Raw genomic sequence first — 54,055 nt, forward strand, 5'->3', positions numbered from 1 at the left:
GGCCCGGGGGCCCGGGGGCACATCGCGTACACGCCGGCACCGCGGACGGAGACGGCACGCCAGGGCCTCCGCCGTGGCGTGCCCGCACCCAGATGTCCGACCTCCTGCACGCCGCGCTGCCCGAGTTCCTCGGCAGCCTCGGCGCCGCCCTCACCGTGGCCCTCGGCGCCTGGAGCGCCCGCGCCCTGCGCGCCCGCCGGGCCCGCCCGGGCGCAGCCCCGCCCGGGCCCCGTCCCGAGGAACACGGAGGCGCGGGAGGCGGCCAGCAGTCCGCCTAACCCTTCGCCGCGGGCGGCACGCGGCCCGCCGTCCACGGCATGAACGCTGGCATCCGCCCCGGGAGCCCCGGAGTCCGCCGGGGCAGAACCGGGAGGCGCAAGTACGAGGCGGACTCCACCGGCTCGTCCCCGAGTTCTCCCTGTTCCGACGGCGCGTAACGCATCGGCGAGGGCGGGGGTGCAATCGACCGATTGCGCCTCCCCGGGGTTATTGGATAGACGGAACCGTGCCCGACGCCCTATCGAATGACACCATGCCTCCGGAGATCGTCGCACCGTCGAAGGACGTCACCCCGCCGGAGAACATCGCGTTGTCGAAAGACACACGACTGCCAGAGAATGTCGCGTTGTCGAAGTGCACGTGGCCGCCGGAGAACGTCGTGCCGCTGAAGGACACCCGACCGCCGGAGAACCTCGCGTTGTCGAAGTGCACGTGGCCGCCGGAGAACGTCGTGTCACTGAAGGACACCCGACCGCCGGAGAACCTCGCGTTCTCGAAAGACACCACGCTGCCGGAGAACGTCACTTGATAAAAGGACACGTAGCTGCCGGAGAACGTCGCGTTGTCGAAGTACACATGGCCGCCGCCGGAGAACGTCGCGCCGCCGAAGTCTAGGTCGCCGTCGATGGCGACCTCAGTGAGATCAAGAGAGCAGCCCTGCCAGGAGCGATGGGTTCCCAGGGGGCGCCGGTAGTGATCGCCGATGAGGCGCAGGATCGTGTGTCGGACCTTACGGAGGGCGAGGTAGCGGTGCTGTTCCTCTTGGTGGGCCGACTGTCCAGGGCCTGGGCCGAAGGGGAGCTGGAGGTAGGCGCATAGGACGTCGATGCAGGTCTGGCGTAGGTCTTGGGTGGGGGCGTCGTCAGCAAGGCCAGCCAGTGCGTGGACGCCGCCGAGCCGGACGGCCGGGGAGTCGGAGCCGAGTTTGTCGACGGCCTGGGAGAAGCGTTCGGTGTGGAGGCGAGTGGCTTCGCGGTGGGCGCCGGCCTCGTCGACGCGCTGGCGGCGGTAGGCGACGACTAGGGCGACGAGCGCACCGGCCCCGGCGACCACCCCGAAGGAGAGCTTCACCAAGTCGAAGAGCGTCTTCGCGTCGAGCTTCGCGGTGCTGTCGATTTCCTTGAAGTCGAGCAGCGCCACCAGCGCGTAGAAGATGCCGCCAGCGACCAGGATCGCCGCAGCGAAGGCGAGGGTCAGCGCCCGGCCGACCTTCCACAACCGCAATTCCCGGTCGTGCGGAGTGGACCGCGGCTTCCGGTTGGCTGTCATGAGGATGGAGACAAAGCTCGAAGGCCCACGGTTGCAGGGCGATCCCACATCGATGCACAACGGGGGCCAGGAGCGACCGTTTCCGCCCCAGCCGGAATGGATCACGACGGATACCCAACCCCGAGACCGCCCCTGCGGCCATTGTCAGGGTTTTCCTGACGCAACCCATCCGTCAGGGTTAGCCTGACAGCATGAGTGAGAAGGACGCACCAGCCGCGGACACCACCACCCCTCCCGGCAAGGCGGTCCAGGACCCGCCGCACCCGTACGACGAGCAGGCGCTGGCCCGCATCATGTTGTCCGACGCCTACCGGGAGGTCGCCGAGTCCGCCCTGCGCGGCGTCCCCACCTGGTACGACAAGGGCGGTTTCAGCGGCCAGGGCAGCTATGTAGAGGAAGCCGCCGCCCTGGTCCGCCGCGCGGAGGACGTCCTGCGCTGCGCGGTCGTCTACGAGCGCGAGCGGCGCAGCAGCTGGGAGGACATCGGCGGCGCTCTGGGTGTCACCCGCCAGACCGCCCACGAGCGGTTCGCCGACGTCGTCGCCCGCTGGCGCGCGCCCCTCGACAAGCCCGAGCGCTACCTCCCCGACGGCACCCCCGACGACGAGCGCATCCCCTACGGCGCCCGCTACGCCGACGGCACCCTCCGTCCGGAGTACGGCACCGCTGAGCAGACGGCCAAGGACCTGGAGGAGTGGCTCCAGCAGCGCACCGTCCCCGGCGACAGCTGGGCCGACGAGGAGCACCCGGTGACCGGCGCCCTCACCCGGAACAGCACCGCCACCATGCTGATGCGGCTGTCGGGCATCTCCCGCCGGCTGCTCGACGAGCAGATGGTGCCCGCCCCCCGGGTGGAGGCCGACCTGTGCGAGCGCCGGGTGGCGCTGTACGAGCGGATGATCCGCGAAGGGGACGTCGTCCCCGCCGACATCCACAAGTGGATCCAGCGGGACCGCGCCCGCGCCGCCGACCTGCGCGCCACTCCCGGCACCGGGACTCCCTGGCCCGCCGAAGACTCCGACAGCAGCTGACCGGCTCCCGATGCCTCCAGGGCCTCGCCCGGCTTCGGCCGCGCGGGGCCCTTCCGCGTTGTCATCCCCGGTTGGAGGGGCCTGGTCTGGTGACCTGCGATGTATCCGGAATGTCCGGGCATCGAAACAGGGCTGGGGCGCGCCCTCATCCGGGCGACATCCGCAGGAACCGTCCGCTGGCGTCCTACCGTCGCCCCATGCCATCCACCCCGGCCCCGGTCTCCCTCCCGCCCGTCCGCATGAAGCAGGACGCCGCCACCGAAGCCGTGCGGGCGGGTGTCGCCGACGGCACCCCCGTGCGGCGCCTGGCCCAGATCACTGGTTGGTCGGTCGGTTGGGTCTCCGAACTGGCCAAGGAGTTCCGGGCCAAGGTCGATCTGCCCGTCCAGCAGTCCCGCGACGAGTTGGACGCGCTGCAGGAGTGCATCGACGCCCTGGAGAGCCTGGAGGACGCGGCCCGCCGTCGGATCCTGCTGTACCTGAGCGACCGCTTCGGCGCCCGTTGAGCGTTCGCTGCGTCCGCGATTCGCGGACACGGAGTTTTGAGCGTTTTGAGCGGCCTCTACGCGCGCACGCGTAAGGACCGCAGCGGCCGCCTGGTGCAGCGTCCCGTACCGGGTGGCCGCTGCAGCAGCCGGTCGTCCGCCTCGCTGTGCTGCCAGCCGTCGCCACGGGCCTCGCCCGTCCCGCGCACCCGCCGCCGGCGCTCCGCCCGCTCGCGGTAGACCCCCGTCGCTCCCGTCTCCACGGCCGCTCCCTATCCCTGTAGTTGGCCCCAACCGCACGATGCGGCGGTAAGAGAAACGAAGGGTGACCTGCGAAGCTCCAGTACGGCGGCAGCTACGTTGTGGAGGTAGGTCCCTACGCGGCCGAGCATTCGAGGATGCGGCCGTCGCTGGTGCCGATGATGAACCGGCCGTTGGCTGTGACGGTGAGAGCGGTAGGTACGGCGGAGACCGCACCGACGGTGAGGTGCTGCCGCCAGCGCACGGTGCCGTCACCCAGGTCTAGTGCGACCACCTCTCCATCGTCGTACCCGACGTAGACGGTAGCCGCGTCGGCGTCCAATGCGGCGGCTTTCCGGTCAGTACGGAACACCCACCGCGGGCGCCCGTCGGTCGTCTCGCGCCGGACGACGAACGACCCGCCGGGCTGGAGCCCGTGGCCGTGATACACGGTCCCGGCGTGGACCAGAGTTCCGTCCTCGACCTCGACCCCAGGACCGCCGAAATGCGTCTCGCCGGGCTCCCAGGAGTACCGGAACAGCCGCCGGGCCGACCGTGCGAGGGGTACGACGGGCCTCCCGGTCGCGGGCCCTTGCAGGTCCACGGCCGCGACCCAGCACTCGCCCTTGTAGGAATTCGGCTGGCCCGAGGGCCGGAGAATCGACTGGAAGTAGATGCGGCGTCCGCCCCGGACGGGAAGCCGGCTGCGGTCACCATTGCGTCCGTCCGGTGACAAGGCCGGCCGGCCGTCAGCACAGCGCACCAGCGAGACGGGCGCCGACGGGACGATGCCGTCGAGTTGTTTCCCGTCGGCGAGAGAGAGGCGGACGACCGACTGCGGAACGGAATCGCGCATGCCGCGGCGGCGTATGAGCCCGACCCACGCGGATCCCTCGTCCGTGGCGACGACGATCTCGCGCCCGCCCTCCTCGTCCGGAACCATCCACGCACGCTCCCCCGAGGGCAGCCAGGACTCCATCTGCACTCCGTCGAGTGTGGCCAGTGTCCGACCGTCCGAAAGGACCTCGACCGCACGGACATTACGGCGCGGTTCCCAGTCCGTGCTCAGCTCCGAGAGCATCCGGCGGGCGACCTCGCTGCCGTCGGGACGCGCTGCCGGCACCCGCGGGCCGGCCAGGTCATGCTCGGTGAGGGACTTGGCAGGCACAGTGGCCCAGTCCGGCCTGCGCACCACCGCGACATGTCCTTCGACGCGTGCGGTGTCGTCCTGCCAGTCGTCGGGTGGTGCCATCACCATCCGCAGTGCCTGTTCGTCGAGCCATTCCAGCTCCAGGACCTGGCGGCCCAGCCAGTGCTCGATGAGCGATACGGCCGTTCCCGTCTCCAGGTTCAGCAGGAGCAGCTCGCCTTCGAAGAAGTAGCCGCCGTCGTAGCGGCCGGTGCCGACCGCGAGCAGCGGAAGCGTGGGATGGAAAGCCATCGTGTGCACCGCGTAGCGCGAGCGGACGAGGGCGTGGCAGGCCAGGTCACCCGTGCCGTACACACCGACGGGTGCAGTGCCGCCGAACTCGTACCTGCCCGCCACGGCCAGCAGGCCACGCCGCCCGTCGACGGCGGCCAGTACAGGGTCACCGATCTCGGCGAAAGAACGGTCGCCGAAGATCCGGTCGACGGAGAGCGGGATAGTCATGCGTCGATCTTCGCAATATTCAGGAGATCATCGGGAACCTGGCCCCATGCCCGAAGCCTCGGCTCGCACTGACACACCACATGTCGCCAAGCGCTGACATTCCCACGTCGCCCGACACGGGAGGCAGTCAGCAGGTCGTCCGCGATTCGCGGGTACTTCCGCGAGGCCGTTACAGACGGTGCCCGGCGGGCGGGTAGTCCGGCATGGCCGGCGGGGGCCGGATCGACTCCCGGAAGGGTGTCACTGACGCCGACGACGGGGCGGTCACGACCCCTAGTTGTATTGCCCTGTGAGGTTGGTGACGCGGCTGGCTGGGGTGTGGCCGCTGATTTCGGTGTGGGGTCGGTGGTAGTTGTACCAGTCCAGCCAGGCGGTGAAGGCGGCCTGCCGTTCGGCGTCTGAGGTGTAGGGGCGGTGGGTCCGGGTTTCGCCGACGAGCTCCTGGTCGAAGCCCGCGCTCATCTGCAGCTCGCCGACCGTCTCTTGCCGACGGGCTCCATCTCCCTCAGGTGTGCGGGTGATGAGCACCTTCGTGGCGCGTACCGGGATGTGCGGCCCGTTGTCGGCGCCGGACGGTCGGTGTCGGTTACTCCGCCGGTGTCCACGGCGGGTCATGGGTGTAGTTCAGCCCATCGCAGGACCAGCAGTGCCACTCGTCCGGGACCCGGTACAGCTCCCGCCAGAAACCGGTGGGCTCGCCGTAAACGACACAGTCTTCGCCACACCACCCACACTCGAACGAAAAGTCCACGAGCTTTCCCTCCCCGACCCGTACGGGCCACAAGCCTCCCTTGGTAGCAGTAGTGGCCCTGGGAAAGGCACCGGAAACCGGTCCAGGCGGACGGCCCCGCCCCTGCCGGTTGCCCGGAGGGGCAGCTGCGCCGCGGCGCACCGGCACCGTCGTACGCCGTGACGGCCGTGAACCGCTCGGGCCCTGTGGGGCGATCGGAAGCCGAGGCGGAGGCTCGGCAGACGTTCAAGAGCGAGCAGGGGCGCCGCTGGTACCGGCACAACCCGAACGGCGCGGACGCCGTCGCGGCGGCCACCAAGGCCGCCGGCACGGCACAACGGCGTACGGCCGAGTACCTGCTCGTGACACGTCTGGAGCAGCTGCGCGAGCAGGCCCCCGCCCGCACCGGGACAGCCGAGGCCGTGCCGTGGACGGACCGGCTGCCCGAGCTCGCCGCGCCCGCACCCTTGATGACGGCACGGCCGGAGTGGTGATCGCGTGGCGACAGACCTGAGCAGTGTCGACCTCGCGCGCCAGGCACTGGTCTCCGCCCGAGCGGCGGAAAAGGTTCGCCTCCGCTCGCGCGGAGAGCACTTCACGCCGTGCCCCTCGTCGCCCTGGGGGACCGGCTCACCTCCGCTTGCGTGGAGAGCACGCAGCGGCAGGGAATGACGCGCCGCCGGGGTTCTGGCAGAGCGGCTGACGCAGCGCCTGGCGGCCCAGGGCGGCGGGCTCGTGCGGTCGGCTGGCTGCTCGGCCGCGAGCTGCCCCGGCGACGACGTGTGCCTGCTGTCGCCTGCAAGAAGTAGCGTGATCGGGTCACCGTGCTACTGCCTCGAATGCACCCTTCGGGTGGAAATGTCGGTGTTCTCACAAGTAAGTAAAATCCCGCATCCCGCCGGGTAAAACCACTGGTCGTGCCCTGTGGTCCCCGCGCACGCGGGGGTGGTCCTGCTCCAGGGGCATCCGTGAGCCCCGCCAGTGCAGTGGCGCAGGCGGCGGCGCCAGCATGGCGGACTGCTTACGGCAGGAGGGCGGTTTCACTCGGGCGCGTCGACGCCTGCTTGCCACTTGCGGTGGGTTGCCGCCCGGCGGCGCTGCTTGCACTCGCAGCTTTAACAGTGAGCGTCCCGCCTGTCCAGACCCTGCTCGTTTATGAGGGTGACCAGCAGCCGTTATGCAGGTATGGACCGTGCGTTCTTTTGCGAAGTCTTCGCCCGCGGCGGCAGGCCCGCCCTGGACACTGCTTTGACGCAGTTCGCCGGCCGCCTACCGCAGGACCGGTGGGAAGCGGCCCAGGACGCTGTCGCTCAGGCTCTGGAAGACCACGCGGTCGCCCTGGAGGCGGTCCTCGACCAGAGGCAGGCCACGGCCAGAGACCTCGCACGGCAGGCGGATAGGGAACGGTGGGAAACCGAGATGTGGCGGAAGTTTGTGTCCGACGACTTGCTCGGCGCCCCGGACGGGCCTCGACAAGGGGCTGCCCCGGAGAGCCCCGGCGAGGACGATGATGGTACGACGGCCCGGAGGTGACCCGGCATGGCGGTGGTGACCCCGCATGTCAGCATCGTGCCGGTGACGGATGCGGCGGATGTTGCAGAGCCCGACGCTGCGGCAACCCTTCACACCCTGATGTGGTTGCTGAGACGGGTGAGGGTGCAGATGTCGGTGGGTTTTCCAGCTACGGCCGTGAGGGGTCAGATGATCTGCCGGGACCCGCGGGTACGCGCAAGAGGCGGGCCGGTGGCCGGGCCCACCCCTACCCGGCCGCCCGGGGAGACCTGCTGCACCGGCTCGGCCGATTGCCCGAGGCCGCGTCGGCCTACCGGGAAGCACTCGACCTGGCCGGCACCGAACCCGAACGGGCCCACCTGCGAAGCAAGCTGACCGAGATCGAACCGCCCAACCCAGCTGACAAGACCCCACATGACGGTTGCTCTGAGCCGCGCTGAGTCTTCAACCTCGTGGCCAGTGGGTTCGTCTTCTCTCCGGCAGCGGTCTAACTTCGGGATTCCTGAAGCGGTCTCACCATGCCTGATCGGTTCACGATCGGGGTGAAGGTGAGGGGGCTCGGGTTGGCGCTGGCTGTCGTAGGGGACCGGCGTGATGTCCGGCCGCCGGCCACGGCGGAGGAGCTGGAGCAGCTCGAGACCGACGTGCTGGCGGGGTTCGCGTTGGCGCGGGTCTCGGCTGGATTGGCGGACGGCACGATCCGCGGGGACGTCGGGCACCTGGAGCTGACGCGGTCCTGGTTCGGCCGACCGCTGTGGGAGACGGAGCCGCCCGACGCCGACGCGTACTTCGGGAAGGTATTGCGGGCATCGCCGAGCGGCACCCGGCTGGGCGCTCTCAGGCGCGCCACCCTGGAGCGGCTCTGCGTCGACCGACAGCTTGAAGAGGCCATGGTCCACGGCCCTGGCCAACTCCACCTTGCCGAGGTCTTCGGCCTCGACGAGAAGACCGCGATGCGCTACGCGAACTCCGCACGAGCCTTGCTGGAACAGGCCGCTGAACATCACCTTCGATGAAATCTGCTCGACCGGGAGGCACCGTTAAGGGAATCATGGACGCGTTTCGGCCTTCCGTTTCCTAAAGCGGCGGGAAGTGGCAGTGATGGTCTGGAGGTAGAGCGGAATAGTCACGGAGGCAGGACCGATGTGACCTGCCGCTTGGCTGCTCACGCTGCACGAGGGTTTCCCGAGTGGCTTCCGCTTTCCGGGTGGCGGTATATGTGCCACGCATTTGGCGCCTCCAGTTCTTTGCCACTGGCCTTCGGGGATTGATTCTCACCCGATGGCGCACCCAAAATTCAGAGAGGGTTGGATTCTCATGAGCTGCCGATATAGAAGGCATTATCTTGGGGCGGCGGTTCAACCGGCAACCTTTTTAGCTTCAGCTAAAACAGGACGGCAGCAGCGCTCTTCAGCAACCGTGTGGAGGAGCTGGCGGGCGTTCGCCGGTCCCGCTCGATCGGGGACGCAAGCGCAAACGCCCCTGCCAGTTTTCGGCAGGGGCGTAGCTGCGCTATCGCTCGTCAAATGCGCGCGAGGAGAGCGCAGGGTTTCATGGAGGAAACGGACGGGTGTCGCGGAAGAACGGGCCGCCGAGCCGTCTGCCATGTGAGCACAGTTCGGCAGGGTCCGGAGCGGCGTGCAGAAGATCGCGACCGAGCGTAGTGACGGTGTGCACGACGCGACCGCCGCCGCTGCGCCGGGTCGAGATCAGCCCTGCAGCTCGCAGCGTGCCGGTGTGCTGGCTCACCGCGCCCGGGGTGACCCCCAGTTTATCGGCGAGTTCGCCGTTGGTGCAGCCGTCACGCAGTGCCTGGAGAATGGCGGCCCGAGTCCTGCCCAGCAGGGCCGCCAGGCGCTCTGCCGGCAGGCGGCTTGCGGCAGACGCGGACGAACGCTCCTCGTCCAGAAGTGAGCAGTGATGGCCACCTGGGCGGTCAGGAAAGATCAGGACCGGGCCGCTCTCCGCCCTCCCCGGGAGCGACGGAAGCACCGCGGCGCCCCCCTGAAGGAAGAGCGAGGGGGACAGCAGCAGTCCACGCCCGTTCGGCTTCAGATGCTTCATGCCCGCGGAGTGAATTTCCAGCACGGGCGCGTTCCAACGTATGCCCGGGCCTAGGCCGTTCAGCAGGGCCTCGATTCCGTCACGGCACATGGCGTCCCGGCGGAAGTCCTGGGCCGAGGCTAGGTGAGCATGAACGCGCTTCCAGTGCGGCCGCACGGCCACCTGGCACATCTCTTCAACGGCCGCTGTTAAATGTGCTCTCTGCAGACCCGGGGTGCCGGAGTGGGCCGTATCCGGCACCGTTGCGACGCTCGACCAGGCGGACAGGACCTCCCGGGAGCCGCCACTCACACCTGCCAGCCGCCGGGCCTGTGCAAGCTCCCTTCCTGGATGCTCTAGCTTCACGAGCACTTTGTGGCGCCAGGCCTGCAGGAAATCGCTCCGCGTGTTGCGCAGGGCATCCACTGCGAAAATCGCCTCGACGTGTCGGCCAAGTGTGCCGATGATTCTGGTACGCGCCAAGTCGTCGACACAAAGAGTTACGCGTTGCACGAGTGTGGCAGTTCCATTTCTTGGTGCGACAGTTTTGCACGTCCGCCGGAGGCGAGCGAGCCGGGCGCCGCGGCGTCGAAGAGACGGACGGCTACCGAGCACCATGCGGTCGTAAGGAGGCGTAGGTGCCGGGGGTGAGGCGTATGCCGGCTCCGGTGGCACGGATAGGTTAAGCTTCCGGCTCAGCAAGAGAACGCCAGCCAGGGGGTCGTATTTCCGCCCGGCGGTAGAATGAGGGATTCCACCGTGCCTACTGCGTCGCGCGTCATACATGACGAGGGTTCACTCAGATCGCGATCCACGGAACCCGAGACGGCTCTTCTCCGCAGCGAGGACCGCGAGATCTATAGCTGGATCGCCGAGGTCGCTCATTGCTCCATCAAGGAAATCGCTTCAGGGACCGGACGGCAGCAGCAGGAGATTGAGGCGTCGATTGCCAGGTTGCTTCGGCTGCATCTGGTTCGTGCCGACTCCACGTCGCCCGCGCACTACTGCGCAGTGTCACCTGAGACGGCGCGAGTCGAACTCGTCGGACCTCTGCGGCGCGATATCGAGCGCCGGCACCACGAGGTCGACCGCATCAGTGCGGTGCTGCACGAGCTCACCAGCGTCTACCGGGAAAGAACAGCGTGCTGCGCGGGACCCGCAACCGTGGAGGTCGTCACCTCGCCTTCCCAAGCCGCTGAGCTGACCTTGCAGTTGGCCGCATCTTGCCGCTCGGAAATCCTGCTCTCCGAGCCGGACGTGTCCGCCGCTGTCGCAGCCATGCCATATTTCCATTCAGGCGGCAAGTCCGTGCTCAGTGCGGATGTCGTGGTCCGCACCCTGTTCCCGCACACGGCACGCTTCCGGCGGGACCTCACCGAGCACATGCAGGCCCAGGCGCAGCGCAATACGTCGTACCGCACTCGGAGCGACAGCTTCATGCCGCTGACCGTTTTTGACGGGCAGGTGGCGGTTTTCTCTGATCACACGCGTTCAGACGGAATCGTGCTGGTGCGGGACTCCGTCGTGGTTTCGTTCGCGGTCGCCGCCTTCGAGCGGGCGTGGACGCGGGGCATCACCTTCGGTACCTCCTGCGAGCGCCAGGTGGTGGATGAGATTTCCGAAAGCACCAAGCGCACCATCGTGCGTCTCATGGTGCAAGGTGTCGAGGACCGAGTGATTGCGCGGCGACTGAACATGTCCCTGCGGTCTTGTCAGCGCCACATAGAAGTCATCATGCGGCGGCTGGGCGCGAAGACCCGCATGCACGCGGGTTACCTCGTCAGTGAGCGTGGCCTCCTGAAGGATTGAACGAGCAGACAAGAGCGAGCCGCCGGGTAGCCGCCATAGGCGGCCTGAAAACCTGCATGGCAGCGCTGTTGCTTGGTGCGGAGCGGCGAGGCCCCGTTCGCAGTGTCCCAGTTGTGCCTCACAGCCCGACACCCCGGAGCTCCAAAGCCGTGCCTCGCCGGAGGATCAGAGGCGCAGGTTCGGTGCGCGGTGACCAGGGGCGTCCGGCGGCCACGGTGGCGCGGCTGCTGGGGTGTTCTGCCGATGCGGGGGGCCCGGCTGCTGGGCCGGTTCGGTGAGGCTGGGCTGGTGGAGGTGTCGCAGGGGGAGACGGTGGCGCGGATGCGCGGCCGTGGCCGGGTGTGTGGTGCCGGTGGCGAAGGCGCGGGGCCGCCGTCCGGGCGTCGGCCGGCCGTACGGCGGGGAGAACGCCAAAATTCGGGACCCGGAGCGCGCGGGCGCGGGCGAGGAAGCGCCGTCGTCGGCGGGCCTCCCTCGGCCTCGGCGCACGTCTCCCTCGGTGTGGGGGAGCGCGCTGCGCGCGGACCAGCCCACCCCTTCTTCCCGCTCTGCCCGTTTGTCCTGCCTGGGCCCGGTCCTGAGCCGGCGTGTTCCGCAGGTGGCCGGGCTGCTCGACAGCGTCGTTCCGTCGCCCAACGGCTACCAGTGCGAACGGCTGGCCCGTGTGGTGCGGGGCCTGCTGGCCGGGGGTGAGGACGACGCGATGATCGCGTTCCGCCTGCGGGAGCGGCTGGAACCGCTGGCCACCGGTGACGCGGACCGGCCCTACGCGTTTCGCCGTGACGGACTGTCGTGGGCGCTGACCGTCGGCCTGCCCTACAGGCCCGGGGCGTCGACGACGGTGACCTGGTCACCGCTGGCGGCATCACCTCCGGCCTGGACCTCGCCCTGTGGCTGGTCCGCCGCGAACTGGGCGTCGACGCCGCGCTCGGCCTGGAGTCCATACTGGAGTACGAAACCCGCGGCACCGTCTGGACCTCTTACTGAGCCTTTTCAGCGTTGCCGCTCCAGGGTGAGGACAGCCCTGGCGATTGACGTCATTCGATTCGGGCTGCAGCGGGCGTGACGGAAGATCCTCCAGGTCTTCAGCCGGGCGACACCACGCTCGACCGGGACTCTTGTGCGGGCGAGCGCGTGATTGACGGTCTTCTGGGTCAGGGTGAGCTCTTGGCGGGGTCGTCGTTTGAACGCCGTGGTCAGCCAGGGGCCGGCTCCTTGGTAGGCGAGGTCGGCCACGAGTGGGACGCCCTGGCGTCCGCAGATCCTGATGATCCGGTGGGTGCGGGCGGCGGTGAGGTCATGGGTTCGGCCCGGCAGAGCGGGCGAGAGCCACAGCAGCCGTCCCGCCGGATCCGTGACCACCTGCACGTTCACTCCGTGACGCCGGTGCCTGGCCGAGTAGTCCGCCTGGCCGTCGCCGACGCGGTCGCACTCGACAAAAGTCCCGTCGAGCAGGGCGAAGCCGGGATCGCTCTCCCGCAGGACCTTGAGCAGGCCCGGCGCACGGACGGCAAGCAGAGTGATGACGGCGCCGACGTAGGCGTGAGCGGTCCCGACGGAGATGCCGAAACCGGCCGAGAGCTGGGCAAGCGTGTCGTGGCGGCGCAGGTACACCAGACCGATCAGGGCACGCTGGTGCGGCGGGAGCTTGCACCGGCGGTCACCTTCGCGGGTGACGATGAGCATCGTGACCCACTCGACCACGGCGTGCGGCAAGTCGAGTGCGGCAGGATAAGGAACCAACGAGGCACCTGCGCTGTTGAGTCGAGACGTCGAACACCTCCCTCAACGGCACGGGTGCCTCGTGCGTTGCGCACCGCCTCGCCAACACCCGATCAGTGGGCAGACTGAAAAGGCTCACTGAGCACTTCACCTGGCGGTTGAGCGAATGAGTGGGCGGGCGCGGTGGTGAGCTGCTTCACGAGGAAGCAGCCTTCCTGCTGGCAACAGGAACTGTTGCCCCGCTGTGTCCTACCAGGCGCGGGCCGCGGGAACGAAGCGCGTACCTCGTGTCACTTTCTCATGTACGGCTGCCCAGGAGCGCCCTGGTGACGAGGAAACAGCTTGGTCGAGTCGTGTCCGATACGCGCCGATCTTTGCTTCTATTTAGCCTACGCTAAACACCGAGCTAAAGTTATTGACGGGGTCGAGTGAGGTGATGTTAGCTTTGTCCAGCACGACGGAGATTCGCTGTTCAGGCTGCGGTTGGGTGTTTTTCTATCCCTGCCCTTACCGAATGATGGGCAAGATGCATTTCACGTGCGCAAACGCGCGGCTCAACGCCGCGAGTCAGGCTATCCACGCCCGGTCCGCGTCAACCAGTGAAACTCCCGTACCCGGCGCCCTTCCATCCTTCTCACCGGTCCGTTCCCCCTGTCATTCGCCATGCTCACGGCCCTTTCCAGCCTGCGAGGCACTGATCAGGGTGATGCGGAGAGTAGTCATGTGCACGATGGAAGTGTAGAGCTTTCCGGAACGGGAAACGCTAATGTCTACATTCTTGGAGGAGAGCAATGGATCCGGTCGCGGGTTTGGCATTTGGCGTAGGGCTGATCATGCTGGGCATGGTGATTCATTACATCAAGAACCAGGTTGCCAGCGGAAGCATCCGGCGCAATTCTGCAATTGGCATCCGGACCAAGGCAACGATGTCTTCGGACAGCGCTTGGGAGGCCGGGCATGCTTCGGCATCTCCGATGCTGATGGTGACATATCTGACCGCCTATGCCGTGGGTGCGGTTACCTTGGCACTCAGTCTGGCGTTGTCGCTGAACAATTCCAGAAACCCGGCTGTCATCATCATCCCATTGATTGGTACCGGATTGGTTCTCGCACTTCTCACGGCAGCCACAGTCAAGGCTAACTCGGCCGCGCGCACAGCCGGCCACTCGAATTAGGTAGTTCAGCACATGCTGAACTACATCACGTGTCGGAAGGGCAGTATGAAGTTCACACCGAGAAACGCAGTCGCCGCAGTAGTGGCCAGCTCTATCCTTGTGGCGGGTGGCGTTACTGCCCAGAGCGCCTTTGCCGACGACGGACGGGGGACTTCTGCGCCGGGCAAGGCGCAGCTCAAGGCAGTGAATGACGCCTCAAAGTACAGTGACAGGGAGCTTCTGCAGTTGTTGCTCGCTGCCCAGGGGCCGATCGCAGATGCACATCCCGAGCTGAAGCAGATGCTTGGGTTCAACCCTTCCAAGCCGCACACCAACGAAGAGGCGCTAGGGAAGATCATAACGGGTTATCTTGCCGCTCACCCCGAATTCCACGAAAAAATGGCGATTCCTTTCCATTCGGGGGATCCGGTCCGTGTTGACACTGCTCTGCGCGACTTCTCGGTGACCTTCATTGATTACATCAAGAAGAACGCCCAACCCGCGAACAGCAGTAGAGCCCAGGCGCAGACTAGAGGCTGGTTCTGGATGGGCGCGAACGTTGCCATCTATGTGAACGCTGTAGGCGCTGCCAACGCTGTCGCGTACACGACTGCTGGAGTTGCCACCAATGCCCTCGCGACCCTCGTGGTCGTTACGTGGTACCTCGAGGATGGCAAGCCGGCCAGTACAGGTATTGAGCGCGACGCGTTTGTCGATGCCCTGACCTCTGCGCTGACGTGAGTCGCGGTCCGGCGACCGTCAAGCAGCACTCTGACGGGCGGACCGCCGCAGGGAGAGGCCATGGTGCGTCGATTCGCTCAGCATCGGTTCTGGTCTCTGCCACTGGCGGCATTCTCTTGGTCGGAGTTCTACTGGCTGGATCGATCTTCTTTTCGCTCCCAAGCAACGTCCTTTCCACGCGCGATGGGGGTTATCTTCGGTCGCTATCAGCGAGGTTTATGCCCCAGAGTTGGGCCTTCTTCACTAAACCTCCGAGCGATCATGAGTTCGTTCCTTACATCGTGTCTGATGGCGGCGTCTCCTACGCGTCGCGACTTCCCAATTCACGCTCGGACAATCTCTACGGGTTGACGCGACGCCAGCGTGCGCAGGGCCCGGAGGTTGCCAGCATGGCGAACCAGGTGCAGACATGGAAAGACTGCGAGGAAGTAAAGGGAGACTGCCCGGCGGTGGTCGCCGGGTCCTCAGCTCCTGTACCTGTCACGAACTCATCTCCGGTGCCAACACTGTGCGGACGTCTGGTACTTGTGGAGTCGGCGCCTGTCCCATGGAAATTCCGCGATAGGTACGAAGGATGGCGCCTCGATAAGAAGGCTGCTCTCGTGGAGGCGAAGTGTTCGCGAGACAACTAGCTGTGCTGCAAAGATCTGTCCGGCACTTCCCAGCCGAGTCACGGGCTCTCGGCATAGGCAGGTCGATAATCGCACTCGCGCAAGCGTCGATCTTGATCTTCACGCCAGCCTCTCATCTCTTCGTTCCGGTGGGCAGTGATGAGATTGAGATTGCATGTTCTACCCCTGTGCAGGCTGCGTCACTGTATTGCCTCGCAGACTCGGCAGACCGGCAACTCCTCAATCTGCTCGTTCTGGCTCTGTTGCTGATTGTCGCGAGCGGCATTCTGCCTCGATACACGACCGTGCTGCATTTCTGGACATCAATTTCCGTCGGACAGTCGATATCACTGCCCGACGGCGGGGACGCTGTTGCGCAGGTCGTCACATTCTTCCTCATTCTCGCTTGCGCCAATGACAGGCGGACCTGGCACTGGCAACGTCCCAGCAGCGAAGAGCACAAGAGGTCAGTCTGGCAGGGTATCGCTTGGGCTGGTTGGTGGGGCGTGCGGGCCCAAGTCGCATACATTTACCTCAACAGCGCCCTGGCGAAATTGCCCGTCGGCCCGTGGGCGGAAGGCAGCGCAACCTATTACGTCGCCCGCATGGAGAACTTCGGGGCGGCTGGCCTGTTCGCCGACCTGTTTCGCTGGGCAACGAGCATCACGCCCATCGCTCTTCTCTCCGCCTGGGGGGCGATGGCGACGGAAACCCTGATCGCGTTCTTCCTATTCCGACGCGGGTCCCGGCAGGTGATGGCTGCGGCGATGAGTGTGTGTCTGCATATTCTGATCATCTTGCAGCTCGGAATTGTATCTTTCGGATTCATCATGGTGGGAGCGGTGTTCTGTGCGGCATCCCGAGGAATCGATGCCCAGACTCCGCAGCTGAAGAGGGTGTTGTCCCGCACTCGCATCCCAGTCGGGAAGATCGCGCACTCGTGCCGACGGTCTCTGATTGGGCAAGTAGCGCCGAAACGGTGACGCTCGGCTCGTAGAGAGCAGCCGGACCAAGCTGCTGACCGCCACCTGTAAGCTAAGCCGACCATCGTTGTGTAATCGGCGGGCCGTCCCCTCTCAGTTCCGGGGGCGGCCCGCCGCGCTATGACATGTCCGTTTCCTGGGACTGTCTATGCCTCTCCCTGCTTCCCCCTGGCGGGCCGACACTCCGAGGAGGCGGGCGGCGGGGGTGAGGGGTGGGGGCAGGTCATCGGCGGCTGGCCGCCGACATGGGTCAGGAGCGCACGGCTGAGTACCTGCTGGCGGCGCGGCTGGAGCAGCTGCACGAGCAGTCCGCCGCCCGGCCCGAGAGGCCCGCGCCGTGGACGGATCGGCTGCCCGGCCTCGCCACGCGCCCGCTGGACGGCGACGCCGGCGGGGCGGTGACCGAATGACCGGCGAGCTGAGCGGCGTCGACCTCGCCCGCCAGGCCCTCGTCGCGGCCCGGGAAGCGTGGCCGCCAAGGACTTGCCGGGCTTCCGGCGGGTGGAGCGGTACAACGAGCCGCAGGTCCGCGGCGTGCTGCCGGGCGGGAACTGGAGGCTGCGGGCGAAGGAGGGACCGTCGTCCCACAGCCGTATCGGCTCCCCGGTCATCGCGTTCCTCGTCTACGACACGTACGTCCGGCCCGTCACACGCCTTCCCTCCCCCAACGGCCGATGGAAGACCACATCGGCGAAGTACGACCTCTTCCAGTCGGACTGACCAAGCAGTCCGGCCCGGCCGCGGCGTCCCTGTTGAGCAGGGGCGCCGCACGTCGTCCGGAGGTCAGGCGCTGGGCTCCGCCTTCGCAGTGTCCTCGCCGGCCGGCGGCACGTCCTGGTCGTCGTCACCCCAGAGCGCGCGGGCGAGGAAGTACAGGGCGACCATCCCGGCGTAGATGAAGGCACCCCAGCCGAAGATCAGCAGGAAGACGTTCGCGTCGCCGCGTGGGGCGCTGTAGGCGACGCCCTGCCCGGTGGTGAACAGCCACGGGAACCAGGCGGAGCGGACGAACCCCGGGTCGGCGTAGCGGCCTCCGCCCCGGCGCCACGCCATCAGCGGGACGTAAGCGAAGCCGACACTGGCCAGGCAGTACATGAAGGCGAAGAAGTCGTTGGCGATGAACCGGTGGCCGTTAGTGATCCCGAGGTAGGCGACCCCGGGCAGGAAGAGCACGGCCGGCACCCCGTAGCCCAGTACCTCGCCGCGGTCTCGAACCTTCGTCACACTCTCCCCCTTATGCTGTCGACGTCGTCGTGGGAACGGTACCGGCCGCGCTCAGCCGGACCCGCCGATCAGCAGCTGCCGTGCGGCCGGAAGCGGCCGGCTACTCGCGGCGCACGTGTTCCTCGGGGGTGGGCACGTGCCGGGTGACGTCGGCTGGCCGCTGAAGTCGACGGTGATCGTGAGCCGCAGGACGCCGTCGTGGCCGGGAGGAGGACGCCATCAGACGGCGGGGTCGGTGATGAGGTACTGCTGCTCGGCGTTGCGTACGCGCCGCTGTTCCCGGGCGCGGCGACGGTGCTGGACGAGGCCGTGCAGCGCGCCGATGACGACGAAGGCGGCGATGGTCAGGACGCAGAGCCAGGCGATCGCGTCTGCTTCGGCCCAGGTGCCGTCGGCCGCGGGCTCGGCATGCGCCTCGATGTACTGGGTGGTGAGGAGCACTTCGGCGACCGTGAAGGGGATCCCGGCGGCACTCCACAAGGCCATCGGGACCCACGGGCTCCACAGCCTTCGCTCGACGGGCAGCCCGAGCCCGCTTCGCACCGCCCGCGCCTGGGCGTCACTGCGGCGTGCCGCCACCCATCCAGCCGCCACGGAGCCGGCGGAGCCTACAACCAGCAGTCCGGCGAGATCTACGAGGACGGGCTGCGCGTCGGGCGGCACCAACCGGGCCGTCGCCATCACCGGGAAGGCCGTCACGATCAAGGCCCCCGCCAACGCCTTCCACTTCGACGACCACACCCGGTCTGCGCCACTGCACCACTGTTTGACGCACCGCACCACCGCCGCGGCCGCGCCCGCCCAGAACACCGCGCACAACACCACTGCCCCCACGGGATGGCTCCCCTCCCTCCGATCACCCTTGATGCCGGCCTCAGCGGATCCCGCTCCCGCGCAGTTGCTCCTTCGAGGCGTTCAGCGCACGCGTCCGAGGTGGATGACGCTGACGCGGACCTGCCGGTCACTGATCTCGTACATGACCCGGTAGGCCCCGACGTGGATGCGCAGCACGTCGGTGCTGCCGAACGCGCCCTCGGGCCGGGGATCGGTAGCGAGGTGGTCGACGGCGGTGAAGACCTGCCGCACGCCCTGCGGGTCGTCCTTGGCGAACCGCTCGGCCTGGGCGAGGGCCTCAGGCTCCCAGATGACCTCGTAGTTCACGCCTCGGTGCCGCCGAAGACACGGCGGTACGCCTCGTCGTGTGAGACGCCGGCGTTCTCGCCGCGGGCCTGGCGGGCGCGGTGGGCGGCCAGCGCCCGCATCTCCTGCAGCTCCAGGGCGTCGGCGGGGCTGACCAGTATGGCGATGGTCTGGCCGTGGTCGGTGATGGCGGCGGGCTCGCGGGTGGCGCTGACCTCGCGCGCGATGGCGCCCAGGCGGGCGCGGGCTTCCACGATCGAGTAGGTCGTCTCCGTCATGACACCACCTTACGGAAGTGTGCACTTCTTGGGTGGTGAACGCGCAGGGCCGCTCGGCAGCAGTGATCACTGACCCTGCGGTGACGCCGTTGGCCAGCTCACTGCGGGCCGGCTGACGGGGCCGCTCACCGGTGACGAGAAGGTGAGCGGCTCTAGAGCAGTGCGCCCAGCGGCCAGACGCGCTCGGCAAGCCGTCCGTGCAGGCGGTTCGCGGCGGTTTCGGCCTCGCTGAGCCAGTCCGCGGCAACCAGCAGCCCGGCGTGCTCGGCGACCTGGCCGGGGGACAGGGCGCAGAAAGGGGCGGCTTGGGCCAGGTCCAGGCCGTCGTCCTCGGCGGGTCCGAGGCGGCCGTCGGGGCGGGTGTGGGCGGCGGTGTACAGGGCCAGGAGCCGGGTGGCGGCGCCCACTTTCTTCTTGCGGAGTTTGCGGTCGCTCAGTGCCTTCTGGGCCCAGCCGGAGATCTTGGAGCGGGTGGTCTTGCCGAAGGCGAACGGGCGGGGCTGCTCGGGCAGCAGCGTGGGGACGGTGAAGGCGGTGGCGTCTTCAGGCCGGGAGGCCAGGGCCTCGGGGATGGTGCCGGGCAGGCGCAGCCAGCCGGCGTCGACCAGCTGCTGCAGCACCGGCTCGGCCTCGTCGTGGAGCCAGCCGGTCAGGTCCTGGCCGGTGACGTTGCCGGTGCCGTCCCGCGCGGCCCGCAGGGCGAGCATGAGCACCGCCAGGCGCACCTCGGCCTGCGGGGACGGGGCGTGGGCGGCGGTGTAGTCGAGCACGGTGCGGGTGTGCGCGGCCTGTGTGCGGGTCAGCAGCCGCTCCACCACCGGCTCGCCGTCTGCCGGGCTGCCGCCGCGGTTCTGGTGCATCTCGCGGGTGGTCTGCACGGCCTGCTCGGCGCGCTGGGCCTCGCGGCGCAGGCCGCCGTCGCCGTTGACGTCGGCCCACAGCGCGAAGGCGCGGGCTTTCCGCTCGTGGAGCTCGGCCAGAAAAGCGAGGTCGGGCTCGGGCCGCTGCTGGTAGGCGCGGAAGGCGTCTCCGAGCTCGATGAGCTCGGTCCGCAGGACCTCGGGCTGAAGGTCGTGCGGCACGGTCCGCTGCGCGATCTTCCCCCACCGCTTGGTCCGCGGTGCGGCGGCGCGGGCCCGGGGGACCGACGCTGGCGTGGTGGCGGCCGGGGAAGACGGAGCCCCGGTCACGGGGGAGGGGCTGAGGTCGGAGAACACCGCGCTCGCCTGCTTGCCTGCCGTTTGGCCAGCAAGTTCCTGATGTGCGGCTGGCGCAGCCGCCGCCTGGTCCGTTCCGGCCGGAGCGGTGCGGGCGGGGGTAGGGCGGTGTCCAGGACGCGGCAGCCGGGGGTGGCGGCCGCGCAGCGCGCGCACATCTCGGCGATCCGCCACAGCCGCTCGGCCCGGTCCGCGTACACCGCCAGGACCACCGGGCCCCCGCACCGCGCCGCCTGCGCCGGCGGCCGCGGCCCGCCGCGGCGTCCGGCGTCGGGATCGGGGGTGTGCCAGGCGCAGTCGGCGGCGCGGCAGGCGCACCACGCCTGGCCGCGCGGTCCGCCGCCCGCCCGGATGTGGGCCAGATGTGTGTTGACGTGTGCGACCGCGGCCTTGCGCCCGGCCGCCGCGCCCTCGGGAAAGCGCTGGTCGGGGCAGGCCGGGCGCGAGCAGGACAGCCGCACCGCACCGGCGGAAGGACGGCCGTAGGGGGACAGACGCACCGTCCACACCCGCCCCGTCACACACCCTTCGGGCCGTGCGCCAGCCTCCGCCACCATGTGCGTACTCCCAGTCGACTTCTTGATCCGTCCCCCGTGGGCGGCCCCATCATCGGGGACGACGGCCACCGCCCGTGGGAAAACGGCACGTCCCGGCCACGTGTTGCCCGGACCGCCGCGTGTCGGCCCGGGGCACAGGCCGCCGTGGCGCCACCTGAAGCAAATATGGGCATAACAGTTAAAGTGGCTGAATGTTTGGGTCGACTGTTGCCGAGCACCTGACCGCCTACCGCCACCGGCTGGGCCTGGAGGCCGACCAGGTCGCGCACACGGCCGGCCTCGCGGCGGAGCGCTACCGGCTCCTGGAAGAGGGCACCGGCTGGCCGGGCACCCGCGCCTTCCACGCCGTGCTCGACGCCCTGCACATCCAGGGCCCCCAACGGGACACCTTCGCCTTCCCCGGCACCCCGCTCGACCCGCTGGAGCAGCAGTTCCTGACCGGCAACAGCAACCAGGTCTGGCTGCACCTGGACCACGGCTGGACCGTGGTGGCCGCCGGCGACGCCGTCCCCGCCACCGCGGTGCCCCTGCCGGAGCCCGGGGACAACTTCCTGCGCTGGCTGCTGTGCGACCCCGGCCTGCCCGGCCGGCTGCTCAACCACGAAGCCCTCGCCGCCGCCGCCCGGCACGCCCTGCACACCGCCGCCGTGGCCGACCCGGACCACCCGGCCCTGCGCACCCTGCGCGAGCAGTTCCCCGACGACGACCAGGACGCCGCTCCCGCCTCCCGCGCCCTGGACCGCACGAACTGGATCTGGCGCACACCCGAAGGCCCCTACCTGGTGTGGCAGGCAATCTCCCTGCGCCCCAGCTTCCGGCCCGACGTCCGCTTCCTCTTCTTCCAGGCGGACGAGAAGGCCTCCGCCCCGTCCCCGACCCGCCCACCACAGGCAGCAGCCGCACCGGCCCCGGCCGACCAGCCGGCAGGAAACTGGCGGGCCGGAGACCCGGTGCTCGCCGGCCTCCTGCTGTGCGGCCACTGCCACCAGACGATGACCGCGCCCGCGGAAACCGCCGCCTACCAGTGCCCGGACCACTGCATCTCCCTGGCCGCCGAACAGGCCACCGACCGCGTCGGCCAGGTCCTCACCGCGCGGCTGTTCACCGAGGAATCGGTACGCAAACTCGCCCTCGCCCAGGAAATGATCCTCGCCGCCGGCATCGACATGGCCCACCCCTGCCCGTCAACGCCCGCCACGCCCTGCACCAATGGCGCCACAGCATGACCGACACCGTGCGCCACGGCTTCGCCACCGAGCAGATCGCCTCCATCACCGTCACCCCCGGCCCGACGCCGACGCCGGAGCTCACGGTCCTGTGGCGCGACAGCACCCGCACCACCGCCTGACAGCGCGCTGCCCTGGTCCCGCCACAGGCCCGTACGGCAGCGGTCCTTCACGACGCGGGGCGCGAAGGACCTGACAGCCGCAGGCCGACTGTTCCTATACGAGCTGGTATTCGACGTGGGTGTGGCCACAGCCGGCGGCCAGGCGGCGCAGGGCGTCCCGCTCGGCGCGGTCGACGGTCAGCGACCACGGCCATCGGGGTGGCGGCCTGCGGGCGGCCAGGGCAGTTCGGCCACGGTGTCCAGGTTTGGCAGGCACCGGGCCGGCGGCCGCTCCGGCTGCAGCGCGCGCACGTGTGGCCTCGGTGAGCCGGGCCGAGGAGGCGGGGAACAGGAACTCACGGGCTGGGTGCGGAACTGCGCTCGGGCAGGTCGAGAAACCGGACGGAGGACTGCGGAGCTGCCGTCGCACCCGCGAGAAGCACGGCATGGCGGCTGGTCAGCGGCCGGCTATCCCTCAAAGGTGACGGCGCCGCGGAAACCGGCTTTGGCTATGCGGGAGCGGCGGTCAGCATGACCGCGTCGCTTGCATCTGACGGGCGTCGGGCAGAGGCCGAGGTGGCCGCATCGAGCCTTACCTTGCCGTGCCGTACTGGGCACGGTAGGCCCATGAAGCTGTACTGCACGACGTGCGGCCAGGACGAGTCCCACCGTTCTCCGCGCGATGATCAGGAACGAGACTGGTTGCGGAAGAAGACGGGGGAGGGATACGTGGACGACTACTGGATCTGTGCCCGGCCCTGGTGCCGCAGGATCCGCAAGTATCTGGACGCGGAGCCCTTCGGCGGCGGGACGGTGCGGATGCCCGTCTTCGACTGAACCGGGTGCCGAGCAGACCTGGTCCGCGCGGGAGAAATCAAGCTGCCCGTGGTCGCGGACCGTTTGCGCTGCTGGCGCATCTGACCGCACCGCGCACGGTTCAGCGTCGGCGGCCGAACAGCCACCAGCCCCGACGTGTACGGCGGCGGGGCGGGCCAGCCGGTCGCGGCGGTGTCGAGGGCCGCGGCTGGGCCGGAAGCGCGGGCTCGGAGACTGCTGCCGTGTCCGGGACGGCCGGACCGGACGAGGTGATCGGTGTTGGCGGGTCGAAGGAGGCTGAAGGCGTCGACACCGTGGTCGTCGGTGGGGCAGCCGGAGGTGAAGCGGCCTGTAGCGGTGCGGCGGGGTACGACGGCACAGACGGGCGTGCCGGGGGCACAGCCTCGGGGGATTCCGTGTCCGGTACGGCCGGGCCAGGCGTGGGCCTCGGTGTCGGCGGGCCGGTGGAGGCTGCTGTCGCCGGGGCCTCCGGTGCCGTCGGTGGTGGGCCCGGAGAGGTGGCGTTTGGCGGCGGCGCGGCCGACTTTGGGGGCCCGCTGGGACGCGGCCTGGTGGCGGGGCGGGGCGTTCGTCCAGGGGCGGGCTTGCGGGTGGCGGTCGCGGTACGGAACTCGTTCAGCGTGCGCTGAGCGAGGGAGAGCGGTGGCGGGCATACCGGTGGACTGCTTTGGCCAGTGGCGGCGTCGTAGGTCCAGTGGGCGAGTTGCCAGTGTTCTTTGGCGAATATCCGCAGCTGGGGGGTGCCGCCCCGCTCGGGTGTCCAGACGTCCCAGGTGCCGACGGCCAGAACGAAGGCGCCGGCTGCGAGCGGGGCGAGGAGACTGTCGTGTTCGGACCAGATGCGTACGGTGAAACCGCGGCCGCCAGCGAGCCGGAGGTAGGGCCGATCCTTGTTGTTGCGCTCCACAGCGATGATGCGGCCGTAGACGGCGACCGGGTGTCTCGGCTTGGGCTGCCCGCCGGTCAGCCGCGCGTGCAGCCGGGCGTAGTCGGCGGTGGTGGGGCCGTGGCAGAACTCGTCCCAGCTCACCGCCTTGTCCTCGCCCGGGCGGCGCACCTTGAACTGGGCGACCACGTCCGGATCGAAGCCGTACTTCTGCAGGAAGCGGACGATGGTGACCGCGCTGCTGATCAGAGGGGGCAGCAGCGGCCCTACCGTGGAGATGTCCACACCGAACCGGCTGCCGCCACCAGCAGCGCCGACGTCGATGTCGGTGTCGGCGGCACCGAGCTGGCTCTGCCAGCCACTACGCTGCGTGGTCCCCGCGTATGCGGGGGTGGTCCCATCCGGGCGCAGAACTTCTTGGCGGCCGTGCACGTGGTCCCCGCGCACGCGGGGGTGGTCCCACGGCGGAACTTGACAGGGAATGGCCCCGGGCGTGGTCCCCGCGCACGCGGGGGTGGTCCCCCGTCGTGACGCAGGAGGACACCCAAGTCGATGTGGTCCCCGCGCACGCGGGGGTGGTCCCGGCACACCCGCTCAGCACAAGATCACCCTCATGTGGTCCCCGCGCACGCGGGGGTGGTCCCAGCCAGCCGACGCCGGCGGCGCCGCCGTTGTAGTGGTCCCCGCGCACGCGGGGGTGGTCCCAGCTCGCGTACGCCATGGACCGGTGGGACAGGGTGGTCCCCGCGCACGCGGGGGTGGTCCTCGCCCGTCCGGCCGCAGCTTGTGATGAGGGGGGTGGTCCCCGCGCACGCGGGGGTGGTCCCGGCCCAGGCCGTGCCGCCCAAGCCCGTCGACCGTGGTCCCCGCGCATGCGGGGGTGGTCCCGAGTCGACGGTGAGGGAGACAACGCCGTTGTCGTGGTCCCCGCGCACGCGGGGGTGGTCCCGTGGAGCGGGCGCTGCGCATGGCGCTGACCGCGTGGTCCCCGCGCACGCGGGGGGTGGTCCCCAGACGTCCAGGGTGACGCTGAGGACGTCGATGTAGTCCCCGCGCATGCGGGGGTGGCCCCCTGCGGCTGGCACCCAAGCAGGTCATGACCCTGTGGTCCCCGCGCACGCGGGGGTGGCCCCATCGGCTCGGCGGCCGAGAAACACGATCTGACGTGGTCCCCGCGCACGCGGGGGTGGTCCCGGTAAGACCGTGCTGACGGACACGCTCACGGCGTGGTCCCCGCGCACGCGGGAGTGGTCCCGTACCGGGCATGACACGCGAAGAGCGACGGCGGTGGTCCCCGCGCACGCGGGGGTGGTCCAAGCGTGCACACGTGCTCGTGCACACGCGTGCAGTGGTCCCCGCGCACGCGGGGGTGGTCCCAAGGCGGGCTGCACGACGACCTGAAGCCCGAAGTGGTCCCCGCGCACGCGGGGGTGGTCCCCGGGCCTGGCTTGCCACAAGAGTCTCGCTCTTGTGGTCCTCGCGCACGCGGGGGTGGTCCCTGATCGCCTGCGACTACCTCAAACGGGACCGGGAGCGGAACGAGCTGGGGTATTTGGTGGTCCCCGCGCACGCGGGGTGGTCCCCGGAATGGCATCGGTCGCCCACGGGAATTCCAGGTGGTCCCCGCGCACGCGCGGGTGGTCCCTTGTCCGGCGCAGGTGCGCGGCCGTATGCCGACGCCATCCTGCCTGCGAGTAGTGGTTGTGAAGGATCACAGCGGCGGCTCGCAGGGCGTGTCGTGCGCCGCTGATGAAGTGCCAAAGGGCGCCCGCAGGACCGTTGAGCCGGCCCCGGTCTGGTCGGCCGACGGCAGTTGATGGGAAGCTGGCCGACATGACGATCACCAGAAAGGCCGGTGCCGCGTAGACGGCCTGGCCGCGTCCGTGCCGAGCTTCCGCGCCGGCGTCGGATGCAAGACGACATCACGACCATCCATGGTCTGTCCTCGGCAGCACTTGCTGAAGTTCGACGGATAGAGCGCCAGAAGAAGTACCTGCGGCCGGGCTCGATCGGGTCGGCCATGGTGCGCTGGCGCAGTTTCGTCCACCAGCCGAACCGTCGCTTGTGGGACTACGAGAGCGGCGGCTGCACGGAATGGGCCTGCTGCGGAGACCCCTGGCAGGCCCGTGAGCACCTCGAAGCAGTGATGCTGTCGATGTCCCGACGACGGGCTCGCGAGCTCCGCAGCCTGGTTGAAGCCCTCGACAGACGCTACTGACGCGAAGCGGACACCACCGCCACAGCTCGGGATCAAGACGTCCAGCACTGCTGCGGAAGTCGGGCAAACCGAGGTGGACGGTGGTGTGCCGCGCGGCGACGTCGCGCATCGTGGTGAGCTTCTGTTCGGCGGCGGCACGGGTATAGGGGGAGGGCCAAATCATCCATGAGCAGCGCACCCACCAGGCCCGTATCCCTGCTGGCATCCTGGAAGGACAGAGGATTCGGCTACGTGAAATCGGCGCTCCCGGGGAGCCCCCGACCGCCAGCGGGGCGTATCACCGAAGCGGTCAACACCCGTCTCGGCTCATGCGAACTTCCCGCTTGTAACGTCGCCAATCGCGTACCCCGGCCGCCAGACGGCAGACTCGACGCAGTCGAAAGGATGAGTTCATGAGCGTACAGCCGGTACACCACGGCGACGGCGGCCCGCCGCCGCTGCCCCGCACCCAGAACGCGGTGGCCGCGGCGCTGCCGCCGGCCGACCGGATGGAGTTCTACCGGGAGATGGGCGAGGCCGACGAGACCGAGCTGCTGGGCGTGCTGCGCCGCTGGTGGCTGCGGGCCCGCCTGTACGCCGACCCGCTGCCGGACGACATCCGTACAGACATCGAGGCCGGCACCGCCCCCGGACACCCGGCCGGTCCCGCGCTGCGCCAGGCCGCCGCCGACCGCGAAACGGGCGCCGGTGAGCGATGACCTCCCCGGCCCCGGCGGGGAGGAAGACGGGGACCGTATCCGGCTTTCGCCCGCCGTCCTGCCGCTGCTGGGCCCGGCCCTGTCGGCGAGCGTGTCCTCGGCGGTGACCAACCTGCTGGCCGAACTGCGCGCCACACCCGTCCCGCCCCTGGCCCAGCCCGTTCCGGGCCGGCCGGGCTGATACTCGGCACCGCTGGCCCGGGACATCGGCCTCGCCGAGTACCACGTCGGCGACACCGAGCCGGGCTCGGACGGCCCCGCCATCTATGTCGCCCGCATCATGATCTCGGACGACTGGCCGGACTTCTGAGCGGCCACGAGTACCTGCGTCAGTGACCAGTCCGCCGACCTTCGCCGTCGCCGCCACCTCGGTCCTGCGCCGTCCCCGGGCCCGGAGCCGTCCCGGACGATACCCCGGCCCCGGTCGAGCAGGGCCGCGCGGAGAAGACAGGCTGCCAGTTCGTGCCGCAGCGCCTTGAGCAGACGGCGTGTGCGGCATCGGGTCAGGCGCTGGCCTCCGGCCGCCCGGTGTCCTCGCCGGCCGCGGACACCGGGCGGGTGGTCGTCAATGCTGGAACCGGCAGGCCGTGGCCGTCCAGCGCCCGGGCACGCTCCCACCCCGGTTCGGCTCGGCGCATCCTTCAGCCGTGGAGGACGAGGGCGGCTCCCAAGAGGGAGACTGCGGCCGAGAGGACCTTGCGTCGCCATCCGGTCGTCTCGCCAAGGAGGATGATGCCGATCAGGACGTGGATGAACGCCGAACTCTGGTAGACGGGCAGGATGACGCCCACAGGCCCCTCGGCCATAGCGACGACCAGACCGTAGTAGCCGGCGGTACCGGCTGTTCCGGCGAGGGCAGCCGGGAGCAGGACGGGCCGGAGGGCTGTGATGCTGATGCCCTTGTTGAGGGAGAAGCTGGTCAGCGTAGTGCCTGCGAAGCCGAGGAAGAGGATGACTGCCGGGTCGAACCAGGCGGTCAGCGCCTTGTCGGTGATGAGGGCCAGTGTGATGGCGACTGTCGAAGCCGCTGCGTAGGCCAGTCCCTTGCGATTGAGCTGTTCACGAGGCAGCTGTGTGAGCGGTATGTAGGCGGCGAGAAGGACGGCCAGTCCGATGCCGTGCGCCGGACTGATCGTCTCGCCGAAGAAGACGATCCCGAAAAGGGCCGCGAGGACGAGCCGGAGCCGGCTGATCGTCGCAGCGACGGACAGCTCAAGGAGCGCGGAACTGCGGAAAGCGCTGACCGAGTAGACGCTCCAGCAGGTGATTGCGGCGAGGATGAGGAACAGAACATCGCTGTTGAGGGCGCTCTTGGGGTGGCCGGGGCCGAGCAAGGCGAGGGCGGCGAAGGGCGCGGTGATCAGAGTGCTGGTGAGTTGGTAGACGAGCAGGAACTCGTCCGCCCGATCGCTGTGCCGCTGGAGGCTCGCGCGCGTGAGGGTGCGGTCGGCGGTATTGAGGGCGATCGCGACGACCAGAGGTATGAGGTAGGGCATGGAGGTGAGGGCCTTTGTTATGGATCCGGTGGAAGCAGCGAGCAAGCCTGGTGCCGGGGATCGCTAGGCGGAGGAGGGGGACGGAGCCATGGCGGCCGGCGACACCGCTGGGTACCGCCCGTGGCCGAAGGCCTAAGGGTGAGAGGCGCGGTGCCAAGTCCCGCGAGCCCGGTGTGATCCATTCGCAAGGCCTCGGCTTTCGGCGGTGGCGGTGAGCACGGCGCGGGCGCGCTCGTAGGACAGGGAGTCGAGGCCCATTGCGAGGGCCTGGCCGACGGCGGGGTCATGACCGGTCAGTTGTGTTCCGAGTCGGTGGCGGATCTTGTCCATGCAGTCGATGCGGGTGCGTGCCGCTTCCTGTGCGGTCCGCGCGGGGCCGAGGCTGGTGAAGGTGTACTTGAACGTGTGGGCCAGCTGTTTGTTCGACGCGAACGTGTCGTGGGCGGCGCGCATGGCGGAGATTGTCCGCCGGAACGTGTCGCCGCGCGGGATGTCAGCCAGGGCCGGTCCTGCGCCAGTGAGGTAGTCGGCGTAGCCGTCGTAGACCGCGTCAGGCGCGAGACCGAGCGCGCCGAGGTGGACGAAGGCAACGGCATTGAGTGATTTGACCCATTCCTGCTGTAGCCCGTCGCGGTCGATCGGACCCGTCTTGCGTATGCCGAAGCGTCGGTGCAGCCGGTGGACGGTGTCCGTCATCTCCCTGAGCTGACTCGGGCTGAGGCGGGAAGCGAGCAGCACGGTCAGCGGGAGTCCGGGCTGCGTCTGCGCCACGGCGTCAACGATTGCGCAGCTGAGCGGGCCACGGAGTTGCGGCCACAGAGTGCCGGCCCTCATGTAGGCGCGGAAGACCTCGTGGTGGACCGTCGGCATGGATTCCATCAGCCTGCCGTTCCCGACATCGAGTAATCCGGCGCTGGCCGCGAGGCGTTGGTCTTGCGGGCAGACAGTGACCAGGCGACGTGTGTCACGACCACGTGGTCATCCGGGAATCGGGGCGCAAGCTCGTGGCGCATCCGGCCTTCGAGTGCGCTCCTTTCGGCGGTGCTGAGGCCCGCTCCGCCACTGGAGCTGGTCCGGATACGGCCTATCCAGTTGTCCAGCGTGTAGCGCTGCTCGAACCGGCGTTCGCGCGTGCGGATCAAGGTGAAGCCGAACCCGGCCGCCACGGGTGCCAGGCGGTCATGGCAGCCCGTCCCTCCGTGGTCCCTCCACCGGGGGTTCATCTCGCGGATCAGCCCCTCGGTGATGTGCGCGGCGGAGCCGGGCAGCGGGAGCCAGTCGTATGTGGTCACCAGAAGGGCCCCGCCGGGCTCGAGGATGCGGCGGCACTCGATGAACGCTCGCCGCCCGTCGAAGAGGTGCCAACTCTGCGAGGCGGTGACGACGTCAGCCGATGCGCGGGCCAGGCCGGTGTTGGCTGCAGAACCGAGCCGGAAGTCGATGTCTGCCCGCTGTCGGCGTGCGGCCTTCCGCGCCTGTTCCAGCATCTGCGGCGAGTGGTCGAGACCGGTCACCCGGTATCCGTGCTCGGCGAGCACGAAGGCCATGGCCCCCGTACCCGTGCCCAGATCCACGGCGGTGCGTCCGCCACCGTTGTCCAGCGAGTGCTGTGAGAGTGCTTCCGTCCGCAGCGCGTTGAATGACGGTCGATACCTGTCGTAGAACGTCGCAACCCGATCGAAGTCGACCAAGGCGACTCACTTCCTCTCGCTACTTCTGCAAAATGTTGAAATCATTTGTCGGGACGCCGGGGGGATGACGGCACATCAGCGGTATGCGGTCAGCAGCGCGCCCGGCGGGCACGTAGGGTGGTCGGCGCAGTTGTCGTGGAGAAGGGCCGCACCTCGGCAGGCATGCAGCAGCACCCGCGCAGGCCGTACAGGGCAAGGCGGTCGCGCGGCTTCAGACGCTCGTCCCGCGAGAGCTGTCGCCGTCAGAGCTGCTGGGCTACATCCAGGTCGCGGCGGAGATCGAACGCCGGGCCGTGGGGGAAACATCGACTGCCGAAGCGGGCGAGGGCCGGGGCCAAGGCGCGGACGTGGTCTCTCTCGGACGAGGGGCGCCGGACTCGGATGGATCAGCTGCGTAGGGAACTGGAGCGCCAGTTGGCAGAGGGCGCGCCGTGAGCCGAGGCAGGGCCAAGCACCGCACGGTCGAGGAATCCGCGGGCCCGTTGGTGATGAGCGGCGAGCAGCCGAGGGCCGAGGTCGTGGCACTGGGCCGGGCCGATGAGCCGCCGGTACGTCGGTGGGCGTGTGAGGTCCCGGACTGTGCCGGACCGCCCCATACGGGCTGACGGACCGAAGCGCTCAAGGTTTCAAGCTGACTCATTGCCCCTTTGACCCTGACCTCGGCGGTGGTCCGTGATGTTGAGCTAGGTCGCCTAGCGCAGTGATCGGAAGCCCAGTGCGGCAACCGGTCACTGCGCTTGCCAACCTTGTTCATAATCGCCGATAACCGCTGTACCGATATTCCCTGAGGCTTGTAAAGTTTCGTACGCGCCACCGAGATGTGCGCGGGACGGTGGCCGGCCACCGAACTCCCTACACGCTTCCTCTCTTCGGCAGGCAATCACTTGGTACCCGCGTCGGTGACGTAGGGAAACTGGGGAAGCCGTCGCCTACGCTCGTATCTTCACGCTGGTGATACACCATCAGCGGCAAGCCTCCGCAAAAGGTGAGTGCGCCCAAGACGTAGCCAATGAGTATCATCGCCCATGTCCGCTTCCATGCACGGAATAATCCCCGACCGGTCGATCAATGCTGGTCTGCAGTGATGCCTTCTCGGTCGCGCTGGCTGGAGTCGCCTCCTGAGTGGCGGCGCACTTCAAGTACTGCCGTGAAGTCGGTAGGCGGAGACCTGAGCCTGCGGATACGCACGCAATCTCCAATCGAGTCGAAATGGCTGAAAAGATATTAAGGCGGCACCTGGCCGGGCAACAAGCTCCTTCGCCTTCTTGCCGTCGACCGCATTGGGCGAAGTGGAACTTCAGGACTAAGGTCCCACGGTTGCCTAGAGAGAGTCCCAGGCCCTGTTACCCCACAAGTCTCTATCACTGCAGGATTGCGTTTGCTTAGAGGACTGATTCTGGTTCCCTGTTAGCAGGTGTCTGAGAAGCCCCTTTCGGGGCAGGGCCTTGATAGGTCCTGCGCTTCAGGGAGGCAGGGATGACCGGACGGCGCGTGTATCCGACGAACCTTTCCGATGCCGAGTGGGTGGTGCTCGCACCTCTGGTGCCGCTTCCGAAGCCGGGCGGTCGTCCGCCCAAGCACCCGCGGCGCGAGAACATCAGCGCACCGGCGTACTGGATGCGGGGCCGGCTCCGCCTGGCGGCTGCCGCATGACTTCCCGCCGTATCAGACGGTCTACCACTACTGGCGGCAGTGGCGGCTTGAAGGCCGACGGGAGGAGAAGCCGGCCGTGCTACGGGCACGGGAACGTACCGTCAGGGGCGTGAACCCGCGCCCAGTGCCGGGGTATTGGACAGTCAGAGCGTCAGGGCCACCGAGAGGGGTGGTCGGCACGGATACGACGGGGCCAAGAAGGTGCCAGGCATCAAGCGTCATCTCCTGGTCGCGTGCTCGCGTGCTGCGTCGCCCCGGTGCCGTGACCGGGGCATTCTTACTCGCCCCGCAGGAGTTTCGCGAGTTCCTCGTCGATGCGGTGCTCGGCGGGGCGGACTCGGATGAGCCGTTGCTGTTGCCGATGGAAGCGATTGAGCTGGATGCATCCGCCGTTCTCACGAGGACGACGCCTTCCAGTGCGGGACTCTGCTCGGCGGCTGCGGCGGCCAGCTGACCATGAAGCTGTACCTCGACGGTGCCGGGCAGGGGGAGCCAGCCGCAGCCGGTCACCGTACCTTGCACGAAGACCTCGGCAACAAGTACGCGGGCCCGTACCGCAACGAGCCCGGCGGCCCGGTCTACGACCTGCTGCTTCTCCGGGTTGGCAAGAAGGCCGTCGCGCGGTGACCACACCGACTCTGTACCTGATCGCCTGCGCTGCTCCGCCCGCTTGACGTGCCCATCCACGCTGCCCGGCTGGCGCGGGCGGCAGTGAAAGAGCCGGGCCGTCAGGGCGCACTCCGACACGGGCCGTGGCCGGACGCTGCCGCGAGGCCCGCCAGCTCGCTTATCTGGGATTCGGCCCAGCCGGGTTCCAGAAGCGGTCCTTCTGGCCGCTGTCCGGATTGGGCTCAGCGGCAGAGTGCCGTGATGGCGTCGTCGAAATGGGGGAACTCTCGTGTGGCTTGCTCGATCACGGCAGTTGCGGACGCCCGGTGGCCCGGCGCGAACTGTTCCGCGATGGCTTCCAGCTCGTGATCGGGCTGGGGGACCCAGTCAGGCTTGTACGAGGTAGCAGCCTCCATGGGGCCGCAGCCGTCGGCCAGCAGCCACAGGAAGGCGCCGAGGTCGCGCGCGACGACACCGGTCTCGCCCTCGGAGCCGAGGAAGACCACCGGCTGCTCAGCAAGCTCCCGATCCGGGCGGACCAGCCAGAACGCGGCGTATCCACCGGTGCCGTCCTGGCCGAACATACGGAAGTCATCACCCTGCATCTCGCTGTTGCCGGTCCACGCCTGGAACCAGTCGGCTGTCTCCTCGGCAGACAAGAAGGCCGGAAAGGGATCGAAGTCGACATCGTCCTCGCCGATGCGGTCGAGTCGGATCGCCAGAGCGGCGGCGAGTGCGGCAGGGAACTGGCGATCTTCCTTCGACCTCATGCGAACACATTGTCGATAACGTGGATGCGTGCCGCATCTGACCTGCGCAACGTCTCCTCGCGCTGCTGCGCGCCGAGAAGTAGGGCTGGAATCCCTACCCGCCCAGGTACCAAGTAGGTACCGTGAGGGTATGCCATCCCTGAATGTCACCTTCACCCCGGAAGAACTGGAAGGCGTGCGGGCCGCTGCCGCCGCCGAGGGCAAGTCCCTCAAGACGTACCTGCACGACCTGGGCGTGCGCGAGCAGCAACGGCGCCAGTTCGTCGCCGGCGCGGTCGAGTGGGCCGACCGGCTCCGCGCAGAGTTCGACCAGGCCTTCCCCGACGAGATCGCACCGTCCGAGCGCACGCCGGGAGCCGACGCCGCGTGATCCTGCACATCGACGTCTCCTGGCTCCTGGACGTCCAGGAACACACCACCCCCGAAGACGTGAGCATCGCGGACTACTCGGCCCTCGTGGCCGCCGTCGCCCGGCACAAAACCCGCCTGCCGACCCTGGCCAGCGCCGACCCCGACGCAGCATGGCGCGCCGCCGCGCTGCTGCACACCATCGCCCGCCTCGAACCGCTGCCCTACCGCAACGGGCTGTTCGCGGCGATCGTCGCCGCGCAGTACATGGGCCAGTCGGGCCAGGGCATCGACCCGCCCTACGGCGCCCTGTCCGACCTGGTCCGCGAGGTCCGCGACGGACAGGTCAAGCTGCCCGCGGTCGCGGACCGCCTGCGCTCCTGGCGTATCTGACCAGGCTCTGATCGGGTAAGAAGAAGCCATGGCGACATCACAGTTCAAGATCGGCGATACGGTCGTTACTACGTTCAGCGACCCCGATCTGCCTGAGGGCAGCGTCGGTACGGTCAAGGCCGTGTACGACGACCGGGGAGACGGCACCGTCTCCGTTCGCGCGGAGAGCGCGTAGCGGCAGGAATGATGCGCCGCCGGGGTTCTGGCGGAGCGGCTGATGCAGCGTCTGGCGGCCCAGGGCGGCGGGCTCGTGCGGCCGGCTGGCTGCTCGGCGCGAGCTGCTCCGGCGACGACGTGTGCCTGCTGTCGCCTGCAAGGAGTAGCGTGATCTGGTCACCGTACTGCCGTCTCGAATGAACCCTTCAGGTGGATATGCCGGAGTTCCCGCAAGTAAGTAAAATCCCGTACCCCGCCGGGTAAAACCACTGGTCGTGCCCTGTGGTCCCCGCGCACGCGGGGGTGGACCCAGCGAAATGAGCGCTGTGTCGCCGCGCAGGTCGTGGTCCCCGCGCACGCGGGGGTGGACCCCGAACCCGCGTGCGTAGCGGTGCGTGACGGGGGTGGTCCCCGCGCACGCGGGGGTGGACCCAGTGCGCTCCCCTCGGCAATGGCCCACGGCACGTGGTCCCCGCGCACGCGGGGGTGGACCCGTGGCGCGCGGCCGGGTGCCGGAGCTGCTGGAGTGGTCCCCGCGCACGCGGGGGTGGACCCGTGTCGTGCTTGAGCTGCTGGAACAGGTGACGGTGGTCCCCGCGCACGCGGGGGTGGACCCAGGCGGCGGGCGCAGTGAGACGCTGCCTGTCAGTGGTCCCCGCGCACGCGGGGGTGGACCCCCGACCTACCCCTCACGCTGCACCGAAGTGCAGTGGTCCCCGCGCACGCGGGGGTGGACCCCCGACCTACCCCTCACGCTGCACCGAAGTGCAGTGGTCCCCGCGCACGCGGGGGTGGACCCCGGGCCGCGGGCGGCCCGCACCGTGGACGTGCGTGGTCCCCGCGCACGCGGGGGTGGACCTTCCTTGGCGCTAGGCCCACCGCTTCTTCTTGGACAAGGTTCGAAGCGGTGGACCTTTTTCGTGATCAAGAGGTGTACGGCGGCGGAAGCCACGCAATCGGGAGTGCGCCCGTATAGCTGCGGCCAGGTGGTGGGGTGGCGGAGTGTGGCCCCCGTCGCCCCTCACCGGATCCGGGTTATCCGGGCAATCCGGCCAGTGCGCGGGTAGTTCGCATCAGATCGGAAAGTGGGGAGTTCTTCTCTCCGCTCGTCAGGGCCTGTGCCCGGGCTCTGGCCGACGGTCGTGGCGCGACCACACAGTTGGACTTGCCGGATTCGGCTTCGCCGTTGATGGCGGTGACGCAGAATTCGTAGTTCCAGACGCCGGGGACCAGGTAGGCGATGCCCCGGCTGGTCTCGTTGGTGACGTACTCGTCGGCCTTGGACGGGCTGCCGTCGTTTACGTTGCGGATCCAGACGCGGTAGCCGGCGGCCTGGCCGGACCCGGCCCAGGACAACTGGGCGGTGGTCGCGTCGGTGGAGGTGACTTTCAGGCCGGTGGGGGCCGGTGGCGTTCCCGCGCCGACGGTGACGGAACGGGCTACGCCCGGCATGCCGCCGCCGGCGGCGTTCCACGTGACTACCGCGACGAGGTAGTGGTGGCCCGGCTTCAGCCCGTCGATGTGCGCCGACCTTCCCCTGACCGCGGTGCTGTTGAGGAAGGCCCCGGGGGTGTCTCTGTCCCAGGTGATGATCTCGTACCGGTCGATCGTGTCGGTGTACGGGCCGGTCGGTGCGCCCCAGGACACGTCCACGCCGGTGGCGGTGGCACGGGTGACGATCCCCGTGGGCGCCGCGGCGGTCTTCGGGTGTGCGGTATCGCTGAGCGTCTCGGACCACCCGGACTTCCCGTCCCCGGCGTTGTCGGTGCGGACCTGGTATTCCCACTCCCAGCCGTCGAGGGTCCAGGTGGTGTCGAAGCGGGCCGCTCTGACCGGCGTCTCGTTCCAGGTGCCGGAGCCCTTGATCCGGTGCCGGACGGTGTATCCGCGGGCGCCGAAGACCGGCTTCCAGTTCAGGGTGATGCCGCTCGGGCCGGAGCCGATCCAGAGCGTGCCCGGCGCGAGCGTCGGCCGGTCGGGGATGCGCGCAGGGATGTTGATCAGTTGGCTGCCGAGGCCGTAGCTGTTGTGCAAGGTGCGCACGAACGCCTGGGCGATCTGGTATTCGCCCAGGGCGTTGGGGTGCAGCCCGTCGTAGCCGGCAAGGCAGCCATCCCGGTCGCAGCTGTAGTTGCCGGCCCAGTCGACCAGGGCCACACGGGACTTGCCGGTGCTCCACGACGGGATCGCGTCCGCGAGCATGTTGTTGTACTTCGTGGTGTTGGCGGGCAGGTCGTCCCGGCCGCCGATGAACGTCCGCTGGGGAACGTTGGCCAGCGCGAAGTCGAGGTCCGGTTTGACGGCGCGGGCCTGGTCGACCAGCGTCCGCATACTGTCCAACGTGCCTTCCGGACCACTGACGAACCAGCCCATATCGTTGAACCCGAGCCCCACCAGCAGCAGGTCGGGCTGGTACTTCGCCACCTGCTCGGCGATCAGCGTCTTGTCCTGCGCCGCCTGCCGGCCCCAGACAGCGAAGTGGTCGGTGTCGAAGTCCGCCGCGACCCCGGCGGCGTACGCGCCCGAGGTGACCGGGGTGCTCTCACCCGCTTGCGGGGCTTCCCCTTGCAACCGCGGCGCGGGCGGGGGTTTCGGGGATTCCTGCGGCCGGGTTCCCTGGTAGGGGCCGACGAAATCGACGTCGATGCGCTCCTTCTTGAACCATTCCCACAGGCGGTAGCGCCAGGTCCAGTCGCCTTCGTAGCCCTGGCTCATCGAATCGCCCACCACCATCACCTTCAGCGGCAGCCCGGTCTGGCCGACACCGCGGGAAAGGCGCTGCAGCAACTCCAAGAGTTTCGGCCCCATGCGTTCGAGGCTGTCGGCCATGAACCCGAGGACATTGCCCACGTGCCCGAGCTTGGCCGCGAAGCCACGCAGACTCTTCTGAGCATTGACGACCACGGAGGTGGCGCCCGTAGAAGCCCATTCCAGCAGTTGCCCGGTGGCGCCACCGCTGACCGCGCCCCACATGGCGACGGCCAACGCCTCTTTCCAGACCTCGGCGTCCCCCAGCGGGCGGCCGTCATAGTAGGCGTTCATCAGCTCACCGACGAGTGCCCCCAGGGCGCCACCCACGGCCCCGCACACCGGAGCCGCAGCCGGTGCTCCCACGTTGAAGGAGAGCAGGCACACCGCCGAGGAGGCGACGGTGACGCCGAACCCCACGCCGGCGGCTATCGACTTCTGCCACCAGTTCGCCGTGGTACCGACCTTGTCCTTGGCAACCACGAACACGATGCTGTTGTCAAGGGTGACCACGCGCCCGTCGAAGTCGGCGTCCTCCGGCCTCGGAGGGCGGATCCCCACACTGTGCTCCGCAGCCCGCTTGCTCAGCGACGCGCCCAGGGTCATGCCCGCACTCTGGTCGTCACGGATGCGGCTGACCGAGCGCCATATGGTGTCGTCCAACCGGTCCTGGTCCTCGCGGGGAACGTGAAAGTCGAGAGCCATGATCAGGTCGTCGTCGCTCTTCCCCAGCGGCTTGAGCATGCCGGAGTCACGGGCGCAGCCCATACGGAGCGACACGGGCGCATCCTGCTCGATGGCGAAGGACGTGGCATGCGCGCCGCACCCCTCATCAGCCGCCGCGGTGCGCCCCTCTGCCATGGCGGGTTCCGCGGAACCGGCCATCAGCAAGGCCATGGACAGGGCGAACGTAATGACGCAATTGCCCCGTAGGCGCCTTTGTCTGCCGGATTTCTTTCTTGTGATTCCTAAGGAGGGCATACTGCCCATCACTCCTCACCGATAAGGGGTTCCACGGCGTGAATTCGCGTGTCCGGAAGCGAGGTTCGCGACAATCGCCGTCCGGAGCACGTAGATCACCAATGCGGCGATCATGACGTAAGCGCAGATGGCGCACAAGGGACGAATAGTCACAGAGGACGGCCTGAAGCGACGACGTGCGGGGCTACCGGCCCGGCAGCAGCGTAAGCGGGGAGGCGTCCGGGACCATGCCCCGGCCCCGGTGCACATGCCGACCAGCCTGCGGTTCCGGAGGGCCTTGTGCTGCTCGATCACTTGCCGGGCGGGGTGGAAGCGGTCGAGCAGCTCGGCGAGGGAGCTGATGTACAGGCAGCCGCAGCAGCCCGGCGCCGGCCCCCGCCGATCCGGCCCCGCAGCCGACCCTGCCCGCGCGCCGGTGGAGCGCCGCATCCCGCCGGACGGCTACCGCCGTGCGATCGAGGCGCACCGCCAGGCCGCCCGGCCGTCCCGGGCGACCCCATTGCGACCGCTGAGACGTTTCGTGATCTGCTGGGCTGATGGTCCGCCGTCCCGGCACACTGGGGGAGCGACGACGACAGGAGGTGCTGTGATGAGCCATCAGCCGCCGCCGGAGCTGTCGCCCGAGGACGGGTCCAGCAGCACCGTGCACGTCACGGCCACGGGCGCCACCGCGGACTACCTGCGCCAGCTGGCATCGGTTACCGGCCAGTCCCCGGAGGCGGTCACCATCCAGTGGGCCGCCGGCCAGGTCGTCGTCCCCGACACGGCACTCGGCGACGACCCGGCCGTGCCCGACTGGCCCGCGGTGTTCGACGGCCCGCCGGATCTGTCCGAACACACCCACGCGTACCTGCGCCGGTGACCGCTCCGCCGGCGTTCGCCGTCGCCGACACCTTGGTCGGGAGTGTCCCACGGTATGACGACACCGTCCTTTACACCGTCGCCGCCGGGCTGGCCGCGCTGCGGGCACGGCGCAGACCCTGTGACCGATCCGATCGGCTGCCGAGGCATCCGTGTCCGTGGGCACACCAGGTGCCTGGCCCACTTGGGCGACACCGACCGCTCTGCCTACCTGGCCGGTCTCGCCCCCGGCGACGATGTCGACCATCGCGGTACCCCTTTCACCTCGGCCCTGCTCTCCTCCCTGCTTGATGCTCTCCGCGACCCCACAACAGGAACCCCTCTCATCGGCACCGCCCGGTTGGGCGGTGCGGCCTTTTCCGGCGCAGCTGAGTTCGACAGAGTGCGCTTCTCCGGTCCGGCCGAGTTCGAGGGGACGCAGTTCTCCGACACCGCTCGGTTCGGCGGGACGCAGTTCCGCGGCTCTGCCGAGTTCAGCAGAGCACAGTTTTCCGGCCCGGCCGAGTTCGACGAGACGCAGTTCTCCGGCAGAGCCTGGTTCAGCAGGGCACGCTTCTTCGGACCTGCGGAGTTCGGACGGGCTCGGTTCTCTGACACGGCCTGGTTCGGTGGGACGCAGTTCTGCGGCTCCGCCGAGTTCAGCAACGTCCGGTTCTCCGACACCGTCACGTTCGGCGAGGCGCGGTTCTCCGGCGCTGCCGTGTTCCGAGAAGCGCAGTTCTTCGGCGCTGCCATGTTCCGGGAGGTGTGGTTCTCCGGCCACACCTGGTTCAGCGGGACACAGTTTTCCGGCAACGCCATGTTCGGCAGAGCGTGGTTCGAGAGCGCTTCGTGGTTCGGGCCTGTGGCCTGCGGTGGCGTGTTGAGTGTCAGCGGTGCGGTGTTCCAGGTGCCGGTGACACTCGAAATTGCGGCGAGTGAGTTGCACTGTGTGCGAACGCGGTGGGAGTCGACGGCGACGGTACGCCTGCGTTACGCCACGGCAGACTTCGGCCATGCTGTACTTTCCGGGCCCACAGCGATCATCAATTACCCCGCGCGTTTCACCCGCAGAGACGACAGAGACCGTGTGGCAATGGATGAGAGCGCACTGACAGGGCCCTCCTCGGCACGGGTGGCATCGATACAGGGGGTGGACGCAGCACACCTCGTCCTGACCGACACCGACTTGGCCGACTGCCTCTTCTCCGGAGCCTTTCACCTGGACCAGCTTCGCCTGGAAGGCCACTGCGGCTTCACCTCGCCCCCCACCGGCCTGCGCCGCCGTGGCATATGGCCCATACGTTGGACGCCCCGACGCACCCTGGCCGAGGAACACCACTGGCGAGCGCAGTCCGTCGGCCAGCCCGCTCCGCCTCCGGGCCGGCCGCCGTCAGCCCGTCACTGGCGGACCGGGCCCCACCACCCCGACCCCGGCCTCACTCCTAATCCGCAGGACGTCGCTGCGCTTTACCGACAGATGCGCAAAGCCTTCGAAGACGGCAAAAACGAGCCGGGAGCCGCCGACTTCTATTACGGCGAGATGGAAATGCGTCGCCACGATCGCCATGGCACTCCGCCTGGTGAACGCGGCCTGCTCTGGGGGTACTGGCTCCTCTCCGGATATGGACTGCGATCTTCCCGCGCCCTGGCCTGGCTGCTGACCGCCATGTCCCTGACCGTAATACTCCTCATGGGTTTCGGGCTGCCCACCAGCACCCCTGACCCCGTCAGTATCGGAACGCTCGATCACAGCAAGATCACTCTTAGGACCAGCAGCCCTGACGCCGCCTTGAGCGGATCCTTCGGCCGGCGCATGACCTGGGAACGCGCCGAGAAGGCCACCCGCGTCGCCGTGAACTCCGTGATCTTCCGCTCATCGGGGCAGAACCTCACCGCTGCTGGTACCTACATCGAAATGGCCTCCCGTTTCTTGGAGCCCACCCTCTTAGCCCTGGCCGCCCTCGCCATCCGAGGACGCATCAAACGGTGATGGGGCGCTGACACAGATGCCCCTAGAATCCGCCCAAGGTGATGGCGCTTCGTCGCGTCGCCGCGGGCGGACGGAAGCGGTCCTTCGCGGCGGTAGGGCACGAAGGACCGCAGGGCCGGGCCGGCAGAACGCAGGCTGCGGTGACCGTCCTTACACCGGCTGGTACTCGACGTGCGTGTGGCCGCAGCCTGCGGCCAGGCGGCGCAGGGCGTCCCGCTCGGCGCGGTCGACGGTCAGCGACCAGCGGAGTTTGGTGCTGACCCAGTCGGCGGCGTACGTACAGCGCGCGTCGGCCAGCGGCGGCAGCCAGGTCGCCGGATCCTGATCGGCCTTGGACCGGTTGGTCTTCGCAGTGACCGCCACCAGCGACCGGTCGGCGCCGAGGTCGTTGGCGTACGCCTCGCGGCGCGCCGCGCTCCACTGCGAAGCCCCGGAGTCCCACGCCTCCGCGAGGGGCACCATGTGGTCGATGTCCAGGCCCTTGGGATTCGTCACGGTCACGCCGTCGTAGTACGAGTACCAGCGGCCGGTGAGGACCGTGCACTTCGGCCCGATCTCCGGGCGCTCCCGGGACTCGGCAATCAGCACCTCGGCGCGGGTCGAGCAGCCGTTGTGGTCGGCGTCCGTCCAGTGCTTGAAGCTGGTGCGCTGGTAGCCGGCTCGGGACTCGGCGGCCAGTGGAAGGGTTTCGACGCCGTCGTGCAGGCTCGCGTACCGGACGGGCACGTCGTTCTCGGCGGCCCGGGCCGACGAGGCCGCGGTCAGGGGCAACAGGGCGAGGACGGCGCCGGCGAGGGCGCGCACAGTCATCTTGATCACAGCAACTGGATACCGGCTCGTCCGTCGGCGTACGACGGGAACGCCCCGCGACAACCCGTGCGGGTGACGGCGCGGCCTGACTGCCTTCCCCAGCGGCGCAGGATTGTGCGGGTGCGGGCGGCTCCCGCGGCCCGGGCGAATGCTGCGGTGCGCCCGCAGGAAGCGGTGCGGCGTGGTGTCAACGGTGGGTAGATTCAGGGCACCTGACGTCGTCTCACCTGGCCTGGGAGCCAAATTGCACCCCCTCCGCCGCGCCGCGGCCTTCGCCTGCCCTGCCCTGCTGCTGTCCGTGGCGGCCTGCTCCGCCGATTCACCCCGTACGGACCCCAAGCCGCCGAAGGCCGCGGCTCCGTCGGCGCCGGGCGGGCTGGCGCTGGCCAAGGCGGTCGACCAGCTGAAGGTCGCCAGTGAGTCGAGGGCTGGGTATGACCGGGACAAGTTCAAGCTGTGGGTCGACGCCGACCGCGACGGCTGCGATGCCCGCGAGGAGGTGCTGCTGTCGGAGGCCGTGAAGAAGCCTCGCCAGGGCGCGGGCTGCAAGCTGACGGGCGGCCAATGGAAGTCGTACTACGACGGCAAGACCGTCAACGACCCGTCGAAGCTGGACATCGACCACGTCGTCCCTCTGGCCGAAGCCTGGGATTCCGGGGCCTCGAAATGGCCGGCCAAGCGCCGCGAGGCCTACGCCAACGACCTGGACGCGCCGCGCGGGCTGGTGGCGGTCAGCTCCGGGCCGAACCGCGCCAAGGGCGACAAGGACCCCGCCGAGTGGCTGCCGCCCGCCAAGGACGCCTACTGCACCTACGCCGCCGACTGGACCTCGACCAAACTCCGCTGGAACCTGACCACCGACACCGCGGAACGGGCGGCGCTACACAAAATCGCCGCCGGCTGCCCGAAGACGACGGTGGCCTTCACCCCGGCTCCGTAGCCGAGCGCTTCCCCGCTTCTCTTCCGTGGCCAAGGTTGTACTGGACCACCGACACCGGTCTGCTGCCGGGCTCGCTGCTCCCAACAGAGTCGCTCACTCACACGGGCCCGGGCTCCACGGCCCGGGCCCGTTCACAGCCCGTCAGCTCCTGCTGTGGCTCGGCGGTGCCTGTTGCCGCGTGAGCCTGCTATCTGTCAGGGGCTCGATGTGCGGACGGTGTTCCCCTCGGTTCCGGAATGGTTGACCGGGATGCCGTCGATGCGGGGTATGTCGGCCTGGATGTGGATGCTGCGGAGGTCGGTGATCCCGGTCTCGGCTCCTCCGGTCAGGGTAAAGGTGAAGGACTCACCCGGTTTGATTTCCTTCTTGGCGGACCATGGCGCGGTCCGGAGTTCGACGAGCAGGCCGCGGTCGTCCGGGCGTGCGCTGACCACCTCGGGCGTGACCGGGTCGCCGGTGACGTTCACCGGGCCGCCGAGCCCTTTGGAAAGGAGGAAGGACAGCCGCCAGCCCGCGGCGATGGTCCTGCCGTTCTCGGGGTTGGACACCGTGACAGCGGCCTCGAAGTATCCGACGTCTTGCCGGCGCATCTCCAGGGCGAAGCCCGGCCTGGTACCGCCGAGGGTTCGCCGGGAAGCAGAAAGCGGGCAGAAGGCCCACCTCATCCTCGGGTCCCCAGGATCGAAGCGCGGGGCAGTCATGAGTACGCCGTCCTCGTCCACTGTCAGGCATCCCGCCTCTTCTTTGCTGAAAATGGCATACGTATCGTCTTCCTGCCGCACCATGGTGAACGGCGTACCAGGGAGATCCACGCGCACGGAGCGTGCGGCGGCCATCTGCATGTACCCCCACTGGGTCTGCAGGCGCCCGAGTTTGTCGAGGATCCAGTAGGCCGACATGGCGTCGAAGTCGCGGGCCAGCCTGATGGACGCACCCCGCCGGTTGGGCTGCGGTATGAGGTAGCGGCCGTCGTGTACGGACTGCAGCAGGTATCCCTGCCCCGCGACCGGGGCCGCCGACGGCCGGTAGGGCATGGCCCCCGTACGGAACCCGAACGCCATCCACTCGATGCTGTTCTTCCCGAAGCCCCACTCGCGGTAATTTCCGCCGCGAATGTCGGACAGGAAGTAGCCGGGAGCGAAGAATTCCAGCCTGTTCGGGGGTTAATGACGTCGAGGGAGGGTTCGCCGATCCATCCGGGAGGCGCCTTCTCTTTGTCGTCCTGGGTGGTTCCGACGCCGAACGCGAGCCCGAGCACACCGAACTCGACGGAGGCAGGCCAGCCGTAACCCCACAGATGCCTGATGCTTCGGTCACCCGATTCGACGGGATGGGCCTTGCCGGCGTCGGTCTTGCCGACCGTGAGGGCCGGCCCGTCGGGCCCGCTGGCCCACGGCTGCCAGCGCGCGCCGTACACACGGCGGCCCGTGTACACGGTGAGGTCCCGGACCGACGTGGCACCTCCAGGATGCGGGCGCACGGCAGCGGGCATGCCCCCGGTGATCCTCCCGAACGGGCCCACGTAGACCACCCAGTCCAGGTTGACGTCGTGCCCCTTCGGATACTTGACGGCATCGAAGTACTCCCAGGCGGTGTGCTGGGCGTACCCGTTCATGACCATGCCGCGTTCGTAGGACATCCGTTCCACGTCGGAGCCGCACTGGCCGTAGCCCCGCTCATACGTCTTCCTGGCCCGCCGCATGTAGGACGAGGCGCTGTCGGGCCCGGCGAGCCCGGCCAGTTTCTCTTTGTACCGGTCCACGGTCGTGGGGTGGAAGCCCCACTGGTGCCCGTACAGCGCCATGTCGCGCAGCAAGAGCAGGTGCAGGTTCACCACCTGCACGAACAGTGGCAGGAGGGGAACCGGGTTCAGCACGTCACCGGGGGCGCCGGTGGGATCGAAACGCGGGACCGCCTTCGCGATCGCCGACTCGGTCGCCAGCCACTTGCTCTGGATAGCAGCGTGGTCCTGGCCGAGCTGGGCGAGATCGCTGTAGTCTCCGGCGATGTCGCGGATGCCCTTCAGGTCCTCGCGCAGCTCCTCGAAGTAGGCCTGATTGATCTCTTCGCGCACGAACTGTTTGATCTTGTCGCGGAGCTGGCTCCAGACATCCGGGGCGGGGAACAGAAGGTCCAGGGCCGCCTTCATGGCCATACCCGCGACCGTTCCTATGCCCGGCACCAGTTTCAGCAGACCGGGGATGACCACTTTCACCCCGTCGATCGCGAGCTGCGAGGCGTCCTTGCGCACCTCCGGGACCACCGGTGCACCAGTCGCACCATTGACACCACTGGTGTCGTGCTCTTCCTCATCCATGGCCACTCCTGTCCATTCGGCTCACACCAAGGGACCGGGCGGACCGCTCCCCGGTGAAAGGCAATCAACAGATCACAGCCAGTTGAAGGGGGATTCAGACAGCGAATACGGAGGGGGAAGGAGGCTGAACAGCCAGCGCCTGCCTGCGGCCGGTATGACAACCCGGTGCTGGGCAGCCTGTATTTCGTGGCGGTGGAGACGCGGGTGGCTGCTCTGTGAAAGCAGTCAGAGACGGCTTGTGAGTGTGCTGCTGAGCTGCGGCGCAAGGCCCGGCTCCGATTGAGGAGAACCACCGGCTGACTGATGAGCACTGTCGTATCAGGGCGATCCGCCGATCCGTCCTGCGACAGCGCAGCGGTGCTTGAGAACTTGGCCTGGCCGCAGGAGTGCCCGGGCCCGTCGTTACCGCTGCCGATCTCGGGTGCGGGGCAGGGAGCGGGCATGGATCCTCGGACTGCCTTGTGGCGCCGGGATTCTGTGGTTGAAGCCCGGGCAGATCTACGCTCCGAGCACCGCGCCCACTTCCACGACGGTGGCCTACGCATTGGCTCCGTAGCCACAGCCGCCTGCCGGGTACGTACTCCACCCCACGTTGGCGGCTCCCGGCCATGTGTACCAGGCGGGCCTGGCCGCCCGATAAGACCGTGGGCGGTGCGGCAGCCGGACGCGGTGGTGCGCCGCAGCCCCTCGGCTGCGGCGCACCTGGAGTCCGGGCCGCTGAGGCGGCCCCACCGGTCAGTGGCGGCCCCAGCGCTTGATGTCGACGAGGTGGCGGTGGTCGTTGCGCAGGGTGGCGGTGTCGCGTCGGTTGTCCCAGACGTAGTCGCGGCGGTCCTGGTAGACGTCGCGCCAGGTGTCACGCCCGTGACCGGTGTGCACGCGCACCTCCTGTCGGCCGCCCAGGCGCAGGCTGTTGAAGCGGTAGGTCTTGTGGGTGCGCTCGCTGGTCAGCGTCCAGCCCTTGAGGTTGACCGGGCGGAGGCCGGTGTTCTTGACGGTGACCCACTCGCCGTTCAGGGACCGGTTGGAGCCGTCGTCGCGGCCGGGGCTGTCGGCCTGCACCGCACCGATGACGACGGGGGAGCGGTGCGAGGCCGGCAGGGTGTGCGCGCCGGTGGCGGCGGCAGGCAGGGCCGCGGCGGTGGCCAGGGCGGCCGAACCGAGCGCGACGGCCGCAAGACGGACAGAACGGGACATGGCAAGCCTCCAGCGGGACAGCCCCGCCTGGGGCGGGGCCGGTAGGACGAGATGCCCGGAGTGCCGGGCGGACCTCACTGTCCGCCCATCCGGCGGGCAATGGTTGAAGATGCGACGGCCCATTACAGAACCCGGACATTTGCACAACCTCCCCGCGCCCGAAGCGCACGCCCCCGCGCCCGTCTTCCGACCAAGCGCCCCCACCACTCCGCACCGTGCACACCGCTGACCTGCGTACGTGGTGGACCTCGACCACCTGGGGCCCCATCCCGCACGGGCGTGCCCATACACCGGCGGCCACCGTGGAGCAAGGAACCGTCCAGCTGAAAGGAACGCGCGCTCCTCGACCCCGCAACGGACGCGCCTGCCCACTTCACCCCCCCGGCGAGTGGTGGAGGCCCTGGTCTCCGCCCTTGACCCGGCTGCTGAAGGGGGTTCGGCCACGGATCCGACCTGCGCTACAGGGGGCCCCACCACAGCGACACAGGAGAGCGACGTCCGTGAGCTCATCAGGCGGAACGTCGAGGCCGCGCTCCAGGCCCCTGCTCTGTGCGAGACGATCGTGGACCAGATCATGGAGCAGCTCGCAGGACTTCCGGATTGGAAGCAGGCGGCTGCTCTGAGGCAAGCTCTGGGGCATGAGCGAGGAGAACCTGCGTGAGATCCTGGCCGGCGTGGAGCAGTCGGTCCGTGACTTCACCGATGCCGAAGCTGCCCTCGCACAGGCCGAGCAGCGGGTCGGCCAGACGCGGCACAAGGTGTTCGCGCAGGTCGAGCGCCTGCGTGCTGAGGTGGAGGCCGTCCACTCCCCGGAACTGATCGGGGTACTCAGGCACCTGTACTGGCAGCAGCCCGGAATCCATGGCCGCCCGCTGGCCGAGGCCGCCGGCCTCACCCTCAACGACATGCTCGCGGCGATCGGCCCGTCGCCGTCAGGCATCCTCTGTGCCGACTGCGGGACGGAGCTGCTGCGGACGAGCCGCTCATGGAGCCCGCCAGCCCGGCCCGGACCACCCGTGTGCCCGGACTGCGCAGCGCAGGAACAGCACGATCAGTCGCGGCAGTGGCAGGTGGAACGCCTGCGGGACCGGATCGTCAGCGAGGCCGCCGTACAGGCACCGGCCCGCGACTGGCGCGCGGCGACCGAGCTGGTACTGGCCTACCCGCCACTGTCCCAGCGCATCGAGCGGGGCAGCTTGATAGACCAGCAGGAAGGGATCTGGCGCGGCTGGGAAAACGCCCGGGCGATCCGCGACCGGCTGATCCGTGCAGCTGTCAGCGACGACGATGCCGTCGCGGTTCGCGCAGGAGAAGCCCAACTGCTGGTGGCCACCGCCTTTTGAAGGTCGCCGACTGGGACACAGCCCGCACACGCGACATCATCGCCCCGATCACCCAGGAACCGGCGCTCGCCCTGCTGACCCGCCTGAACCGCACGGTCCGCGACACCGCCCAGGCCGCCCGGCAACGAGCAGCCACCACGTACCCAGAGGATTACGCGCCAAGCGCGGACGAGGTGAGCGACCTGTGGACCACCGGTGCGGAGGTCCGCACTTCGTAAGCAGCCAGTGCTCGGCAGTCAGCCGGCGCGGCGGCCGCCGGTTGTCTTCTTCTTCGCCGCGGTCTTCTTCGCCGGTGCCTTGGCAGCGGTCTTCTTGCCGCCCGTTTCCTTCGGCGTGCGAGCGCCCTTGCGGGCGGGGGAGCGCTTGGTGGTTCCGGTGACCTTGTCCTCGATGGCCCGCAGCGGCGTCACCGAGGCCTGCGTACCGTCGGCGTCTTCGCCGCGGGCGCTCCTGGCAGCGCGGACGCTGTCCTCCAGGGCGGCCATCAGGCCCAGGACCTGTCCGCGGGGCTGGGGAGCCTTGCCGGGGGCTTCGACTTCGCGGTTCTCCAGCTTGGCCGCCACGATCTCCTCGACCTGCTCGCGGTAGTGGTCGCGCAGGTCCTCCTCGTCCAGCGGGCCGTAGCTGGCCATCAGCTCCTCGGCCGCGGCGAGCTCGTCCTCGCTGATGTCCACCGGCCGGTCGGGGACCACGCCGGCGGGGGTGCGGACCTGGTCGGGCCAGCGCAGCGCGTGCAGCACCAGCACGTCCCCCATCGGCCGCACGAGCGCCAGGGTCTCCTTGCTGCGCAGGGCGATCTTGCCGATGGCGACCGAGCCGTGGTCCTCCATGGCGTCACGCAACAGGACGTACGGCTTGTTGGCGGCCGGGCCGGTGGGTGCGACGTAGTAGCCGCGTTCGATCTGCAGCGGGTCGACGTCTCCGGCCGGTACGAAGGCCAGGATGGTGAGGGTTTTGGCGGTCGGCAGCGGCAGCTGGGCCAGGTCGTCGTCGGTGAGCGGGACGATGCGCTCGCCGGTCTCGTAGCCGCGGCCGATCTCCTCGGCCGGCACCTCGGCGTCATCCTCCAGGGAGCACACGGGCTGGTTGCGTACGCGTCCGCCGTCGGCCTTGTGCACGCGGACGAAGGAGACGGCCGGTCCGCTGTCGGTGGCGGCGTGCAGGGAGATCGGCACGGTGACCAACCCGAAGCTCAAGGCTCCCTGCCAGAGCGCGTGCGGCATAGCTGACCTGCCCTTTCCCGGGGCTTTCAGCGTAGAACGGCGGCTTGCCTGGAGCATCTGCGAGCAGGAGAGCACCCGCTTGTCGATGCGTAGGCGTGCGGGCAGCGTCCCGGCTGCCGGAGAACCCTCGGTGAAACCGTGTCCGCCGCCTGTGAGGGTCGTTGAAGCTGACACCACGTGGCTGTGAAGACCAGGCGCGGGCGTGGAGCCGGCTGCGGAACCGGAGATGCGGTGGTGACCGCCTGGGTGTGTTCGGCACCTGGTTCTGGCGGTATTTGATCGTACTGGTGGGTCGTGTGCGGGGTTTTCCGCCGTGGCCAGATACACCCTGGAAATAACGCACGGTAGCGGTGGCGGTCCGGCCTGTCACCGGCGTAGCGTCCTGTCGCGTCACGAAACCCCCGGGCGGCGGCCAAACCAGCCCCGGGGGCCTCGTTCATCATTCTGTGAAGATCAAGGAGCTCTGGATCCGTGCACCCTGACCCTTGTGCGCACCGGCCCGGTACGAGCCGGCCCGACAGGCGTGAAGCTAGCATGCCGCAGCCCGGCTGCCGCGAAACGTATGCCTGGGAAGTCACCGTTACCACGACGGCCCTCGTCGGCACGCTGGTCGCGTTCCTGATGCTGACCGGCGCGGCACCGACGTCACTGCCCCTGCTGTGGGCCCTTACCGCTGCGGCGGCGGACCAAGGCGGTATTCGCCTGCGCTACCTGCGCATTCGCGTGCTCTGACGCCGCCTGCCGTTCGCCACCGGTGCCGGGCCCGCCTGCGGGCCCGGCACGCCACCGGTCGTCTCGTGTGACCGGTGGCGGCACCCATCCGTGATCTTCACGGGGAGAAATACGGCCCCGTGGCGCGCGAAGTGCCCGCCCGGATGCGGAAAATCCCCGCCTCACGCCCCCGGAAAGGGGTACCCATGACGTCAACCGGTCGCCGCACCTGCGCCTGCTGCCACAAGCCCCTCACCTACGGCGGCCGCGGCCGCCCCCCGCAGTACTGCTCCCGTTCCTGCCAGCGCCGGCGCCGCCCGCCCGCACAGGCCGTACAGACCGGCCCGCGGCGCGTGGAAGCCCTCGAAGCCGTCCACCGTGCCGCCGGCAGCCTGCTCGATGCCGAATACGGCGGCCACCCGGACCTGGTCCGCAGCCTCGAAGTCCTGCTGACCGTGCGCCAGCACCTGGAGTTGCTCGACTCGCTGACGGTGCAGCAGCTGCGCGCCGACGGCACCCGGTGGGAGACGGTCGCCGAAGCCGCCGGCATCAGCGAGTCCACCGCCCGCCGCAAGTGGGGACGGGCCGCCGCCCGCCCCAAGAACACCTCGGCCCCACCACCGGCTCCCGCAGCCCGCGCCACCATGACGGCCACCGCGGCCCTGCCGCACCAGCGCGGCGCCCCCATCTCCCCGCCGGGCCCTCCGCCCAGCGCGGCCGACGACAACGGGCCCCCGCACCCCGCTCCGGGCCTGACCAGCCTTCAGCAGTTCGCCAGCGCCCTGTCCCATCTGCAGCGCAGCAGCGGCAAGGTCGTCCGCGACATCGCCACGGACGCCGGTGTCTCCGCCTCCTACGTCTCCCGCGTCATCTCCGGGGAACGCCTGCCTTCCTGGAGCGTGGCCCGCCGCATCATCGTGGCCTGCGACGGCGACCCCACCGCCGTACGCACCCTGTGGTGTGCCGCCCGCGGCATCGCCCCCTCGGCCAAGGTCACCTCCGAGGACGCCGTCGGGGCCCTGCACGCGGCCCTGCGCGGCCTGTACCTGTCCGCCGGCCGGCCCGACCCCTACCTCGTGCACACCCAGTGCCACGGCGCGCTGAGCGAAGAGCAGATCACGGACGTCTTCGATGGCCGGTACCTGCCGGACTGGCCCGTCCTCGGCCGCCTCGTCCTCGCCCTGGAGGGCCGGCCCGACGCCCTTCACCCCCTGTGGAACGCCGCCCACCCCTCACCGCCTTCGCCCGCGCCCGCCGGAGGCAACCGCCTCGCGGGCCTGCCCGCCAGCGCTTTCGGATAACCACCCACCCCACCCCACCGCTCGCTCGTCACCCGGGGGAGACGACATGCACCCCACACCGATCCGCCTGCCCAATCGACCACCCGTCAGCATCCGCCTGCCGCTGGACTTCACCGCCTTCTGCCAGCTGCGCCATACCCCCTACCGACGGCACGCCCTGCTGCGCCTGGGCGAGACAGCCGCAGCCGACCGCGCCGTCGAACACGCCCTGGGCACCCTGGCCACCGACTGGCGCCGCATCCTCAGCAGCCGCTGCCCGGCCCGCCGCGCCTGGCAGATCCTGACCGCCAGCATCGAACACCAGATTCGGCACCAGACCAGCGCTCCGCCGACCGCCGCCCGCGCCCTCTACACCCTGCTGCCCGCCCGCCAGGCCGACGCCATGCTCCTGCACCTCCAGCACGTACCCCCGCACCAAGCCGCAGACCTGACCGGACTCGATACAACCATGCACGCCTACCACCTGTGCACCGCCCAGCACACCCTCGACGCACGCCTTGCCCCAGCCCCGTAAACCGGCCCGGAAATAGCACGGCGCGGCACGAGGCCAGGGCAAGACCGCCCAGTCGGCCCGGCCGACGCATACCCCCACGGCGTGACCACCGAGTTCGTCACCGCCCGCGGACCGCGGCACCTGGCGCTGCGCGTGTACGAACGCGGCGTCGGCGAGACCCGCGCCTGCGCCGCCGCCCACCGGCGCCGCCGAATACCGCGTCGACCTGCCCGGCGGGCACCTCGTCATCTCTGCCGCGGCCGACGGCACCATGGCCTTGACCAGCCCGGCCGTCATCACCGCCCAGGGCACCCTCCGCCTTTCCGGCGCTGAGCACGTCCAGCGCACGGTGAGGCACCCTCAGAATGCGACAGTCCCCGCAGTCAACTCAGTCACTTAGAGACCAGCGGCCACGGAAATGACAGCGTGGCGTGTGCGTGGCCGCGGCCGGTCTGCCGCCCGGTGCCGGCTCAGCGCACCGCGGAAACCGGCGCCCGCCGATGCTTGGGAACGCTGCACCTGTGCCGGTTGCAAACGGCACCATCGACCCTGATCACACGGCAGAACGCAGCATGCACTGCACAACGGTCGTCGCCCGGGGCGGGGGCATTGCGGCAAATCCGCGCAGCATCCGGGCCTGCCCACGTACAACGCCCGAGGTCTGACGCGTGCTCCGGCGTATGCAGTTCACACGGTGCGCCCTCGAGCTCGACCGGGTTGACGCACCACTTCACCGGCATGGTCTCGATGCTCAGAATGGTGTCCAGGGGTTCCATGCAGAGCGGATGTGAGAACCGGTCGAGTCGGTCGGCCAACTGGTGTCCGCCCTCGTCGCGTGCCAGCTCGGCCAGCGCACGCAAGAGGCGCGGGGATGCCCTGATGTGCCAGTCGGAGTAGTCGTCACCGTTGACATATCCAGGAGTGGGGAGCAATCGAGCAGCGGATTCGAGGATTGCCGTGACAGTGTCGGTGATGTCGGTCATCGCTTCTCGCCCTTGCGAAATGAACGGAGGGAAGTGGCGTGACGGGCCCGGGAGCATGCCGTCGCGCCGTTACGTGGCAGTTGCCCGGGCCGAGGGGGCGTCCTGCGCCACACCCCGCTCCCGCCACACCCGGCTCGTGAGGGGCTCACCGGCACCTCGCCGTAGGCAAAGTCCGCACGTGCGCCTTGATATGGGCCGCGTCACGGACGATGTCGAACCGGCGGAGCTCGGCCGGCCCGCAGTCGATGACATCCGGCGCATCGTGCACCAGGCAGTGCTGGGCGATCCAGCGGTCGGCGTCCACTGCATCGCCTTGCCCGAGAGAGCCGTACGCTTCGACGTAGCCGGCGTCCCCGAGCCGAAAGGCGTGGAAGCCGAGCATCTGCCCGTACTCGATTGGATTCCGGCAGCGAGTGCCCTTCTTCGTGCGTGCGACGCACTGCAGGTCATGGGCATCCCCGCAGGGGCTGATCCACAGGCGACCGCGCAGCACGACGAGTGGCCTCCCGTCCATCACACCGCTCCGCCGGCTTCGCGACGTGCGCCGGTGTACGCAGGCGGACAGCCGAAACACTCCTTCACCTCCGCCGGCACCGCAACGTCTGTGGCCTCCTCATCGAGACGGTGATGTCCTACCGCCGTGTCGGCGGTGAACCGCTGCGGGATCCCGACCCACTCTTCGTACCCGGGAGGCTGCGCATGCCGCAGAGTGCCGGCCGTTCTTCGCTGACATCGGGGTTTGCCTGGTTTCGTCCTGCCCAAGGAGCGCTCCTCACCGAGATAGGCACCGCACCGGCCTCGTTGCGACATGGGCTTCAACGCACTCTGCGCGCGAACGACGCGGAAACCTGCCCCGATTCCCGCGTTCGGCCCACCAGGGGCGGCACCTGGTCAGGTATGACTCCCGGCGAGCGGGCCTTTCGGGGACGAGTGGCTGTATCGGCCGTGGCCTTGTCCGAGCAGCAGGCCGGGCCCACACACGGTCTCCAGCGCACTCGGAACGGCGGCGCTGATACCGGTACTCACCGGCTCGGACTGACGTCCGTCGGGCCGTCCTGCCCGGTTTCCGCCTGCGGGGCAGCGGCCTCGGCTCGGCGTAGCTCCCTGATGTACTCCATGGCGCCGGGCGTGTGGTGGATGTAGGCCAGGCCCCGCGGGAAGGGGAGTTGACGCCGTCGTCCGGCTCCAGGGTGAGCACGATGTACAGGTGGGGCGGCACTCTGGCCGGGTCCTGCAGCCGGTGCAGCACTTTCTGCGCTTCCTCCTCATCGAGGAGCGGGCCGGTCTTGGTCCAGGTGGTGCTGCGGGTCATCCCCTCGGTGGTGGCCTCGGTCCAGTAGACGTAGCGCTGGGTGAGCTGGGCGTGTACGGCGGCGAAGCGGCTGCGGTACTCGTCCTCGGTGAGACCGCGGTAGGCCAGGTCATCCGCGAACCGGGCGAGGTTCACGCGGCCGGTTCGGGCATATCCGCGGTGCAGGTCTCCGGCCAGCGTCTGAAAGCGGCGTGTGGGGATCATCAGTGCCCTTTCCAGGGAGCTGCCCCGGCAGTTGCAGCGGTGGCACAGGGCGTCGCGCACCAGGTCGGTTGGGTGCGCATGGTCGATGTCGTTTGTGATGCCCCCGCAGATCGGGCAGGTGGGGTGGGCCAGGAGGTACGCCTTCTTGGCTGCGCTGGACATGGTGCTGTAGTGCAGTTTCATCTGCGTTCCTCCGGCTCGGCGAATCGCTCCCCGGTGCGGCAGTCAGCCGGCGCGGCGGCCGCCGGTTGCCTTCTTCTTCGCCGCGGTCTTCTTCGCCGGTGCCTTGGCGGCGGTCTTCTTGCCGCCGGCCTCCTTCGGCGTGCGGGCACTCTTGCGGGGAGAGGAGCGCTTGGTGGTTCCGGTGACCTTGTCCTCGATGGCCCGCAGCGGCGTCACCGAGGCGTCCGTACCGTCGGCGTCTTCGCCGCGGGCGCTCCTGGCAGCGCGGACGCTGTCCTCCAGGGCGGCCATCAGGTCCAGAACCTGTCCGCGGGGCTGGGGAGCCTTGCCGGGGGCTTCGACTTCGCGGTTCTCCAGCTTGGCCGCCACGATCTCCTCGACCTGCTCGCGGTAGTGGTCGCGCAGGTCCTCCTCGTCCAGCGGGCCGTAGCTGGCCATCAGCTCTTCAGCCGCGGCGAGCTCGTCCTCGCTGATGTCGACCGGCCGGTCGGGGACCACGCCGGCGGGGGTGCGGACCTGGTCGGGCCAGCGCAGCGCGTGCAGCACCAGCACATCCCCCATGGGCCGTACCAGCGCGAGGGTTTCCTTGCTGCGCAGGGCGATCTTGCCGATGGCGACCGAGCCGTGGTCGTCCATGGCGTCGCGCAGCAGGACGTACGGCTTGTTGGCGGCCGGGCCGTTGGGGGCGACGTAGTAGCCGCGCTCGACCTGCAGCGGG

58 protein-coding genes, 5 pseudogenes and 1 CRISPR repeat array (1 of these 64 cut by a window edge) are annotated in these 54,055 nt (G+C 69.0%); of the genes and pseudogenes, 34 read left to right on the plus strand and 29 right to left on the minus strand.

Annotated elements, in window-relative coordinates:
- Positions 1-278: hypothetical protein (locus tag ACEXOX_RS45580; RefSeq protein WP_406526963.1), on the plus strand; the 278-nt coding region annotated here is incomplete at its 5' end.
- A 208-nt stretch (positions 279-486) separates the two neighbouring features.
- Here ACEXOX_RS45580 and ACEXOX_RS45585 read toward each other — a convergent pair.
- Positions 487-1,548 (minus strand): pentapeptide repeat-containing protein, encoded by a 1,062-nt coding sequence (locus ACEXOX_RS45585; RefSeq protein WP_406526964.1) that lies wholly within the window; start codon positions 1,546-1,548, stop codon positions 487-489.
- Between the two features lie 191 nt (positions 1,549-1,739).
- On the opposite strand from ACEXOX_RS45585, the gene ACEXOX_RS45590 reads away from it, so the two are divergent.
- Both ACEXOX_RS45590 and ACEXOX_RS45595 read left to right on the plus strand, forming a co-directional pair.
- Positions 1,740-2,579: a hypothetical protein gene (locus tag ACEXOX_RS45590; protein WP_406526965.1), complete on the plus strand. Its 840-nt coding sequence runs from the start codon at positions 1,740-1,742 to the stop codon at positions 2,577-2,579.
- Between the two features lie 197 nt (positions 2,580-2,776).
- Positions 2,777-3,085, plus strand: coding sequence for a hypothetical protein (locus ACEXOX_RS45595; RefSeq protein WP_406526966.1), 309 nt, complete (start codon positions 2,777-2,779; stop codon positions 3,083-3,085).
- A 56-nt stretch (positions 3,086-3,141) separates the two neighbouring features.
- Here the strand turns inward: ACEXOX_RS45595 and ACEXOX_RS45600 are convergent, their stop codons facing one another.
- From ACEXOX_RS45600 to ACEXOX_RS45610, 3 genes and pseudogenes are all read right to left on the minus strand, one after another.
- A complete protein-coding gene (locus ACEXOX_RS45600; protein WP_406526967.1) occupies positions 3,142-3,327 on the minus strand; it encodes a hypothetical protein in 186 nt (61 codons plus the stop codon).
- A 113-nt stretch (positions 3,328-3,440) separates the two neighbouring features.
- Complete coding sequence (locus tag ACEXOX_RS45605; protein WP_406526968.1) at positions 3,441-4,955, minus strand: PQQ-binding-like beta-propeller repeat protein; 1,515 nt, start codon at positions 4,953-4,955, stop codon at positions 3,441-3,443.
- Positions 4,956-5,228: 273 nt separating this feature from the next.
- Positions 5,229-5,444 (minus strand): annotated as a pseudogene (locus ACEXOX_RS45610) (integrase core domain-containing protein); the annotation flags it as partial.
- 420 nt (positions 5,445-5,864) lie between these two features.
- Between ACEXOX_RS45610 and ACEXOX_RS45615 the strand changes: the two are divergent.
- The 3 genes and pseudogenes from ACEXOX_RS45615 to ACEXOX_RS45625 all read left to right on the plus strand — a co-directional run bounded on the left by ACEXOX_RS45615 (position 5,865) and on the right by ACEXOX_RS45625 (position 8,213).
- Entirely contained in the window at positions 5,865-6,179 is a 315-nt protein-coding gene (locus ACEXOX_RS45615; RefSeq protein ID WP_406526969.1) for a hypothetical protein, read from the plus strand.
- A gap of 1,263 nt (positions 6,180-7,442) precedes the next feature.
- Positions 7,443-7,637: pseudogene (locus ACEXOX_RS45620) on the plus strand (hypothetical protein); the annotation flags it as partial.
- A 78-nt stretch (positions 7,638-7,715) separates the two neighbouring features.
- On the plus strand, positions 7,716-8,213 hold the full coding sequence (locus tag ACEXOX_RS45625) for a hypothetical protein (RefSeq protein WP_406526970.1): 498 nt from the start codon (positions 7,716-7,718) through the stop codon (positions 8,211-8,213).
- Between the two features lie 535 nt (positions 8,214-8,748).
- Here ACEXOX_RS45625 and ACEXOX_RS45630 read toward each other — a convergent pair.
- Positions 8,749-9,753, minus strand: coding sequence for an ArsR/SmtB family transcription factor (locus ACEXOX_RS45630; RefSeq protein ID WP_406527023.1), 1,005 nt, complete (start codon positions 9,751-9,753; stop codon positions 8,749-8,751).
- Positions 9,754-9,999: 246 nt separating this feature from the next.
- On the opposite strand from ACEXOX_RS45630, the gene ACEXOX_RS45635 reads away from it, so the two are divergent.
- Together ACEXOX_RS45635 and ACEXOX_RS45640 are read left to right on the plus strand one after the other, a co-directional pair.
- A complete protein-coding gene (locus ACEXOX_RS45635) occupies positions 10,000-11,049 on the plus strand; it encodes a LuxR C-terminal-related transcriptional regulator (protein WP_406526972.1) in 1,050 nt (349 codons plus the stop codon).
- A gap of 822 nt (positions 11,050-11,871) precedes the next feature.
- A pseudogene (locus ACEXOX_RS45640) lies at positions 11,872-12,036 on the plus strand (DJ-1/PfpI family protein); the annotation flags it as partial.
- 6 nt (positions 12,037-12,042) lie between these two features.
- Here the strand turns inward: ACEXOX_RS45640 and ACEXOX_RS45645 are convergent.
- A complete protein-coding gene (locus tag ACEXOX_RS45645) occupies positions 12,043-12,792 on the minus strand; it encodes a transposase family protein (protein ID WP_406526973.1) in 750 nt (249 codons plus the stop codon).
- Between the two features lie 770 nt (positions 12,793-13,562).
- Between ACEXOX_RS45645 and ACEXOX_RS45650 the strand changes: the two genes are divergently transcribed.
- The 6 genes from ACEXOX_RS45650 (at position 13,563) to ACEXOX_RS45675 (ending at position 16,980) form a co-directional block, all read left to right on the plus strand.
- Positions 13,563-13,946, plus strand: coding sequence for an SdpI family protein (locus tag ACEXOX_RS45650; RefSeq protein WP_406526974.1), 384 nt, complete (start codon positions 13,563-13,565; stop codon positions 13,944-13,946).
- Positions 13,947-13,958: 12 nt separating this feature from the next.
- On the plus strand, positions 13,959-14,666 hold the full coding sequence (locus ACEXOX_RS45655; RefSeq protein ID WP_406526975.1) for a hypothetical protein: 708 nt from the start codon (positions 13,959-13,961) through the stop codon (positions 14,664-14,666).
- Positions 14,667-14,884: 218 nt separating this feature from the next.
- Positions 14,885-15,298 carry an SdpA family antimicrobial peptide system protein gene (locus ACEXOX_RS45660; RefSeq protein WP_406526976.1) on the plus strand — a complete coding sequence of 138 codons (414 nt, stop codon included), beginning with the start codon at positions 14,885-14,887 and terminating at the stop codon, positions 15,296-15,298.
- 2 nt (positions 15,299-15,300) lie between these two features.
- Complete coding sequence (locus ACEXOX_RS45665) at positions 15,301-16,260, plus strand: sporulation-delaying protein SdpB family protein (protein ID WP_406527021.1); 960 nt, start codon at positions 15,301-15,303, stop codon at positions 16,258-16,260.
- A 212-nt stretch (positions 16,261-16,472) separates the two neighbouring features.
- Positions 16,473-16,670, plus strand: coding sequence for a hypothetical protein (locus ACEXOX_RS45670; RefSeq protein ID WP_406526977.1), 198 nt, complete (start codon positions 16,473-16,475; stop codon positions 16,668-16,670).
- Between the two features lie 58 nt (positions 16,671-16,728).
- Positions 16,729-16,980, plus strand: a complete 252-nt coding sequence (locus tag ACEXOX_RS45675) for a hypothetical protein (protein WP_406527024.1) — start codon at positions 16,729-16,731, stop codon at positions 16,978-16,980.
- 63 nt (positions 16,981-17,043) lie between these two features.
- Here ACEXOX_RS45675 and ACEXOX_RS45680 read toward each other — a convergent pair whose 3' ends face one another.
- From ACEXOX_RS45680 to ACEXOX_RS45705, 6 genes are all read right to left on the minus strand, one after another.
- A complete protein-coding gene (locus ACEXOX_RS45680; protein WP_406526981.1) occupies positions 17,044-17,484 on the minus strand; it encodes a hypothetical protein in 441 nt (146 codons plus the stop codon).
- A gap of 219 nt (positions 17,485-17,703) precedes the next feature.
- Positions 17,704-18,318: a hypothetical protein gene (locus ACEXOX_RS45685; RefSeq protein WP_406526982.1), complete on the minus strand. Its 615-nt coding sequence runs from the start codon at positions 18,316-18,318 to the stop codon at positions 17,704-17,706.
- 81 nt (positions 18,319-18,399) lie between these two features.
- A complete protein-coding gene (locus tag ACEXOX_RS45690) occupies positions 18,400-18,645 on the minus strand; it encodes a type II toxin-antitoxin system RelE/ParE family toxin (RefSeq protein ID WP_406526983.1) in 246 nt (81 codons plus the stop codon).
- Positions 18,642-18,902 carry a type II toxin-antitoxin system Phd/YefM family antitoxin gene (locus ACEXOX_RS45695; protein WP_406526984.1) on the minus strand — a complete coding sequence of 87 codons (261 nt, stop codon included), beginning with the start codon at positions 18,900-18,902 and terminating at the stop codon, positions 18,642-18,644. Before ACEXOX_RS45695 ends, ACEXOX_RS45690 begins: the two co-directional genes overlap by 4 nt.
- Positions 18,903-19,054: 152 nt before the next feature.
- Positions 19,055-20,119, minus strand: coding sequence for a hypothetical protein (locus ACEXOX_RS45700; RefSeq protein WP_406526985.1), 1,065 nt, complete (start codon positions 20,117-20,119; stop codon positions 19,055-19,057).
- Positions 20,089-20,619, minus strand: coding sequence for a hypothetical protein (locus ACEXOX_RS45705; protein ID WP_406526986.1), 531 nt, complete (start codon positions 20,617-20,619; stop codon positions 20,089-20,091). The genes ACEXOX_RS45700 and ACEXOX_RS45705 overlap by 31 nt, the downstream gene beginning before the upstream one ends.
- A 248-nt stretch (positions 20,620-20,867) precedes the next feature.
- Here ACEXOX_RS45705 and ACEXOX_RS45710 point away from each other — a divergent pair, with 248 nt between their 5' ends.
- On the plus strand, positions 20,868-21,902 hold the full coding sequence (locus tag ACEXOX_RS45710) for a hypothetical protein (protein WP_406526987.1): 1,035 nt from the start codon (positions 20,868-20,870) through the stop codon (positions 21,900-21,902).
- Positions 21,899-22,024 carry a hypothetical protein gene (locus tag ACEXOX_RS45715; protein ID WP_406526988.1) on the plus strand — a complete coding sequence of 42 codons (126 nt, stop codon included), beginning with the start codon at positions 21,899-21,901 and terminating at the stop codon, positions 22,022-22,024. The genes ACEXOX_RS45710 and ACEXOX_RS45715 overlap by 4 nt, the downstream gene beginning before the upstream one ends.
- A 94-nt stretch (positions 22,025-22,118) precedes the next feature.
- Here the strand turns inward: ACEXOX_RS45715 and ACEXOX_RS45720 are convergent, their stop codons facing one another.
- Positions 22,119-22,280, minus strand: a complete 162-nt coding sequence (locus ACEXOX_RS45720) for a hypothetical protein (RefSeq protein WP_406526989.1) — start codon at positions 22,278-22,280, stop codon at positions 22,119-22,121.
- A 350-nt stretch (positions 22,281-22,630) separates the two neighbouring features.
- On the opposite strand from ACEXOX_RS45720, the gene ACEXOX_RS45725 reads away from it, so the two are divergent.
- A complete protein-coding gene (locus ACEXOX_RS45725) occupies positions 22,631-22,840 on the plus strand; it encodes a hypothetical protein (RefSeq protein WP_406526990.1) in 210 nt (69 codons plus the stop codon).
- A 100-nt stretch (positions 22,841-22,940) separates the two neighbouring features.
- Here ACEXOX_RS45725 and ACEXOX_RS45730 read toward each other — a convergent pair whose 3' ends face one another.
- Positions 22,941-24,173 carry a hypothetical protein gene (locus tag ACEXOX_RS45730; protein WP_406526991.1) on the minus strand — a complete coding sequence of 411 codons (1,233 nt, stop codon included), beginning with the start codon at positions 24,171-24,173 and terminating at the stop codon, positions 22,941-22,943.
- A 1,462-nt stretch (positions 24,174-25,635) separates the two neighbouring features.
- On the opposite strand from ACEXOX_RS45730, the gene ACEXOX_RS45735 reads away from it, so the two are divergent.
- The 3 genes from ACEXOX_RS45735 to ACEXOX_RS45745 all read left to right on the plus strand — a co-directional run bounded on the left by ACEXOX_RS45735 (position 25,636) and on the right by ACEXOX_RS45745 (position 26,823).
- On the plus strand, positions 25,636-25,944 hold the full coding sequence (locus ACEXOX_RS45735; RefSeq protein WP_406526992.1) for a hypothetical protein: 309 nt from the start codon (positions 25,636-25,638) through the stop codon (positions 25,942-25,944).
- 392 nt (positions 25,945-26,336) lie between these two features.
- On the plus strand, positions 26,337-26,642 hold the full coding sequence (locus ACEXOX_RS45740) for a hypothetical protein (protein WP_406526993.1): 306 nt from the start codon (positions 26,337-26,339) through the stop codon (positions 26,640-26,642).
- Positions 26,632-26,823 carry a hypothetical protein gene (locus ACEXOX_RS45745; RefSeq protein ID WP_406526994.1) on the plus strand — a complete coding sequence of 64 codons (192 nt, stop codon included), beginning with the start codon at positions 26,632-26,634 and terminating at the stop codon, positions 26,821-26,823. The genes ACEXOX_RS45740 and ACEXOX_RS45745 overlap by 11 nt, the downstream gene beginning before the upstream one ends.
- A gap of 460 nt (positions 26,824-27,283) precedes the next feature.
- Here the strand turns inward: ACEXOX_RS45745 and ACEXOX_RS45750 are convergent, their stop codons facing one another.
- The 3 genes from ACEXOX_RS45750 to ACEXOX_RS45760 all read right to left on the minus strand — a co-directional run bounded on the left by ACEXOX_RS45750 (position 27,284) and on the right by ACEXOX_RS45760 (position 29,829).
- Positions 27,284-28,138, minus strand: a complete 855-nt coding sequence (locus ACEXOX_RS45750; protein ID WP_406526995.1) for an EamA family transporter — start codon at positions 28,136-28,138, stop codon at positions 27,284-27,286.
- A 132-nt stretch (positions 28,139-28,270) separates the two neighbouring features.
- Positions 28,271-28,909: a hypothetical protein gene (locus tag ACEXOX_RS45755; RefSeq protein WP_406526996.1), complete on the minus strand. Its 639-nt coding sequence runs from the start codon at positions 28,907-28,909 to the stop codon at positions 28,271-28,273.
- 107 nt (positions 28,910-29,016) lie between these two features.
- Complete coding sequence (locus ACEXOX_RS45760) at positions 29,017-29,829, minus strand: class I SAM-dependent methyltransferase (protein WP_406527025.1); 813 nt, start codon at positions 29,827-29,829, stop codon at positions 29,017-29,019.
- Between the two features lie 1,476 nt (positions 29,830-31,305).
- Between ACEXOX_RS45760 and ACEXOX_RS45765 the strand changes: the two genes are divergently transcribed.
- From ACEXOX_RS45765 to ACEXOX_RS45775, 3 genes and pseudogenes are all read left to right on the plus strand, one after another.
- Positions 31,306-31,482: a transposase gene (locus tag ACEXOX_RS45765; RefSeq protein ID WP_406526998.1), complete on the plus strand. Its 177-nt coding sequence runs from the start codon at positions 31,306-31,308 to the stop codon at positions 31,480-31,482.
- Positions 31,483-31,611: 129 nt separating this feature from the next.
- Positions 31,612-31,827: pseudogene (locus ACEXOX_RS45770) on the plus strand (hypothetical protein); the annotation flags it as partial.
- The gene (locus ACEXOX_RS45775) at positions 31,724-31,936 is read left to right on the plus strand and encodes a hypothetical protein (protein ID WP_406526999.1); all 213 of its coding nucleotides are present in this window, start codon (positions 31,724-31,726) and stop codon (positions 31,934-31,936) included. The pseudogene ACEXOX_RS45770 and the gene ACEXOX_RS45775, both read left to right, overlap by 104 nt.
- A 397-nt stretch (positions 31,937-32,333) precedes the next feature.
- Here the strand turns inward: ACEXOX_RS45775 and ACEXOX_RS45780 are convergent, their stop codons facing one another.
- A complete protein-coding gene (locus ACEXOX_RS45780) occupies positions 32,334-32,861 on the minus strand; it encodes an SMI1/KNR4 family protein (RefSeq protein ID WP_406527000.1) in 528 nt (175 codons plus the stop codon).
- Between the two features lie 130 nt (positions 32,862-32,991).
- Here ACEXOX_RS45780 and ACEXOX_RS45785 point away from each other — a divergent pair, with 130 nt between their 5' ends.
- The 3 genes from ACEXOX_RS45785 to ACEXOX_RS45795 are packed head-to-tail and all read left to right on the plus strand — an operon-like array spanning position 32,992 to position 33,777.
- Positions 32,992-33,231 (plus strand): hypothetical protein, encoded by a 240-nt coding sequence (locus tag ACEXOX_RS45785; protein WP_406527001.1) that lies wholly within the window; start codon positions 32,992-32,994, stop codon positions 33,229-33,231.
- Positions 33,228-33,602 carry a toxin Doc gene (locus tag ACEXOX_RS45790; RefSeq protein ID WP_406527002.1) on the plus strand — a complete coding sequence of 125 codons (375 nt, stop codon included), beginning with the start codon at positions 33,228-33,230 and terminating at the stop codon, positions 33,600-33,602. The genes ACEXOX_RS45785 and ACEXOX_RS45790 overlap by 4 nt, the downstream gene beginning before the upstream one ends.
- Before the next feature lie 28 nt (positions 33,603-33,630).
- Positions 33,631-33,777, plus strand: a complete 147-nt coding sequence (locus ACEXOX_RS45795; RefSeq protein WP_406527003.1) for a hypothetical protein — start codon at positions 33,631-33,633, stop codon at positions 33,775-33,777.
- A 263-nt stretch (positions 33,778-34,040) separates the two neighbouring features.
- Positions 34,041-34,618: a CRISPR direct-repeat array (repeat unit 29 nt; unit sequence GTGGTCCCCGCGCACGCGGGGGTGGACCC).
- Positions 34,619-34,793: 175 nt separating this feature from the next.
- On the opposite strand, the gene ACEXOX_RS45800 is transcribed toward ACEXOX_RS45795, so the two are convergent.
- Together ACEXOX_RS45800 and ACEXOX_RS45805 are read right to left on the minus strand one after the other, a co-directional pair.
- Entirely contained in the window at positions 34,794-37,367 is a 2,574-nt protein-coding gene (locus ACEXOX_RS45800) for a fibronectin type III domain-containing protein (RefSeq protein ID WP_406527004.1), read from the minus strand.
- Positions 37,368-37,718: 351 nt separating this feature from the next.
- Positions 37,719-37,841, minus strand: a pseudogene (locus tag ACEXOX_RS45805) (TetR family transcriptional regulator); the annotation flags it as partial.
- 235 nt (positions 37,842-38,076) lie between these two features.
- Between ACEXOX_RS45805 and ACEXOX_RS45810 the strand changes: the two are divergent.
- Positions 38,077-38,349, plus strand: coding sequence for a hypothetical protein (locus ACEXOX_RS45810; RefSeq protein ID WP_406527005.1), 273 nt, complete (start codon positions 38,077-38,079; stop codon positions 38,347-38,349).
- 183 nt (positions 38,350-38,532) lie between these two features.
- The gene (locus ACEXOX_RS45815) at positions 38,533-40,320 is read left to right on the plus strand and encodes a pentapeptide repeat-containing protein (RefSeq protein ID WP_406527006.1); all 1,788 of its coding nucleotides are present in this window, start codon (positions 38,533-38,535) and stop codon (positions 40,318-40,320) included.
- Between the two features lie 150 nt (positions 40,321-40,470).
- On the opposite strand, the gene ACEXOX_RS45820 is transcribed toward ACEXOX_RS45815, so the two are convergent.
- Complete coding sequence (locus ACEXOX_RS45820) at positions 40,471-41,139, minus strand: HNH endonuclease family protein (RefSeq protein ID WP_406527007.1); 669 nt, start codon at positions 41,137-41,139, stop codon at positions 40,471-40,473.
- 235 nt (positions 41,140-41,374) lie between these two features.
- Here ACEXOX_RS45820 and ACEXOX_RS45825 point away from each other — a divergent pair, with 235 nt between their 5' ends.
- Positions 41,375-42,070 carry an HNH endonuclease family protein gene (locus ACEXOX_RS45825; protein WP_406527008.1) on the plus strand — a complete coding sequence of 232 codons (696 nt, stop codon included), beginning with the start codon at positions 41,375-41,377 and terminating at the stop codon, positions 42,068-42,070.
- A gap of 194 nt (positions 42,071-42,264) precedes the next feature.
- On the opposite strand, the gene ACEXOX_RS45830 is transcribed toward ACEXOX_RS45825, so the two are convergent.
- The 3 genes from ACEXOX_RS45830 to ACEXOX_RS45840 all read right to left on the minus strand — a co-directional run bounded on the left by ACEXOX_RS45830 (position 42,265) and on the right by ACEXOX_RS45840 (position 45,584).
- Positions 42,265-42,660 carry a hypothetical protein gene (locus ACEXOX_RS45830; protein WP_406527026.1) on the minus strand — a complete coding sequence of 132 codons (396 nt, stop codon included), beginning with the start codon at positions 42,658-42,660 and terminating at the stop codon, positions 42,265-42,267.
- A gap of 134 nt (positions 42,661-42,794) precedes the next feature.
- Positions 42,795-44,387, minus strand: coding sequence for an insecticidal delta-endotoxin Cry8Ea1 family protein (locus ACEXOX_RS45835; protein WP_406527027.1), 1,593 nt, complete (start codon positions 44,385-44,387; stop codon positions 42,795-42,797).
- A 735-nt stretch (positions 44,388-45,122) separates the two neighbouring features.
- Positions 45,123-45,584 carry a lamin tail domain-containing protein gene (locus tag ACEXOX_RS45840; protein WP_406527010.1) on the minus strand — a complete coding sequence of 154 codons (462 nt, stop codon included), beginning with the start codon at positions 45,582-45,584 and terminating at the stop codon, positions 45,123-45,125.
- A 638-nt stretch (positions 45,585-46,222) separates the two neighbouring features.
- Here ACEXOX_RS45840 and ACEXOX_RS45845 point away from each other — a divergent pair.
- Both ACEXOX_RS45845 and ACEXOX_RS45850 read left to right on the plus strand, forming a co-directional pair.
- Complete coding sequence (locus tag ACEXOX_RS45845) at positions 46,223-46,927, plus strand: hypothetical protein (RefSeq protein ID WP_406527011.1); 705 nt, start codon at positions 46,223-46,225, stop codon at positions 46,925-46,927.
- Positions 46,924-47,145 (plus strand): hypothetical protein, encoded by a 222-nt coding sequence (locus ACEXOX_RS45850; RefSeq protein ID WP_406527012.1) that lies wholly within the window; start codon positions 46,924-46,926, stop codon positions 47,143-47,145. Before ACEXOX_RS45845 ends, ACEXOX_RS45850 begins: the two co-directional genes overlap by 4 nt.
- 18 nt (positions 47,146-47,163) lie before the next feature.
- On the opposite strand, the gene ACEXOX_RS45855 is transcribed toward ACEXOX_RS45850, so the two are convergent.
- A complete protein-coding gene (locus tag ACEXOX_RS45855) occupies positions 47,164-48,207 on the minus strand; it encodes a Ku protein (RefSeq protein WP_406527022.1) in 1,044 nt (347 codons plus the stop codon).
- A gap of 477 nt (positions 48,208-48,684) precedes the next feature.
- Between ACEXOX_RS45855 and ACEXOX_RS45860 the strand changes: the two genes are divergently transcribed.
- The 3 genes from ACEXOX_RS45860 to ACEXOX_RS45870 all read left to right on the plus strand — a co-directional run bounded on the left by ACEXOX_RS45860 (position 48,685) and on the right by ACEXOX_RS45870 (position 50,676).
- On the plus strand, positions 48,685-48,882 hold the full coding sequence (locus ACEXOX_RS45860; RefSeq protein WP_406527013.1) for a hypothetical protein: 198 nt from the start codon (positions 48,685-48,687) through the stop codon (positions 48,880-48,882).
- Between the two features lie 185 nt (positions 48,883-49,067).
- A complete protein-coding gene (locus ACEXOX_RS45865; protein ID WP_406527014.1) occupies positions 49,068-50,162 on the plus strand; it encodes a helix-turn-helix domain-containing protein in 1,095 nt (364 codons plus the stop codon).
- Between the two features lie 46 nt (positions 50,163-50,208).
- Positions 50,209-50,676 (plus strand): hypothetical protein, encoded by a 468-nt coding sequence (locus ACEXOX_RS45870; RefSeq protein ID WP_406527015.1) that lies wholly within the window; start codon positions 50,209-50,211, stop codon positions 50,674-50,676.
- A 449-nt stretch (positions 50,677-51,125) separates the two neighbouring features.
- Here the strand turns inward: ACEXOX_RS45870 and ACEXOX_RS45875 are convergent, their stop codons facing one another.
- The 4 genes from ACEXOX_RS45875 to ACEXOX_RS45890 form a co-directional block, all read right to left on the minus strand.
- Complete coding sequence (locus tag ACEXOX_RS45875; protein ID WP_406527016.1) at positions 51,126-51,638, minus strand: hypothetical protein; 513 nt, start codon at positions 51,636-51,638, stop codon at positions 51,126-51,128.
- Positions 51,639-51,783: 145 nt separating this feature from the next.
- Positions 51,784-52,131, minus strand: coding sequence for a hypothetical protein (locus ACEXOX_RS45880; RefSeq protein ID WP_406527017.1), 348 nt, complete (start codon positions 52,129-52,131; stop codon positions 51,784-51,786).
- A 279-nt stretch (positions 52,132-52,410) separates the two neighbouring features.
- Positions 52,411-53,337 (minus strand): hypothetical protein, encoded by a 927-nt coding sequence (locus ACEXOX_RS45885; protein WP_406527028.1) that lies wholly within the window; start codon positions 53,335-53,337, stop codon positions 52,411-52,413.
- A 42-nt stretch (positions 53,338-53,379) separates the two neighbouring features.
- On the minus strand, positions 53,380-54,055 hold the 3' portion of the coding sequence (locus ACEXOX_RS45890) for a Ku protein (protein WP_406527019.1). 311 nt of this gene lie beyond the right edge of the window; 676 of the gene's 987 nt are visible here — the last part of the coding sequence; the start codon falls outside the window, past its right edge; it ends in the stop codon at positions 53,380-53,382.

Source organism: Streptomyces sp. Ac-502 (genome assembly GCF_045222935.1).
Taxonomy (GTDB): domain Bacteria; phylum Actinomycetota; class Actinomycetes; order Streptomycetales; family Streptomycetaceae; genus Streptomyces; species Streptomyces monomycini.

What these genes read in the sequence shown, in the direction of transcription:
- ACEXOX_RS45590 (WP_406526965.1), top strand. Translation starts at nt 1,740, where the DNA reads ATGAGTGAGAAGGACGCACCAGCCGCGGACACCACCACCCCTCCCGGC.
- ACEXOX_RS45795 (WP_406527003.1), top strand. Translation starts at nt 33,631, where the DNA reads ATGGCGACATCACAGTTCAAGATCGGCGATACGGTCGTTACTACGTTC.
- ACEXOX_RS45765 (WP_406526998.1), top strand. Translation starts at nt 31,306, where the DNA reads ATGACCGGACGGCGCGTGTATCCGACGAACCTTTCCGATGCCGAGTGG.
- ACEXOX_RS45750 (WP_406526995.1), bottom strand. Translation starts at nt 28,138, where the DNA reads ATGCCCTACCTCATACCTCTGGTCGTCGCGATCGCCCTCAATACCGCC.
- ACEXOX_RS45810 (WP_406527005.1), top strand. Translation starts at nt 38,077, where the DNA reads ATGAGCCATCAGCCGCCGCCGGAGCTGTCGCCCGAGGACGGGTCCAGC.
- ACEXOX_RS45710 (WP_406526987.1), top strand. Translation starts at nt 20,868, where the DNA reads ATGTTTGGGTCGACTGTTGCCGAGCACCTGACCGCCTACCGCCACCGG.
- ACEXOX_RS45725 (WP_406526990.1), top strand. Translation starts at nt 22,631, where the DNA reads ATGAAGCTGTACTGCACGACGTGCGGCCAGGACGAGTCCCACCGTTCT.
- ACEXOX_RS45855 (WP_406527022.1), bottom strand. Translation starts at nt 48,207, where the DNA reads ATGCTCCAGGCAAGCCGCCGTTCTACGCTGAAAGCCCCGGGAAAGGGC.
- ACEXOX_RS45870 (WP_406527015.1), top strand. Translation starts at nt 50,209, where the DNA reads ATGCACCCCACACCGATCCGCCTGCCCAATCGACCACCCGTCAGCATC.
- ACEXOX_RS45800 (WP_406527004.1), bottom strand. Translation starts at nt 37,367, where the DNA reads ATGGCAGAGGGGCGCACCGCGGCGGCTGATGAGGGGTGCGGCGCGCAT.
- ACEXOX_RS45860 (WP_406527013.1), top strand. Translation starts at nt 48,685, where the DNA reads ATGCCGCAGCCCGGCTGCCGCGAAACGTATGCCTGGGAAGTCACCGTT.
- ACEXOX_RS45605 (WP_406526968.1), bottom strand. Translation starts at nt 4,955, where the DNA reads ATGACTATCCCGCTCTCCGTCGACCGGATCTTCGGCGACCGTTCTTTC.
- ACEXOX_RS45660 (WP_406526976.1), top strand. Translation starts at nt 14,885, where the DNA reads ATGCCCCAGAGTTGGGCCTTCTTCACTAAACCTCCGAGCGATCATGAG.
- ACEXOX_RS45875 (WP_406527016.1), bottom strand. Translation starts at nt 51,638, where the DNA reads ATGACCGACATCACCGACACTGTCACGGCAATCCTCGAATCCGCTGCT.
- ACEXOX_RS45655 (WP_406526975.1), top strand. Translation starts at nt 13,959, where the DNA reads ATGCTGAACTACATCACGTGTCGGAAGGGCAGTATGAAGTTCACACCG.
- ACEXOX_RS45740 (WP_406526993.1), top strand. Translation starts at nt 26,337, where the DNA reads ATGAGCGTACAGCCGGTACACCACGGCGACGGCGGCCCGCCGCCGCTG.
- ACEXOX_RS45835 (WP_406527027.1), bottom strand. Translation starts at nt 44,387, where the DNA reads ATGGATGAGGAAGAGCACGACACCAGTGGTGTCAATGGTGCGACTGGT.
- ACEXOX_RS45595 (WP_406526966.1), top strand. Translation starts at nt 2,777, where the DNA reads ATGCCATCCACCCCGGCCCCGGTCTCCCTCCCGCCCGTCCGCATGAAG.
- ACEXOX_RS45865 (WP_406527014.1), top strand. Translation starts at nt 49,068, where the DNA reads ATGACGTCAACCGGTCGCCGCACCTGCGCCTGCTGCCACAAGCCCCTC.
- ACEXOX_RS45650 (WP_406526974.1), top strand. Translation starts at nt 13,563, where the DNA reads ATGGATCCGGTCGCGGGTTTGGCATTTGGCGTAGGGCTGATCATGCTG.
- ACEXOX_RS45830 (WP_406527026.1), bottom strand. Translation starts at nt 42,660, where the DNA reads ATGCGCCGGCAAGACGTCGGATACTTCGAGGCCGCTGTCACGGTGTCC.
- ACEXOX_RS45885 (WP_406527028.1), bottom strand. Translation starts at nt 53,337, where the DNA reads ATGAAACTGCACTACAGCACCATGTCCAGCGCAGCCAAGAAGGCGTAC.
- ACEXOX_RS45780 (WP_406527000.1), bottom strand. Translation starts at nt 32,861, where the DNA reads ATGAGGTCGAAGGAAGATCGCCAGTTCCCTGCCGCACTCGCCGCCGCT.
- ACEXOX_RS45735 (WP_406526992.1), top strand. Translation starts at nt 25,636, where the DNA reads ATGCAAGACGACATCACGACCATCCATGGTCTGTCCTCGGCAGCACTT.
- ACEXOX_RS45785 (WP_406527001.1), top strand. Translation starts at nt 32,992, where the DNA reads ATGCCATCCCTGAATGTCACCTTCACCCCGGAAGAACTGGAAGGCGTG.
- ACEXOX_RS45585 (WP_406526964.1), bottom strand. Translation starts at nt 1,548, where the DNA reads ATGACAGCCAACCGGAAGCCGCGGTCCACTCCGCACGACCGGGAATTG.
- ACEXOX_RS45715 (WP_406526988.1), top strand. Translation starts at nt 21,899, where the DNA reads ATGACCGACACCGTGCGCCACGGCTTCGCCACCGAGCAGATCGCCTCC.
- ACEXOX_RS45625 (WP_406526970.1), top strand. Translation starts at nt 7,716, where the DNA reads ATGCCTGATCGGTTCACGATCGGGGTGAAGGTGAGGGGGCTCGGGTTG.
- ACEXOX_RS45695 (WP_406526984.1), bottom strand. Translation starts at nt 18,902, where the DNA reads ATGACGGAGACGACCTACTCGATCGTGGAAGCCCGCGCCCGCCTGGGC.
- ACEXOX_RS45845 (WP_406527011.1), top strand. Translation starts at nt 46,223, where the DNA reads ATGAGCGAGGAGAACCTGCGTGAGATCCTGGCCGGCGTGGAGCAGTCG.
- ACEXOX_RS45840 (WP_406527010.1), bottom strand. Translation starts at nt 45,584, where the DNA reads ATGTCCCGTTCTGTCCGTCTTGCGGCCGTCGCGCTCGGTTCGGCCGCC.